This window comes from Prosthecobacter fluviatilis, assembly GCF_042655725.1.
Classification (GTDB): Bacteria; Verrucomicrobiota; Verrucomicrobiia; order Verrucomicrobiales; family Verrucomicrobiaceae; genus Prosthecobacter; species Prosthecobacter fluviatilis.
Genome location: NZ_JBHSMQ010000001.1, coordinates 115,344 through 173,014 on the forward strand (window position 1 = coordinate 115,344; position 57,671 = coordinate 173,014).

The window sequence follows — 57,671 nt, forward strand, 5'->3', positions numbered from 1 at the left end:
CTGCGAGCATCATCTTTGACCGTGATGGCGATGAAATGGCCCGCCTTTACGTGCTGAACCGCACTCCGGTGCCTGTCACGGATGTGCCCCAGCATTTCATCGACGCCCTCGTGGCACAGGAAGATTCACGCTTCTTCAAGCACGACGGGGTCGACTACATCGGTCTGCTCCGTGCGGTGAAGGAAAACATCGTGGCCCGTGAGGTCACGCAGGGGGCGAGCACCATCACACAGCAGCTTGCCAGGCAGACGTTCAAACTTCTCGAACGCAGCTACAAGCGCAAGATCCTCGAGGCCTTCATCGCCCAGCGCATCGAGAAGCACTTTTCAAAGACGGAGATTTTGGAGCTATACCTGAACCGCATCTTTTTCGGGGTGAATTTTTACGGCGTGCAGGCGGCGGCGCGCGGCTACTTTGGCAAGGACGTCAAAGAGCTCACTGTCGAGGAGTCAGCCACCATTGTGGGACTGATCAAGAGCCCGAACAACATCCAGCCGGTCAAGCATCCCCAGCGTGCCATGAAGGAGCGCAACTACGTGCTCGAACGCATGTCCATCGAAGGCACGCTGACCAAGGAAGAGGCGGCAAAGCTCAAAAAGAAGCCGCTCGTGACAGCGCCGCAGAGCTCTGACCCCCGGCTGAGCTATGTCTTTGATGCCGTGCGCAGGGAGGTCGTGGATCTGGTGGGTGAGGAGCGTGCCTCCATCGGCGGTTTCAAGATCTACACCAGCATCGACCAGGATCTGCAGAAGGCCACCGAGGAGGCTGTCAGCAAGCGGCTGGCTGAGGTCGAAAAACGCCCGGGCTACGAGCACCAGACCTTCGCCCAGTTCCGTGCCATCATGACCGACTACCGCGCACGCATGAGGCGTGGCGAAATCGACCCCGCCACCCCGAAGCCGCTTCCAGAGTATCTGCAGGCTGCCGCCATGATGATCGACAACAAAGATGGCAGCATTCTGGCCATGGTCGGAGGACGTGATTTTGGTGACAGCCAGTTCAACCGCGCCACGGATGGAGTGCGCCCGGTGGGCACGGCCTTCACCCCGCTCGTCTATGCGGCTGCTTTCAGCAGCCCCGGGCTCTATCCCGGGACCAAGGTCGATGACGCCCCTCTGGACAACCGCCGTGTGATGATCGGCGGGCTGACCGGGATCCTCGGGGAATGGGGGGCCGAAGTGGACAATCCAAAGTGGACCCAGGCCCCCATGAGCTCGCGCGAGGCTCTGGTCCAGGGCCGCAACTCCGCCACGGTGCGCTTGGGCGAGCGCGTGGGTGTACCCATGGTCAAGCAGGTGGCGCAAAAAGCCGGCATCAGCTCTGAAATGCGTGACTACCCCTCCACCTTTCTCGGGGCCAGCGAAGCACGCCTGAGCGAGATGTGCCTGGCCTATTCCAATTTCCCCACGCTGGGCAGCCGCCCGCAGAAGCTGAATCTCATTCAGCGCATCACGGACAACAACGACAAGGCGGTGTTTCAAATTTCCGAGGCCGCCCTGCGCAGCGTGCAGAGCATGGACCCCATCGCTGCATATCAGACGCATACATGCCTTGTGGATGCGTTGCATCGGGGCACTGGCAGCCCTTCGGTCAGCGACTACAAGCTGGGTGAGTTTGTCGCAGGCGGCAAAACCGGGACGCACTACGAATTCAAGGACCTCTGGTTCCTGGGATACACATCGGGAGTCACCTGCGGAGTATGGGCGGGTTTTGACAAGCAGAAGACCATCTATCCCGGTGCCTTCTCCAGCCGCATTGTACTGCCGGTCTGGGTGGATATGATCAATGCCAGCGCCACACGCTTTGTGCCGCAGGAGATCCAGCCGCCGCAAACTGCGGAGCGGGTGGAAATGTGCCAGCGCAGTGGCATGCGCGCCACCGACTACTGCTACGAGAAGATCAAGGGGCCCGATGGCCGCGAAAAATCCGTGCGCTCCACTTACTTTGAATACCTGCGACCTGGCACACCGCTGGAAGGATTCTGCAACCTGCATACCGGCGAGGGGCTGCCGGTCGAGATCAAGCAGTTTGGCTATCAAAACCCCGTCAGCAGCTTTGGCGCCGCCCCAATGGTCGCATCGACAGCTCGCTGGGTCCACATCGAACCGGTTCGCATGAAGGCGCTCACCGTCATCGGTGACGACCCCTACAACTCCGAGCAGGCCGTTCCTCGTGCCGCCCCCGTGAACGATGACGGCACACCAATCCGCAAAGCCATCCCGGTCGATGCCGTCGAGGCTCCCGATGAAGAGGGGCCCAAGCTCAAGCTCGCGCCTCCTCCTCCGATGAAGATTGATCTGTGAGGATCACCGCAGCAGCATCTTCCCTTTCTCGGCATCAAACTCGTTTTCCCACTTGGCCACCACCAGCATGGCCAGCGTGTTGCCGATGAGGTTGGTGATGGCCCGGGCTTCGGACAAAAACCGGTCAATGCCGAGGATGAGTGCCAGCCCCGCCACCGGGATCGTGTGCGTGGCCCCGAGCGTGGCGGCGAGTGTGATGAAGCCGCCGCCTGTGACGGCTGCGGCGCCTTTGGAAGTCAGCAGCAGAATGCCCAGAATACCCAGCTCCTGCGCCAGGCTGAGCGGGGTGTCTGTGGCCTGTGCTACAAACAGTGCCGCCATCGTCAGGTAGATGCTGGTGCCGTCCAGATTGAAGGAGTAGCCCGCCGGCAAAACGATGCCTACAACCCCCTGCGAGCAGCCGCTTTTCTCCATCTTGCGCATCAGGCCCGGCAGCGCGGCTTCCGAGGACGAAGTCCCCAGGGTGAGCAGCAGCTCCTCCTTGATGTGCTTCAGCACCTTCCACAGGCTGAAGCCGTTCCACCAGGCAATGGCTCCTAGGACGACGAAGACAAACAGCACACAGGTGAGATACACGCAGCCCATGAGCAGCATGAGGTTGCCCAGCGCGCCAAAGCCGTATTTGCCGATGACGAAAGCCATCGCTCCAAAAGCGGCGAGCGGCGCGGCCTTGGTGACGATGCCCACAATCCCGAAAAACATCTGCGAGACGGCATGCAGCAGGTCCACCACCGGCCTGGCGTGGTGGCCCATCCGGGCAAGCGCGACTCCGGACAGAATCGCGATGAGCAGCACCTGGAGGATCTCCCCTTCGGAAAACGCGCTCACAAAGGTCTTGGGGATGATCTGCATCAGGTGCCCTACGACGGTCACCTTCTCACCCGCCTTGGTGTAGGTGTCGAAATCCTTCTGGTCTTCAGCGCTCAGCACGATCTCCGCCGGGTTCATGTGCATGCCAGACCCCGGCTGCACCACTCGCGCCACCATCAGGCCAATGACCAGCGCCACCGTGGTGACCACTTCAAAATAGACCAGTGCCTTCCATCCCACGCTGCCCAGCTTTTTCAGATCTCCCATGCCGGCGATGCCGTGCACCACCGTGCAGAAGATAATCGGGGCGATCAGCATCTTCACCGCATTCACAAAGGCCACCCCCAGGGTCTTGAGCGGAACGGCCTCCGCTGGCCAAAAGGCCCCCATCAGAATGCCCAGCACGATTCCGACGAGCACCTGCACATAGAGATTTTTCAGCCATTTCATGGGCGCGGATGCTGGCAGGTCCGGTGGCAAAAGCCAAGAGGCATTCTTGCACCCTCCGCCGGGCGTGCTAGGCTGACCGTCCTCCAAACCACCAATCCGCAAGCAACATGGGCAAAACACTCTTTGAAAAAGTCTGGGACTCGCACGTCGTCGGCACCCTCGACAATGGCCAGACACAGCTCCTTATCGACACGCATCTCGTCCATGAAGTGACCAGCCCCCAGGCCTTTGGCATGCTGCGCGACCTGAACCTCAAGGTGGCCTACCCGCACCGCACCTTCGCCACGGTGGACCACATCGTGCCGACAGACAGCCAGGTTTCCCCCTTCGCCGATCCTCTGGCCGAGGCCATGATCCAGGAGCTGAACAAGAACGCCAAGGAGTTTGGCATCACCTATTTCAGCCTCGCCAGCGGCAAGCAGGGCATCGTCCACGTCGTCGGGCCCGAGCAGGGTATCACCCAGCCCGGCACCACCATCGCCTGCGGCGACAGCCACACTGCAACCCACGGCGCATTCGGAGCCATCGCCTTCGGCATCGGCACCACCCAGGTGCGCGACATCCTGGCCACGCAGACCATGGCGCTGGGCAAGATGAAGGTGCGCCGCATCAATGTGGACGGCCAGCTCCGCCCCGGCGTGTATGCCAAGGATGTGATCCTTCACATCATCCGCCTGCTGGGTGCCAATGGCGGCATCGGCTACGCCTATGAGTATGGCGGCAGCCTGTTTGACGCCATGACGATGGAAGAGCGCATGACCGTCTGCAACATGAGCATCGAAGGCGGTGCACGCTGCGGCTACGTGAATCCTGACGAGAAGACTTTCGAATACCTCAAGGGCCGCCCCTACTCCCCCACCGGCGAGGCTTGGGACGCAGCCGTGGCCAAGTGGCGCGCCGTCGCCTCGGACAAGGACGTGGTTTATGACGATGTGGTGAACATCAAGGCCGAAGATGTGCCGCCCACGGTTACCTGGGGCACCAGCCCTGACCAGGCCATCGCCGTCACAGAAAACGTGCCGACTCCTGATAGCGCCACCACCGAGCCCGCCCGCATCTCCATCCAGGACGCGCTCGACTACATGAAACTGCCCGCTGGCAAGCCGATCAAAGGCACCAAAATCGACGTCGCCTTCATCGGTTCCTGCACCAACGGCCGTCTCAGCGACTTCCGCGAAGTGGCGAAGTTCATCAAAGGCCGCAAGGTGGCCGCTGGCGTCAAGGCCATCGCGGTTCCTGGCTCCCAGATCGTCGATACCCTTGCCCGTCAGGAAGGTCTGCATGAGATCTTCAGCGAGGCCGGCTTTGAATGGCGCGGCGCAGGCTGCTCCATGTGCCTGGCCATGAACCCTGACAAGCTCGTCGGTGACCAGCTCTGCGCATCCTCCTCGAACCGCAACTTCAAGGGCCGTCAGGGCAGCACCACCGGGCGCACCGTTCTCATGAGCCCCATCATGGTCGCCGCCGCCGCCCTCACCGGCAGCATCGCCGACGCACGCGAGGTCTTCACCATCGCGGGTTGATCCGGAATCCAGTTCCATGAAAAAGGTGCGGATCTCGCGATCCGCACCTTTTTTTATGAGATTCATGAATCCAGAAGCGCGCTCGGAGCGGATGGTGAATGATCTGTGAAACTCGTGGCCCTCTTACTGGCACTCATCCTTCTGTCTCTGCTGGCGCTGAACGCCTGGCTCATGTCACCGACACGTTGGCAGTGGCAGTTGCAGCTGGCCACCACGGAGCTGGGCCATTGGCTGGCTCTGCTGAGCTTGGTGCTCATCTATCCTGCTCTTCAGCATTCTCGCTGGCCGGCCGTTTTTTGCCTGCTGCTTGCCGTGGTGTTCTTCATCCCCGCCTTGCAGGCACATCGCATTGCCGCAGCGCAGGGGCTGCGCTTCTCCTGGCTGCGCCTCTGGAAGCCGGTGCATGCGGAGAAGTATCAGGTGCAGAGCGAGCGTCGCACCTTCTGGCGGGAAGGGGAGGAGTCGCTCGATGTGGTGATCTACCGGCCGCAGGGCGTGGGCAAGGAGCTGCCCTGCCTGCTCATCGCCCACACCGGCGGCTGGGACAGTGGCGATCCCGGCGAGTTCACCAGTGCAAACACGGAGCTGGCATCTCATGGCTACGTGCTGTGCTCCTACGGCTACCGTCTGGCGCCAAAGCACCCCTGGCGGGCTCAGGCGGAAGACACCCGCCGCGCCTATGAATGGGTGTGTGCGCATGCGGCAGAGCTGGGCATTCGCACAGATCAGATCGTGCTCATGGGACGCTCCGCGGGTGCGCAGATTGCCGCCGCCTGCGCCTACGGCATGCCAGAGCTGAAACTTTGCGCCTGCATCGATGTCTATGGCACGCCCAACATGTACCTCGCCCGCGAGTGGTCGGTGCCGAATGATATTTTGGATTCTTTGACACTCGTGCGTCAGTACATGGGCGGGGATCCTCACGAGGTGCCAGAAGCCTACCGCACCGCCTCGGCCACAGAGTTTCTTGATCAGCGCAGCCTGCCCACGCTCATTCTGCATGGCTCGCAGGATTCCCTCGTCGGCATTGGCCACAGCCGCCGCTTTCACCAGCGGCTCGCCGGGAGTGAAGAGCATTGTTTCATCGAGATGCCCTGGGGCACGCATGGCATGGATTTCTTTCCGGCCACTCCAGGCGGGCAGCTCTCCATTTCTGCCATTGTGCGCTTCATGGAACGATTTGCCTGCGGTGCGCCGTAATGGAGCGAGGACTTCAGTCCGCAGCACTCCGCCACGCCTCATCGTTCTATGCACTCCCATCGCCACCTTCTTGTAGCAGCGCTCTGCCTGTTCGTTCCCCTCGCAAACGCCGGAGATCTCCAGCTTACTCTCCCGCCAGTGGTTTATGCTACGCCGGACGTGCCGATCAGCATCTACTACGACAACATCGTTCTCACCGAGAAGCCCGAGGACTACCGCTTTGAGTTCAAATGCAAGCTGGGCGCCAGCGAAGATCGCCGCTGGACCGTCACGCCTTCTGACAAGGACATCGGCGACTACCCCCTCGCAGTCACCGTCAAGGATGTCGGCGGCAAAGTGCTGGAACAGGGGCAGACCACCCTGCACATCTCTCCGCGCAAATCGTCCTCCACCAAACCGCTGCGTCTTCTCGTTGTTGGCGATAGCCTCACTCACGCCTCGGTTTATCCGAATGAAATCGCCCGCCTGCTAGCTCTGCCGGGTAATCCCAAGGCCACACTGCTCGGTACGCACAAGCCGGCAGGTGCCAAGCCTGGTGTTGCGCATGAAGGTTACGGCGGGTGGAAGTGGTCTGACTTCCTCATCAAGTTCGCTCCGGAGACTCCCGGAGTCGCAGCAGGTCCGCTCGCACGCAAGGCCACCAGCCCCTTCATCTTCCCCTCGGCAGACGGCAAAAAAGGCGACTTCGACCTGCTGCGCTATTTTAAGGAGCACTGCGATAATCAGCCGCCCGATGTCGTCACCTTTCTGCTTGGCATCAATGACTGCTTCGGGGCTGATCCGAACAACCCAGATGCCAAGATCAACGAGGTGCTCGACCACGCGGACAAGCTCCTCGCTGCCTTCCACAAGGCTGCGCCCAATGCCAAACTCGCAGTGGGATTGACTACACCGCCGAATGCGCGTCAGGAAGGCTTCACAGCGAACTACAAGGACAAGTATCCGCGCTGGGGCTGGAAGCGCATCCAGCACCGCATCGTGCAGCTCATGCTCAAGCGTCTCTCCGACCGCGAGAAGGACGGCATCTTCATTGTCCCCACGGAGCTCAACCTCGATCCTGTCGATGGCTATCCGAATAACAATGGTGTGCATCCCAATCCCGTCGGCTATGCCCAGATTGGCGCGAGCTTCTACTCGTGGATGAAATCGAAGCTGTGAAGGGGGGGGCTACTTCGCCACGCTCTTCCTCCACCCGTTCACTCCTTCACGGAACAGCTCGTCCTTCAGCTTTGTGCCCAGGCCCGTTCCCGTGGGCAGCTGGGCCTTCCCGTTCACGATGACGGGCAGCGTATCGACCAGCTTGTCGTAGAACGAGCGGATGTGCGCCCGGACCGTCTCCTGAAACACGACATTGGCCGATGACGCCGCGAGATGCAGGCCGCTGAACAGCGTGAGCGGGCCGGTGCAGTCGTGAATCGTCGCGGGGACGTTGAAGGTCTGCGCCATGTCGATGACACGGCGGGTTTCGCTGATGCCGCCGTTCCAGGTGGGATCGACCATGCAGTAGTCGCAGGCCTGTGCTTGCAGCACGCTCAGATATTCTTTGCGCCCGAGCAGCATCTCGCTCGCCGCGATGGGCAGACCGCTCCGACGACGGAAATCGGCCAGCGTGGCCGCGTTGTCCACGCGCAGCACGTCTTCCAGCCAGAGCGGTTTGATCTCGCGCAAAGCTTCGGCGATGCGTTCCGCCGCCGGGAGCTGGAAAAACGCGTGCCCTTCGATGGCGATGTCCATTTTCATGCCCACACGACTGCGAATCTCCCGCAGGGGTTTCATGCCTTCCTCGACATCGGCCCATGAGATGTGCAGACCGCCGTTGCGATGTGCCGCACGATCAAATGGCCACAGCTTCATCGCGGTGATGCCTTCAGCCAGCAGTTCCTCAGCGAGGTCACCGGCGGCAAAATGAGAGGCCCAGTTGTCTTGCAGCGGTCCCTTGCTGCCGATGTCACCATAACCCGGCCAGCCCGGATGACGTGGCGCTTCCGTGGCCCCCGCCAGCGCGCCGTAACTCGGACCGCCGCTCGTATTATACACTGGAATCGCGTCACGCACCGGCCCACCGAGCAGGCGATACACCGGCTGGTTGCAGGCCTGCCCAAGAATGTCCCACAGCGCGAGATCAATGGCCGACAGCGCCCGCATCTCCGCGCCCGGATGCCCAAACGGCGTGCAGCGCTCATAGATGAAGCGCCAGTGCGCTTCAATCGCCAGCGCATCGGCTCCGAGCAGGCGCTCTGCCATCCAATCGTGAATCAATGCTGCGATGGCATGCGGCGTGTAATACGTCTCGCCGCAGCCGATGAACCCGTCCTCCGTGTGAATGCGGACGAGCAGCAGATTTGGCATGATGCCGGACGGAATGGCGGTTTCGATGGCGGTGATGCGTGACATGGCGTGGATCAGTGGGAGAAAATCTGGCGGAACATGGCGAATGAAATGAAGCCGTAAAACAAGGCGCACAGGACGAGCGCGATCTTGCGCCACAGGGGCGGGCGCAGCTCACGCGGCAGCAGCGTGGTGTTGAGATGCAGGATTTGCAGCGCTGAGAAGGCCGTGATGGGTGCGGCGGTGGCCCCGAGAATCATGAGCAGCAGTTTCGCATCGCCAAGGAATGCGCCGAAGCATGCAAATACCGTGAAGCCGAGCAGCAGCAGGCCATAGAGCCGCCCCACCGGCATTTGCTTCGGCACCGCCCCGCCCGCCCATGCAATGTCCGCCACCACGCGGGCCAGCACATCCACATTCGTCAGCGTCGTCGAAAACAGAATCCAGAAGCCGTTCATGAGGCCGAGAATCCAGAAGCCCTCCCACAGCTTGCGCATCTCCGCCGCTTGAAACACACCCGCCGCAACGCCGGTGACCTGCATGCCGGGTTGAAACAAAGACGAGGCCAGGTTCACCATCAAAAACATACCCACGATGCATCCCAGCATCCACAGCCCGGATTGATCAATGATCGCGTAACGCCACCAGTCGCGCCAGCGCTTCAAATTTTCCGCGTTGATCGGAAATACGCTGCCTACGGGGGCCAGTGTCTGCTCCGTGCTCCACACGCCCCCCATGTTGCCCGCTTTGGCAGCCATGCCGAAGCCCTTGTCACGAAACCAGTTGGCGATGGCAAGATTGCCAATGCCGCCGCTGCCGGCGAGCGCTGCAAACACTGCCAGCATCACGAAATCGACCTTCTCAGGAACCACTCCGAACGAGAAGAAGCCTGTCAGCGTGCTGCCCCAGTCCTTGAGTGGTACAAAAGTGAAGTTCACCCACAGCAGAAACCCAAAGATGAAGATGATCATCATCCACGACAACCGTTCCAGCAGCCGCTCGACTTTTTTGCCCGAGGCGAGCACAACAGCTGAGATCAATACGAGCGCTACCGTGATCCACGTCACAGTCGGCGCATCGGCATCCGTCGGTGCACGCCCTTGCATCATCGCAAACGCCACACCTGCGCATCCAGCCGCCGCCGCTGGCATGCCGAGCTGTGCAAAGCCTCCGAGCGCATAAAACACGCCCCACACCCGTGATCCCGGTCGCATCCGCATGAAGCCCGTGAGCACCGGCTCGCCCGTGTAGAGCGTGTAGCGTACCGCTTCGAGATTCAGCAGTGATTGCAGCACAAATGCCAGCGTCGCGATCCACAGCACACTGCGTCCGTGCTGCACCACAAACAACGGCCCCGCGATCCACTCGCCCATCCCAATGGCTCCAACGAGGAGAATGGCTCCCGGCCCGATGGTGCGCAGCGCATTGCGCCAACTGAATGGCAGAGGCGCGGGAAGATCGTCGGACTTCCACGGAGGAAGAGAGCCGTGATTCGGGTTGGATGGCTTCATGTCAGGATGTTGGCTGGCCGGCTTGAACGCTTTGAATCAGCCCGCGCATGTAGCCATAGGCGAACAAACGGCCCATCATGGTGTAGCCGGGCTCGCCCTCTTCCTCGCCGTCGAGCTGCGGCACATGATCGGGACGCATGGGGCCGGTGAAGCTGATGTCGTGATAGGCGCGCATGGCGGCAACCATGTCGGTGGGGCCGTTGTCATGAAACGTCTCGGCAAAACACGCTGCGTTGCCACGCACATCGCGAAAATGAACGTAGCGGATGTGCTTGCCGAGTCGGCGGATGGCGGCCGGAATGTCGGCACCCATCTCCGCAAAGGTGCCCTGGCAGAAACAGATCGCATTGTGCCTGCTCGGTGAGAGGCGCATGAGCCGCTCGAAGTTTTCGACGCTGTTCATGATGCGCGCCTTGCCGGCGAATTCGGCCAGCGGTGGGTCATCGGGGTGCATGACCATCGTCACGCCGTGTTTTTCTGCCACGGGGAGCAGTTCGGCAAGCATGCGCTCCAAGTTCGTCCACAGGGCGTCTGCCGTGATGGTTTCGCCGCCAGCCTGAATTGCTGCCGAGTTCAAAGACATGGCCTGTTGCGCTTCTTTGAGATCAAAGGCGGTCACCAGCGCTCCGCCACGCTCCCTGGCATCCAGTTTGGTTCGCACCCAGTCGGTACCGGCCATGAAGTTGTAGCAAAGCAGCGGGATTTCAGCCTCGCTCATGTGTTCAAGCAGCCGTTTCATCGCCGACATGTCACTCCCGTCGTCCTTGCCGAGCTTGAGCTTCTCGATGGGCAGATAGCCTTCGATGATGCCCAGCTTCATGCCGTGGCGCTCGATTTGTGCTTTGGTTTGCAGCAGAGGCTCCAGTTCCGCCCCTGGGTAACGCACCGTAATCTCTTCGACGCCGCATTGCGCCGCGAGGGCCAGATGGTGATCGCTGAGCGGTGTGAGGACGGAGGCTAGGCGCATGAAAGATGGGTGCAGACTGAACAAACAACGTGGGTGCGCCCGTAGTTTGTGCATGTCGCTCCGTGCTTTTTCGCTCGTCATTCTGTGTGCCAGTGCCGTCCTTGCCGCACCGCCCGGAGCCACGCCTTTGTCACCGCCGGCACCAGCAAAATCCGTGGCACCTCATGTGCCGGCGAATTGGAAAGCTGGCACGGCCACGGTCAAAGTGACGCCGCAGAAGCTTCTCTGGATGGCCGGGTACGCGGCGCGTAAAAAACCTGCCGAAGGCAAGGTGCAGGATCTGTTTGCCAAGGCACTGGCGCTGCAGGACGAGCAGGGAAACAAGCTGGTGTTTGTCACGCTCGATCTCATCGGCGTGCCGCAGCTTCTCAGGCATGATGTGGCGCAGCGCGCGGAGAAGGAGTTTGGGCTGCCGCCTGCCCATTTGGTGATGAACGCCTCGCATACGCACAGTGGTCCTTCGTTGCGCACGACACCTCTGACGGATGCAGACAAGGACAATCTCAAGGCTAAAGATTTGTGGGAATACACGCAGAACCTGCAAAACGACCTCGTTGGACTGATCGGCAAAGCGCTGGCAGATATGCAGCCAGCTCGCCTCACCTGGAACAAGGCGCGCTGTGGTTTCGCGATGAATCGCCGTCGGGATTACACGCTGCCGCCAGATCATCCCAACGCCGGCAAGGCGCCCAATCCGGACGGCCCCGTGGATCATGACGTGCCAGCCCTGCGGATCGAAGCGCCTGATGGCGCGTTGCGAGCCACCCTGTTTGGCTACGCCTGTCACAACACCAGCCTCGGCTTTTACAACTGGTGCGGCGACTACGCAGGCTTTGCTCAGGAATACCTGCAGGAGCACCGCCCTGGCTTCACAGCGCTGTTCTTGATGGGCTGCGGCGCCGATCAGAACCCGTATCCACGCCGCAGCGACGTGGTTCCCGGGGTCACGGATCTGGAGCTTTCCATGCAGCATGGCCGTTCGCTTTCCAACGCCGTTGAAATGGCTCTCGTCGTCAATCCTCGCCCTGTGCAGGGACCGATCCGTGCTGCCTACGAGGAGATCAAGCTCAGCTACGCCAAGGCGGGGCGTGCAGACCATGACTACCCGGTGCAGGTCATCAAGCTGGGCAATGATCTGACATTCATCACCCTCGGCAGCGAGGTAGTGGTGGACTACTCCTTGCGCTTCAAGCGTGAGTTTGCCGGTGCCGCCGGTGCCGCCGGTGTCTGGGTGGCCGGTTATTCCAATGACTACACCGGCTACGTTCCCAGCTTGCGTGTCCTCAAAGAAGGCGGCTACGAAGCCGCAGCCGGCTGGGCGGACAGTGTGGAAGACCGCATCGCCGCCAAAGTTCACGACCTGCATCAGAAGCTTTCCAAATAATCCATGAAGACGCTCACACTCCTCCTCGCCTTCGCTGTTTCGTGCCTTGCTGCCGAGACACCGCTCTCCCTTACGCTTCAGTCCCGCGCCCCTGCTGGCAAGGCGGCTCTGGTCAAAGAGCAGTGGCTGCCCTCACGCACCGCTATCATCGTCTGCGACATGTGGGACCTGCATCACTGCAAGAACGCCGTCACTCGTGAAGTCGAGATGGCGCCACGGATGAATGAAGTTCTCGAAAAGGCCCGCAAGGATGGCGTGCTCATCATCCATGCGCCGAGCAGCTGCATGAAGCCCTATGAAGGCACCCCTGCACGTGAGCGTGCGAAGTCCGCACCTGCCGCTGCTCGCCTGCCGGACAAGATCGCCGAGTGGTGCAAGCAAATCCCGTCCGAAGAGATGGCCGTCTATCCCCTCGACCAAACCGACGGCGGCGAGGACGATGATCTCACCGAGCACGCCGCGTGGGCCAAGGAGCTCGCGGCCAAAGGCCTCAATCCCAAAGCACCCTGGACCCGTCAGATCGCCGTCCTGCGCATCGACCAGGAAAAGGACGCCATCAGCGACAGCGGCGTGGAGATCTGGAATCTCCTCGAATCGAAGCACATCGACAACGTCATCCTCATGGGCGTGCACCTCAACATGTGCGTCTCCGGCCGCCCCTTCGGTCTGCGCCAGATGGCCAAAAACGGCAAGCACGTCGTCCTCATGCGCGACCTGACAGACACCATGTACAATCCCTCGCGCTGGCCCTTCGTCAGCCATGCACGCGGCACCGAGCTCTTCGTCTCCCATGTGGAAAAGCGCATCTGCCCCACCATTACCTCAGACCAGTTCATTGGTGGCCAGCCCTTCGCCTTCAGCGCTGCCACGGCAGGCAAAAAGCGCCTTCAGATCATCCTTCTTGGCGACAGCACCACCGAGGCGAGCATTCCAAAGAAACTCGCCCCAGATGAGCCGCAGATCGAGGACACCCTGCGCATCAAACTGGCCGCCGAGCCCGATCTGCCTCCCTGCGATGTCTACAATGAAGGCGTCAGCGGCGAGTTCATCCGCCGCCTCCTCGACACCCGCTATGACAAGGCGGTGAAAACCAAGCCCCAGGCCGACTACATCTTTATCCGCTACGGACTCAACGACCAGGCGAAGGTCAAAGACTTCAACACCCAGTTTGCGAAAGACTTTCATGAGTTGCTCGAACGTCTGCGCAAAGACCATCCCAAGGCGATGCTCATTCCCATGACGGTCATTCCCTACGCACTTAACAATCTGCACGAGGACATCAATGCGCTCGTCAAGCAGATCGCCAAGGATGAAAAACTCACGCTCTTCGACATCGCGCCACGCTACCTTGCCGAATTGAAAAAGAATCCTGACGGCCTCAATTATCGCCGTTTTCCTCTGTCGAAAATCCCCGAAAACCTCCGTCCCTTCGCCACCCCCTACATCCAGCCCGGTACAGATCCCTCCGTCGTCGTTCTCGACAATCGCCTCGATGGCATCTTCGGCCACATCCCCGGCTGGGCGGGCGACCGCCACCCCAATCTCGCCGGCTACAACGTTATCGCCGACGAAACCGCCAAATGGCTCGCCCCGGTCATTCGCTCACAGCTGGCGGGCAAGAAGTAGCGCGCCGCTACTTTGAGCGAGTCTGGAAGCTGCGGCTGTGCTTCTGCGAAGGTACTATCACCGTGTAGCTCTTCGCATCCGCACTCACCGTGCAGTGGATGTGATGCGCCGCGCAGCCCTCGGCCAGATCACCATGATTCGCGATCATGCTCTTGTCCGCGGTGTTCTCATGGTCATCGCGCATGTTTTCATGCACCTGATACATCGCCTGAATGGTCGGTGTGGTTTTGAGCGCATCCATCGCAGACTTGCTCGTCCCCTTGCGCGGGCCGTTGTTCATCACGGAAACCGTCGGCTGCAGGCTGTGGATCAGCATGGGGTTGTTGCTCACATCCAGTCCATGATGATTCACCTGATACAGATCCACGGTGCCCACGAGGTTGAAAGGGGACACCAGCTTCTCCTCCACATTCCAGGATAGGTCGCCTCCGTCGAAAAACCTGAAATCACCAAATTGCAGCAGCATCACCACGCTGTTCGCATTATCCGTCGTGTCCACCGACTTGGGCGGTACCGAGCCCTTCAGCGGATTCTCCGGTTGGCCCGGGGAGGGGGCGGCGAACTGCTGATTTGCACCCAGGCAGCGCAGGGTCAGCTTGGGGCTGCCCTCGGTTTGTTTCAGCGGCACCACGGCGCCCGCCGCCAGTGTGACACGCTTCTCCACCTTGGCATCCCGATACGGGCGGCTGGTCAGCGTCCAGCGCATGTCCTGCGCCTTGCCATCCGGGCTGCCTTCGGGGATGCCTTTGTCGTAGAGCGTGCCCACGGGCATCAGCTCCGTCAGTTCGGCCAGCCCGCCAAAGTGATCCGCGTGAAAGTGCGTGATGATGACGTGATCAATCCGTGTCAGCCCTGCCTGCTCCTTTGCCACCTTCTGAATGCGCTGCGGATCACGCCCGCCTGGATTGCCCGTGTCGATGAGTACTGACTCCCCGGCCGGTGTCACCAGCAGCGTCGAACCGCCGCCTTCGGAGTCGATCCAGTAGATGTCGAGCGTCTTGTCACGCGCGGAAAGAGTGAGGGAGCAGGCAAGCAGGGCGGCGAGGATGGATTTCATGCAGAAGGGTGATCTGATCACGTGCTGACGGTGCCGGTTCTCTCAAAGACAAATCATTGTCCCGGAGGCTGCACTTCCTTCACCGCGGCGCCGTGGGTGTCGCTCAGGATGAGGATGGCCAGCTTTTCCACCGCTGGCAGTTCGGCGGGCTTGAGCATCTGGTAGTCGAGACCGTTCGCTGGCGGAGCCTCATACACGGGAGGCAAAAGCGGATTGGCAGCGCCGTCAGGTCCGTTCAGGCTGGCATAGTCAAAGCGGCCGCGCAGGTCGGTGTAGCCGTCTTTAAAGAAGCGCACCGTGCCATTGGCCAGCCGCGCATACACTTTGACATAGGTCTTCGGCAGCGGCTTGTCCGTCGTGGCGTCCCGTGCTTCCAGGCGGCCGTAGTTTTCCGTCAGCGCGAGCTTCAGCGTGCTGGCGTGATAGGCCTGCGTCTTGCGCAGTCCGGCTCCCAGCACCTCCACGAGCACATTGGATTTGTTGAATTCTCCCGGCAGAGCCAGTTCGAGCGTGCTCGCGTTCGGGGGGAGTTTCTGCGTGGCTGTCCGGTTGGGTTTGATGATGCTGAAGCGCCCGGCATCCTGGCTCACAAAGGGATTGCTGCTGAAGCTGAACTCCGGGTCCATCAGGTAGTAGTTCAGCGTCACTTCGCTGAGGTTTTTCCAGGTCAGGGAGATGGTCTTGTTCTCGATCTTCAGGTCAAATCCCGGCTCCGTGCTGGCAAGAGCGGACTGCTGCTTTTCACGGTCAGGTTTGCCATCAGTTGCAGGCTTTGCTTCCTTGCCTTCGATTTCATCCAGCTGCGATGCCACCTGCGAAAAAAGCTGCCTCCAGCGCGGCACCGGATGGTCTGCATGCCTGGCCGCCAGGCCGCGTGCCGTGGGCAGTTCGCCTTCATAAAAGGCGGCGTAGCACTTGAGATAGTCATGCTGGAGACGTGTTGGCAGCTTGCTGGCATCGATGGCTTTCAGACGTACCAGGGCCTCGTCCACACGGTCCTGCAAAAAGAGGTAATAAACCACGCTCAGTTCGTCTGCGGCAGCAGGCTGGGGTTTGTGCGCCAGGATGTCGAGCAGCTTGTGGTACTGCGTCAGCAGTGCCGTGTTGGCAATCCTCCATTCATTGCCCACACGATGGGCCCGCTGGTTGACCAGCGGCAGATATTCCAGATGCTCATAGCTGTGGCGCTCTACGGGGTCCAGCGTGAGCAGCTTGCTGGAAAAATACGGGCCGCATGCATCGCCAAAGTGCTGTTTCAGCCATTCCCGCAACGTGGCCTCGTCATTGTGGAGCAGTGCGTACGTAAAGATCGTGTCGCTCCTGAGATGATGCGCCCGCATGAAGGCGATGAGCTTCTGGTAGAAGCCCGCGCTTGCACGGCAGCGCCAGGCCACACGCTCCAGGTCCAGTCTTTCAAGGTTGTTCTGTTCAAGGAAGCTGAAGACATCAGTCTCGCTTCCATCTTGCGAGACATAATCCCACGATGTCTTGTCCACCTCGGTCAGCTTGGACACCACATGGAACTCAAACGGCTTCGCGGCCGCCGCACCGGCCTGGGTGGTCACCGTGACAGGGAAGTGGGCATACTTGATGCCTTGTTGAGCAGGGGGGGACGGGAAATAGAAGTGATACTCGAAGGTTTGAGTCGTGTAAGGCTCCAGCCTCACCTGGGTGGACTTGGTGGTCTGGCTGCCCTGCACGGGCAGCGCGCCCTGCGGGATTTGCAGCAGTACCACGGCCTTCGCAGGACTGCTGGTGGGATTCGTGACAACGATGTTCGCCCCATACGTCACGCCGGTGAGGAATTCGGTGGTCACGTATTTTTCGAACTTCTCGTTCCCCTCCTGACGGTAGCGGTCGTCCTGCCGGAAAAAGCTCTGGGACACGAGCAGATGCCCCTGGGCGTTCCCATCGGCAGCGGCGGTTTTGATCTCCTTGTGGTACAGGATGCAGGGGCCGCCTGCGGTGAAGGTAAAGATGCCGTTTTCGGCCTTGGTGCTGTGCTTCACAGCTTCAAACGGCAGATCGAGCACTGCCAGCGCCAGCATCATCTCGGCAAAGCTGTTGCTGGCCTCGGCGACATTCGGAGAGACGAATCCACCTTTCGAGCCCGCTGCCACCCAGGCTGCGTAGTCACGCCAGAAGCCGTTGATGCTGATGAGGCTGCCTTTCTGGTCCGCAATGCGCAGCTTGTAGTAGTTGTTCTCCGCCCACTCCTTGGTGGGGCCGAGTGCACGGAACAGCGCACGCACCTCCTTGCGCACGTCATCGGCGGTTGTTTTGTCAAAGAGCGCGATGGTGCCGGCGGTCACGGTGGTTCCACCTGTGTAGGTATTGGCACTGCTGGTGACCAGCAGCGCCGTGGCGGCACTGCGATTTTTCGCGAGATTCCGTCTCTCTGCATCCTTGAAGCCCGCCATGCCGTTCAACTCCTGCACTGTCATTGAGCGTCCTACAATCGCGTTCTCGCTCAGGGGAACGATGACAACGGCATCAGGTCCCACCTTGTACTTCATCTGCGCCAGTTCGGTCACATACCTCAGGGCCTCGGACAATGGCACATCTTTGAGATCAAGGCTGATGCTCGCGTTCAGCTTGAACTCTGTAGGTGCAATCACAAGACGAACCCCTCTTCCTCCCGTTGAAGAGGGGTTTCGGTCGAGTTCCCTGCTTTTCGTCTGAAGGTACTCTATGGCTTCCTCGATCGAGGTATTTTGAAAGCTCACCGAGGGCAGAATGATCGAGTTCATCTTCTGCAACAGGCGCACAACGCCCGGATCCCGCGCAGCACCGTAGCCAGAGGCTGCCTGTTCCGGTGGGGCAGCCGCGAAAGGATCTGCCGCCATGGCGGCTATAGGAGGCATGTCGGCCGGAGCAGCGGGCGCCGGTGCGGCTGCTGCATCATAACCCACCCCCAGGCCCACATTGTTTTCCAGGCTGCGTCCGCGCATGGCGGTTTCAAAAAGGAAATCTCGCTGCTCAGGGTTCGGTGGAATCATTTCCCACAGCTCGCGCGCATGTCTGGCGGTGGCGGGGGCTTCGCCTCCAATCTTTTGCGCCAGCAGAATGCGCTCGACCATGTTGAGCCGGGAATAGGCCCAGGGCTCCAGATGATGCGCGAGATCCCGGCCAAGGAGAAACTCATCCATGAAAGTCATGTCCTTCTTGTTCTCGAGGTAGGGCTTCACCACCGCGTCAAAGAAGGTCTTGTCCTTGCGCTGGAGAAAGAAGTTGAGCTCGTGGCAGGCGAATTCGCCGTACTTCTCGCGCTTCTCATCCTCCTTCAGTTTGGGCCAGTCCAGCAGCCAGGCAAAGTCGGCCAGGTGCTCGTCATGGCTCAGCGTGGTGAACAGCGTGTGAATGCTGCCGAGTGTGTCGTAAGTCTCCAGTTTGCCGGTCTGCGCATCTGTCAGGACGAGTGTCTTGCCGGTTTCCAGCACGCTGATCTCTTTTTCTTCCGTGAATGACTTCGCGGGATCGAGGTTTTTAGCCAGCCGCTGGTCTGCAAACTTTGTGGGAGCCTCCGGCAGGGTGAGCGTGCGCCAGGAGGCATGGTGCAGATCTTCGGCATAAACCTGCACATGCTGACGGTCTCCCAGCGCCTTCCTTTCGATGCGGACCACCCCTTCCTTGTCCGGCACCAGGTTGTAAATGACCGGAGCGGATGTGGCGAGAAAGTCGAGGTTCGTGCCGCCCTGCGGGCCTTTTCCTTCCTGCGGCTTGTTGGCAGGGGCGGGCATCGGGTTGTTGATGGCTCCTGCGGCTCCGCCGCGCGTGGTGCTCGCAGACTGTCCTGCCTGCTGGGAAAGTTCGTTGAGGTCGGTGCTGCTGATCTCCCATGGGTTCAGCAGCAGCCCCGGCCGCGTGAGCATGTTCCCCGGAAAGATCTTCGCGTACCGGCGCTCGAGAATGTAGCGGTATTCATCTCCGATCTCACGCTCGGTGGAGTAAAGGTTCGGGTTCCGCGCAGGAGTGCCCGACCCTGCTCCAAAACGCCTGAAACCGCCCAGTCCGCCGAAGATGCCGCTGCCCGGGTCAAAGCGCGATGCCGCAAAGTGCACACGCGCAAACGGGCTGCTGTTGGCCAGCTTGACGGTGATGAATTCTTTGCCGCTTTCCACGCTGGTGATTTGCAGCGCGTTGTTGCCCTTCAGTTCCAGCTGGCGGTGCCTGCCCACCACCCAGCCGCCGATGCTGTCTCCATGCGCCACTTTGACGGTGATGAGCCGCTTGCCGGTTCTCAGCGAGTAGTCTCCTGGCTTGAGACCTTCCATGATGAGAAAGCCATTCTCTGCCTTGAGCTGCTTGGAGAGATCCTCGGTAAAGGTGCCCGCGCTCTGCAGCAGAAGTGAAACAGGCTGGCTGCTCACGTCTCGCAGGGGCACACGTATCACCTCGCCCTCTCTCGCATGAATCACGTCTGCCAGCGTGCACTCACTCTCAGTAAGCGGCCAGACAGTTTCTCGCTCGTTCGGAATCTTGGCGGCCACGGACTCGATGCCCGCGAGCCTGCCCAGCTGCACACGGCCTTTTGCATCAGTGCTAAGCGGGATGATCTGGGGGCGGCTGAATCCATGATGACGAAAGGTGAAGATCACCTGCTGATCGGCTGCAGGCTCGCCATTTTTTCCCAGCAGTTCAAACACCCGCTGGCCGTCAAAGGTGCTCAGGTGCCCGTCATTCACGGCATCTGTTTGGTCGATGCCATTGAGCGTCCAGGTATGGCTGGCGGTGAGTTCTTTCTTGCTGCCGCCTTCACTCACCGCCTCGATCTGCGCGCTGAAGGTGACGCTGAGGGAGGCGAGCCGTTCAGGCACCGTCAGCCTGTGGGTGAAGACGCTGTCGGCGCTCATCTTCAGCCCCTTGATCTCACGTGTCGTGGAAATGCCGTCATGCGTGGTGCTGGTGATGGCGAGCTTGGGCTCGCTCAGCATTCCCGGGGAAAGCTGAGCCTCTCCCAGCATCAGGGCGGTGCGCACCGCCAGAGTGGCCTCGCGCCGGGAAAGAAGCTGCTCGCGCTCGATGTGGAATTGCGCATCCAGCTCATACTGCTCGGCATGATGATTAAAGGAGGCGAGTGTGGCAAAGGTTCCGGCTGCGTCTCCGATAATGAGGTTTTTGCCCCCGGGCTGGCTGGTGAATGGGATCACGATGCGGCCCAGCTTTTCATGGCGTGTCAGCTTGCGTCCCTCAAACCAAGCCACGGCATCGTTGACCGGCTGGTTCTTTTCATCCAGCACAAGGATCAGGTCTCCGGCGGGGCCGGTTTGCTGCAGGAGGTGGTACTCCCCGCTGCGGATGAGGGCACGGCTGCTGCGGCTGCCGCCGATGAACTCGATGATCCACGCTCCGCGTTTGCCCTTGAGCGCCGGAAACTTGAATGTCTGTCGCTTTCGCAGAAAGGGGCCGCCCTCAAAGGTGTGCGTCTCCTCGCTGTTGGCCACCAGGCCGTCCAGATTCAGGTCGGTGTTCAGCTGGCGCTGCTGGGTCTGGAAAAAGTTCAGCGTGTTCAGCTCAAAAATCTTCACGATCAGCTTGGGCGTGTTTTTGACGGTCACGTAAAACTGGATGTCATCTCCCGGCAGAAACTGCGGCTTGTTGGTGGCTGGAAACTCAATGTCCACACGCTCCTTCAGCTTTTGAAATTCCGCTGGCTCCAGCAGAGACGCCCAGCGTTCCGGACTGCCGATGCCGTGGGTGATCAGCGCCTCCGCCAGCACCGGCGTCAGCCACTCTTCCGCGATGTAGGTCGTCCACTGCGCCAGCACGTCATTGGGGTCGGCCTCCGCTTTGACTTCGGCGGCAAAGAGATGCAGGAAGTACTCGCGCACGAGCGGCTCGTCCGTGCTCACGGGCGGCGAAACCAGCAGCGCCTCACCCAGATCCGCGTTCAGGTTGCAGATCTCTCCCGGCTTGATGTCCTTGATGTAGGTGTAGTTGATGTAGTCGAGCTGGCGCGGCAGCTTCAGGTACTCGCTGAAGCGTGCGCGGTCATACACGCCCTTTTTGCGGTCATGATCCAGACGCTGGTACAGGATGCGGGCCTTGAGCGTGTTTTGGGAAGGCGGCAGCTTTTGTGCAAAGGCCCACACACGCTCCAGCCACGCCTCTCGCTCCGCATCATCGTATTCCAGGTTCACATCGGCGGAGGGGGCCATCTTCCGCAGTCGGGTGTAAACAAAGGCCTGCTGGCCCAGCCAGTGCGGGAAGGTCTTCAGCAGTTCGTCCAGCTGCTCGGGCAGCAGCGCCTTATGGATCGGCAGGGAGCCAAAGCTGCGCGCCTTGTCCGCCTGCAGATCGGCAATAATGGCCTGTACCAGATTCGGCACATCCGGGCGCTGGAGCCTGCTCAGAACACCACGGCGTTGATCGGTTGTCAGCGGTACCTGATCGCGAATGAGGGCCGTCAGCGCGTCCTCGCTCAGGGACTCCAGACTGCGGTCATGCTGCATGGCGTCACGCAGGAATATCTCACGCTGGATCCGCGCCTGATCCAGCTCAGTGGGCAGGTCGGGTTTGGGGTCACGCAACTGCCGCTGGTGATCATGGCGGATGTCCAGACGCTCGATCAGGTATTTCAGCGTGCCCTGCGGATCTCGTTCATAGTCCAGGATGGCCTGGCGATTGAGGATGATGCGGCGTGCCTCATTTTCATCCGGGACACGTTCGCGCCACTGCTCGAGGATTTGATTGAGCTTCGTGCCGTCGCGGACATTCTGATAGTGCAGAGCATGAAAAAAATAGTATTCCTCCGAGCCCGGAACCAGCTCGCCGAGGGCTTTTTCACGGTCGGCAGCGAGGGCAAAACGTTCAACAAAGCCAATTTCATTTTCGGCTATGGCCGAAAGCGGGATAAGAAGAGCTAGAGCAAGCGATTTCATGGCCGTAAGCGGGTTGGAGTGAAGAATGCGGCGAGCATCACGGTCGAGGCGAGCTTTTATTGTAAAGACTCTGTCAATGTGTGTGGCCGTGCGGGTAGGGGCAGGCAAAAAACCGTTTGAAACCCAGGGGGCTGGAACTACTGTTGTTCCCCCTTACTTTCCCAGACCCCCATGGCCGACGCAGCAAACAAATACGCCCAGAACGCTCCCGGAGCTTACTATGTTGATGACCAGTGCATTGACTGCGACCTCTGCCGCGAAACGGCTCCGGCAAACTTCAAGCGTGACGACGACGGCGGTCATTCCTTCCTCTACAAGCAGCCAGAATCAGACGAGGAGCGCGCCCTTTGCGAAGAAGCGCTCACAGGCTGCCCTGTGGAGGCGATCGGTCGCGACGGAGAATAAAACGCCGCGCTCTGTCACAGCGCTCATCGTCAGGTGAGCGCGTGTGTTATTTCTGCAGATTGAGCCAGCGTTGGGCCAGCACCTTGTCCAGGTGCACACACTGGCTTGACTGTGCGTTTGGCGGGAAAGAGATCAGCATGGTGTAGCCCTTGAATCCGGCAGGGCCTGTGGCCGCTAGATCAGTTTCGATCCATCGGGCCAGCTGGCTGCCGCGTTCGCAGTAGGCGTAGAGGGAATTGTCGCCATTCTCGGAGATCAGCTTGATGCAGAGGTACTTGCTGGAGTTGGAAAACTCGTAGTTGTAGTACTCAAACAGCCTCACATAGCTGCGCATGAGCACCGGGCTGGCCGGGCGCTTGTTGCGGAACTCCTGAAACGACATTTCGCCGTAGCCGGTCAAGCTTTCCCAGTCGATCAGGAATTTCCCCTGCGGGCCACGCAGCATGGCTATCTCCAGCGTCCCGGTTGGGCGGTTGCTGGCATAGCTGAAGTAGAGGATTTCAGTGCCATCGATCTGATAACGCGCCTTGTTGACCAGGTCGCCTGGCACGGGGTCTGAGGCTTTCTGCGTCTCGTAGTAGTCCTTCATCAGACGAGCCACCCTTTCAGAATTGGCCACCAGTGGGATGCGGTCCTTCCACGATTCAGTTTTCCAGTATTGGTCCAGCAGCGCCACGGCCTGCACGACTTCATCGCTCGTTTCGAGCAAAGGCAGCGGCTGCACGCTCGATTCTGCGGGATTCACAGCTTCCTGCTGGCTGGGCTGCTGGGCAGGAGTTGTGGCAGGTGCGACCGCTGCTGGAGCGGCATCCACACCGCCGGCCAGGATCTTGGGCAATATCACCGGGGCTGGCGCTGGGGCTGCTGCATGCGGCTTCGCGAGTGAGATTCCCAGCTTTTCCAGTTCTTTGGCCTTCTTCTCAGCGATCTGGGCCTTTTCAATCTTGCTGTTCCGGCTGGCGGTGTTGAAAAAATAAAACGTCCACCCCACATAAAGCGTCAACGACAGGATGACGCATAGCGTGATGCTGACACCCAGGAAGGCGCGGTGCGAACCTATGGAACCAGAAGGCATGGATTAAGTAACAATTCAGATGGAACAGGCCAATCATGGCGGGGAATTCTCGCCTGCTCAAGCACTTGGTTGATGCTTCTCAGTCCCCGCCTAACAGTACCGGTACATGAATTACCCCGAGAAAGCCCGCCGCGTCATCCAGCTTGAAATCGACGAATTGCAGCGGCTGCATGCCCGGATTGACGAATCTTTCGCCCGGGCCATCGAGCTCCTGCTTGCCCGCACAAGCCACCGGGGCAAGCTGATCGTCTGTGGCGTGGGCAAAAGCGGCAACATCGGCCGAAAGCTCGCCGCGACGCTCAACAGCACCGGGGCCACCACCGTCTTGCTGGATGTCGGAGACGCCCTGCATGGGGACCTCGGTGTCATTGATCAGGGAGATCTTGCCATCATGCTCAGCTACAGTGGCGAAACCTCCGAACTGCTGGACCTGCTGCCGCACTTGAAACGCTTTGGCATCCCGATCATCGCCATTACCGGAGGCTTGCAGTCCACGCTGGCCAGAAATGCAGACGTCGTGCTCGACACTCACGTGACCCAGGAGGCCTGCCCCCTCAATCTGGCCCCCACCTCCAGCACCACCACCATGCTCGTCTTGTGCGATGCCCTGGCCATGGCTTTGCTGGAAGCCCGGGGCTTTCAATCCGAAGATTTCGCCAGGCTTCACCCGGGTGGCTCGCTGGGGCGCGCCCTGCTCACCCGCGTCAGTGATGTCATGCGTAGCGGCGATCAGCTTGCGGTCATCCAGCCGGATACCGTCGTCCGTGAGGCGCTCCAGGCCATGACCCGTGCGCGCAGCGGGGCCGCCGTCGTGGCCAATCCGGACGGCACACTCGCCGGAGTCTTCACTCATGGTGACTTCGTCCGCGCTTTTCAGAAGAACAATGCCATCGCGGACAAGCCTGTGCGCGAGTTCATGACACCGCGGCCAGTCAGCATCGAGGCCGGAAAGCTTGCCGCGGAGGTCCTGGCCACACTGGAGAAAAACCGCATCGACGACATTGTCGTGGTGGATGAATCTGGCAGGCCGGTGGGCATGGTGGACACGCAGGATCTCACCCGCCTGAGGCTGGTGTGAGGAGAACGGCTTAAAAATCCGTCACATCGCGGTAATGGCGCACGCGGTAGCCGCGTTTGCGAAACAGCTCGATCAGGCCTGTGTCTGAGGTGAAGTGGCCCGTGCCCACCAGCACCATCACCTTCTCGCCGCGTTTGAGCATCTGCTCCAGACGGTCCATCCAGGAGAGATTCCGCGCCGAGAGGAAAAGATCCATCAGGTCAGGGTACTTCTCCGCCTCCCGGAAAAGCATCTCCTTCAGTTCATCCAGCTGGCCGTACTTCCAGGCTTTGATCATCTTCTCAAACTCCTCTTTGACCGAGCTCACCTCACCCAGCGTCTGCTCCAGCAGCTCGCGCTGCTGCTTCTCACTCAGTGAGGCAAAGAGCTGGATTTGAAACTCCACCGTCTCCAGGCCCTCCGCAGGCTTGCCGTCCTTTTTGGCGCGCTCTTCAAAAAAGTTGTCCACGCCTTTGTCCGCCTTGGCCCCCAGTGCGGCATACTCGATCGAGGGGATCATCAGCGCGACAAACCATGGCTTGAAGCGGTTCAGCGCGGAAGCGTCCAGCCCGCGCTTGGCCGCCCATGTTTGTACGGCCTGCCAGGTTTCCTTGCTCACATTGGCCTCCAGGGAGCTGGAGGCAGGGTATTGGCCCAGCTGAGACATCCGGCCTGTCAGCTCCGCACTTGAGGCCGCCCCCGGGGGCAGCTCCAGCACCAGTTTGTTCGAGTACATGTACGCCGCTTCATAGGCTGGGGCCAGCGGGTAGTCCTGCTCACGCAGGATGTGGATCGTCCCGCAGAGGTAGAGGCGCCCGCCGTTGGGGCCGTCCACCACCCACACACTGCCATCGCCGGCACCATCGGCCACAAAGGCCGCCGCATCCTTCTTCGCTGCGGCGTTCACCGCTTCGCGTTTGCAGGCCACGACGCAGGCGCAAAGCGCAAGGGAAAGGAAGAGTCGGAGAAGCAGCATCGCAACGATCCAAACACGCGGCGGCAGGGGGATGCAACCGGGATGTGAGGGCATCGCTCAGGCCAGGATCTGCCTGACCACGGAGCCGTGCACGTCCGTGAGCCGAAACTGGCGGCCCTGAAAGCGGTAGGTGAAGCGTTCGTGATCAATGCCTAGCAGATGCATCAGCGTGGCCTGCAGGTCGTGCACATGCACCCCGTCCTTCGCCACGCTAAATCCAAATTCATCACTCTCCCCGTAGGTCATGCCGGGCTTCACACCGCCTCCCGCCATCCAGGCCGTGAACACATAGGGGTGATGATCGCGCCCCCACTGTTTCGTGTCCTCGATCTTGCCCTGCAGAAAGGGCGTGCGGCCAAATTCCCCGCCCCAGATGACCAGGGTGTCCTCCAGCAGGCCGCGCTGTTTCAGATCTTTCACCAGCGCGGCGCTGGGGGCATCCGTGTCCGTGCATTGGATCTTGAGCTGCGTGTTCAGGTTCCGGTGCTGGTCCCAGCCGGCATGCATCAGCTGCACAAAGCGCACGCCTCGCTCCGCCAGTCTCCGCGCCATCAGGCAGTTGTAGGCATAGCTGCCCTGACGCTTCACGTCCGGTCCGTACATGTCCAGGATGTGCTGGGGCTCGTCGGAAAAATCGGTCAGCTCCGGCACACTGCTCTGCATCTTGCTGGCCATCTCGTATTGCGCCATGCGCGTGGCGATCTCGGGATCTCCAAAGTCTTTGAGCTTCATCTCGTTCAGTCCCGCAATGCCATCGAGGATGGTGCGCTTGACCGCCTGGCTCATCCCTTCGGGATTGCTCAGGTACAAAACGGGATCCCCGCTGCCGCGAAATTTCACGCCCTGGTACTTGGATGGCAGAAATCCGCTGCCCCAGTAAAAGTCATAGAAGATCTGGCCGCAGCTTGCCTCCTTGTCGCGCGAGGTCATCACCACAAACGCAGGCAGGTCCTCGGCATCGCTGCCCAGGCCGTAGCTCAGCCAGGAGCCGATGGCCGGCCTCCCTGCCTGTTCGCTGCCCGTCATGAAAAACGTGATCGCCGGCGCATGATTCACCTGCGTCGTGTGCATCGACTTGATGAAGCACAGCTCATCCGCCATCGCCCCCGTGTGCGGCAGGAAATCACTCACCGTGGCGCCGCTCTGCCCGTGGCGTGAGAAGTGCGTGATCTCGCCCAGCAGCGGGCGCGCGGTCTGTCCCCCGGTCATCGTGCTGAAGCGCTTGCCCGCCACCACGCTGTCCGGGATCTGCGTGCCATGCATCTTTTTGAGCATCGGCTTGTGGTCAAACAGGTCCACATGCGATGGCGCGCCGTTCTGCAGCAGATAGATCACCCGCTTGGCCTTGGGCGCAAAATGCGGCAGCGCAGGGGCCGCGCCATCAGGAGCCTGCACGGCGAGCCCTTCGCGTGTCAGCAGCGTGCCCAGCGCAGCACCGCCGATGCCCAGCGCCGTCTTCCCAAACAGGGAGCGTCGGGTCAGGTGCAGGCGGTTGGCGTCGAGCGGGTGCATGGTGGCTGTGCAGCGAGGTATCGGCCTCAATGCCTGGGCTCTTTCAGATAGGCGTTCAGCGCACGCCCCAGCTGGCGTCCCACGAGCATGTAGTTTTCCATCGTGCTCTCCGGCGTGTTCCACGCCGTCTCCAGTGTGATGGAGATGGTTCCCTCTCCGCCATGCGCACGTGCCCAGCCGCTGCTCATGCGGCCGCGTTCCTCCTCCGTCTTTACATAAGTGGCAAAGCGGTACTTCGGCTCCACCTTCAGCGGCCCGGACAGATGGGCTGCCGCCAGCTCTATCCACCGCTGGTAGTTTTCCCTTTGCAGGCCGGTCATGCGTTCAAAGCCAAACGGCCCAAAAAAGTACGGCGCCCGGTCCCCCGCGCTGGGATTGTGCAGATCCATGAACACATCCAGACCGCGTGAGGCCTGGATCTCCGTGATCCGCTTCTGTGCCGCCGCCACTTCAGGGTGAAACGGTGTGTCCGACCAGTCTCGGTTGTGATCCTGCGGCAGCGCCTCCTTGCCGCCGGCACCGAGGGCCACATTGTCCACATCCATGATGGGAATGAAATGCACGCAGCAGCGTGTGCGCAGATCTTTGGCCTCCGCGCTCGCAAGCCATTCCACAAAACCACGCCCCACCCAGGCACCGCCAGCTTCCCAGGCATGCTGGCGTGCATTCACCCACACCTGTCGCGGTGCGTCTGCTTTGCCGATGCGTATGCCGTTCACTGGCCGGCCGAGGCGCGTTTTAGCCAGCTCAAAACGCTCTGCCTCATCTCCCAGCGCTGACTTTGCCTCGCTCAGCACCGCTTCAGCAGTGGCTGGCACAAACGGCGGCCCCCAGGCCAGCCAGACGCTGGGGCCTTCCGTCTGCACATGGTAGACGGCCACTTTCTCTGCCGTGCGCTCCACCTTGGCCGTCTGCTGCCAGACCTTGCCGTCGTGGCTGAACACCGCCTGATCCGGCTGGCACCACGCAGCTGACAAAACCATGCCTGGGCGGAAGGGGCGCGTCTGCGCCTGCACCTCCAGCGTGATCGCCTGCCCGGGCTTGGTGCCATCCAGCCTCATGAACCACCAGCAGGGCCAACCGCGCCCTTCACGCAGCTCGGGCATGATGCGCAGTCTCCCCGCAGCCTGATCCAGCACCACCACCTCTGCATTTCCACCCTCAAAGTCAGTCGCCACTCGTAGCTCTGCATGGGCGATCACGGAGCCCATGAGCAAGATAGAAAATGCTTTCATCATAGGCGCAGACAACGGTATCATGCTCCCAATCTGCGCATGAAATCTTTGCTGACACCCATTCTCCTGGCCGCTGCTGTGTGCATTCACGCGGCCGAGCCTTTGGAACTCAAGCTCTGGCCCGATGGCCCGCCCGGCCAGATGCTCCCGCACTCCAAAGCCACGGAGGACTTCATCCGCACCAAGGCTGGGAAAAGCACCATCACCGACATTCACGAGCCCACCATCACCGTCTATCGTCCGGAAAAACCCAACGGCACCAGCGTTATCGTCGCGCCCGGCGGCGGCTACGTCTTCCTCTCTGCCATCCATGAAGGCTCCCAGGTCTGCGAGTGGCTCAACACCCTCGGTGTCACCGGCATCCTGCTCAAATACCGGACGCCTACTCGCGACGAGGCTGCGCCACATGAAAAGCCGGTGGCCGATGCCGCCCAGGCCATCGCACTCGTGCGCTCACATTCGAAAGAATGGAATCTGGACCCCTCTCGCGTCGGCCTGCTCGGATTCAGCGCTGGCGGCAATCTCCTCGCTCACATCGCCTGCGACCGCGCCACCAAGACCGAGCTTCCCAACTTTGGCATCATGATCTACGGCGGCGGTTTTGTGGACTACAAAGATCCCACCAAGCTCAAAGACGGCTTCACCGTGCCCCAGGACGCTCCGCCCATGTTCCTGGCGTGCGCTCACGACGACGGTCAAAATCCCACCGCCGCCACCGTGCTCTATCTCGAATACAAAAAACTCGGCATCCCCTGCGAGCTCCATCTCTTCACCAAAGGCGGTCATGGCTTCGGCATGCGCGACAACAAGCAGCCCATCAACGCCTGGCCTCAGCGCTGCGCAGAATGGATGGAGGCCATGCACTTTTCTCTGAGCGAAAAGCAGCTTGGTCAAGAGATCAGCCAGCTGGACCAGCAGCTGACCCAAAAAATGAAGGAAGCGATACGCCTGGCAGGGATCGACGACGATATGAATGACAAAAAGCTGGCCGATCTGGCGAAGCAGCTTGAAGACGCCAGACGCCTCGGGCAGATGGCCGAGGTCGCCAAAACTCAGAAGCGGCATGACGAACTCGCCAAGGAGATGAAGCAACGCGAAAAGGGGCATCCGCCTCTCGGCCAGAATCAGATGGAAGAGCTTGGCCGGTTGAAAAAGAAGAAGCTCGAGCTCGAAGCCCAGCGCGAAATGCTCCTCAGGCAGCAGGCTGCCGGCAAACAACCTTGATCCTTGCAAGACTCCCAGATTGTCGGCTTACTCCATTCCATGAAGCCGCTTCTACTATCTCTGCTGGTCACTTCATCCCTCGTCGCTGCGGATCTCTCCTCAGTCGTCAAACAGGAGCTTCCCTCCCTCGTCACTCTCTACAAGGGGCTGCATGGCAACCCTGAGCTCTCATTGCACGAAACCGAAACGGCCGCGCTCATTGCAAAGGAGCTGCGTGCTGCCGGGCTGGAGGTCACGGAGAAGGTCGGCGGTCATGGTGTCGTCGGTGTCTTGAAAAATGGAGAGGGGCCCGTCATCCTCGTGCGCACAGATCTCGATGCCCTGCCCGTGAAAGAGCAGACGGGCGCACCCTACGCCAGCACCAAGGTGGTGAAGGACGACCTCGGCCGCGACGTCAATGTCATGCATGCCTGCGGCCATGACGTGCACATGACGAGCTTCGTCGGCACCGCGCGTGCCTTGGCTGCTCTCAAGGCTCAGTGGCGCGGCACGCTTGTCATGATCGGCCAGCCGGCGGAGGAGCGTGTGCTCGGCGCTCGCTTCATGCTGCGGGACGGCTTGTTCTCCAAGTTCCCCAGGCCGGACAAGGCCATCGCCCTGCACTGCGCCTCAGACATGGCGCATGGCACCATCGGCATCGTCGAGGGCTTCGCGCTGGCCAATGTGGACTCCGTGGAAATCGTGGTGAAGGGCGTGGGCGGCCACGGCTCCATGCCGCATCTTTGCAAAGACCCCATCGTTCTCTCCTCCCAGATCGTGCTGGCCCTGCAGACCATCGTCAGCCGCGAGGTCAGGCCGGGAGACCCCGCTGTCGTCACCGTCGGCAGCATCCACGGCGGCACCAAGAGCAACATCATCTCAGATGAAGTCCGCCTGCAGCTCACACTGCGCAGCTACAAAAAGGAAACTCGGCAGCATCTGATCGACTCCATCAAACGCATCGTCAAAGCCCAGGCGGAGTCCGCCAGCATGCCTGCGGACAAAATGCCCGAGGTCATTGTGTCGGAAGACAGCGCCACCGCCCTCTACAACCAGCCTGAGCTCTGCCAGGAGGTGCGCGGCTACATCGGCGCCGCCATCGGGGCGGACAATGTTCTCACGCGCGAGCCCGTCATGGGGGCCGAGGATTTCTCCGAATACGGCATGACCAAGGACAAGGTGCCTCTGTGCATGTTCTGGCTCGGCACGCAGCCCCCTGCCGTGGTCGCCGCTGCCAGGGCCAAGGGCACCACACTTCCGTCCCTGCATTCGCCCTACTTCAAGCCCGTCCCCGGGCCCAGCATCGAGACCGGCGTCACGGCCATGACCTCCGCCGTCTTGGGGCTCATGAAGAAGTAATGCCCGCGCTACTTGCGGCTGAGCTTGTAAAACAGCCAGCCGCCCATGCCGAGGAAGATCACATTGGGCAGCCACATGATGAGGTGCGGCATCGCCGCCGGCTTGTCATTCAGCGTGTCCGCCAGGATGATGAAGACGATGTAAACCGTGGCCGTGATCAGGCTCAGCGCAAAGCCCGACGAAGTTTCACGCCTTTGTGCCGTCACCCCTAGCGGGATGCCCACCAGCGCAAAGGTGACACACGCCATCGAAAAGCTGTAGCGTTTGCTCAGTTCGGTGAGCGAAAGGGAGCGCGTCACCGGCGTCAGGGCTTCCCCGGTCACCGTGTCTTTCCACGTCCTCACTTCTTCCGCCAGTGCGCTCGTCGTCTTCATGCTGGCGTTCACTCTCACGGCATCTTTTTGCATCTCTGACAGCGGCAGCTTGAGCCACTGTTTTTCCATCGCCAGTCCGCCCGGCTGGCCCTCTCCCTCCGCCGGCACGGTTTCCTCCGTCATGCCGGTCAGTTCCATCTGCAGATCGATCGAGTCGGGACTCGTGTGCAGCGTGGCCTTGTCAGCATGAATGTAGGTGCTCGCCTGCGTGCCCTTCAGCATGATGATGTGCATGTCGGTGAGCGTCTTTTCATGACGCTTGCTCGTGTAAATGCGGTAGCCAGGCACACGCTCCAGCACCTGCCCCTCTTGGAAGAGCGTCTCCGGGTTTTTCACCGCCACCTGGTAAAAAAGCCGCTTCATGCGGTCCTTCGCAGCCGGTGCCAGGCTCACATTCACCCACAGGCAGATGCCGCTGAGCGCCAGCGCCAGCACGAAGACCGGCGCGCAGATACGTGGCATCGACATGCCGGTCATGCGCAGAGACACCAGCTCATTGTCGGCGGACAGCCGGCCAAACACGAGCAGGATTCCTGTCAGGAAGGCCCATGGAATCGTGAAAATGAGCGAAAAGGGAATGACCAGCATCACAAATTCCGCGATCACCGAGATCGGCAGCTCCGTGTTGCCCAGCAGCTGGTCCAGCTTCTTGTACACATTGCCCAGCACCATCACACCGCTCAGCAGCGCCACGCCGATCAGCGTGGCTGATGCGACCTGGCGGCCTAGATAGCGGTCAAAGATGCGCGGAAACATGGAGTCGTTCAGGCTAGCAAGTCTTCAGCTCCGGGCAATTTGAGATTGCCATGGACTGCTTCAAACGGCGGCCTTCTTCACTTTGCCAAAATCCGTGCCCAGAAACCGCTTGGCAAGGTTTTCCGCCTGCTCGGAATGATCCGTGAGGTAGATGTCCAGCGTGGGTTTGGACTTGGCCGTGCGTAGCAGCCCGCCCTCTTCCAGGCTCGCCTTCACATGCGCCGCACAGGTGCTGGCAGAGTCCACCAGCCGCACTTTCTGCCCCAGCATGCGTTTCAGCACCGGCACCAGCAGCGGGTAGTGCGTGCAGCCCAGCACCAGTGTGTCGATCCCCCTGTCCAGCATCGGTTTCAGATATTCCCGCAGCACGGACTTCAGCGCCGGGTGGTCCGTCCAGCCTTCCTCCACAAACGGCACGAGAAGGGGCGTCGCCTTCGCTTCGATCAGGATGTCCGGCCGCCGCATCGCGATCTCGTGCTGGTACGCATGGCTGCGGATGGTGCCCGCCGTTCCGATGATGCCCACGCGCTCGCACCCAGGCTCCGCCAGGGTGGCCTCCACCCCGGGGCCCAGAACCCCGATCACCGGCACACGAAAGGTGGCCTGCAGCACGGGCAGCGCGTGTGCGGTGGCCGTGTTGCACGCCACCACCACCGCTTTCACCCCATGCGAGACGAGAAACTGCGTGTCCTCCACGGAGAATCGTCGGATCGTGTCCGGAGACTTCGAGCCATACGGCACACGCGCCGTGTCCCCGAGATAGACGATCGACTCGTTCGGCAGCAGGTCTCTCAGCGCCCGTACCACCGTCAGGCCGCCCACGCCGGAGTCAAAAACACCGAGAGGGCTGTTGGCAGTGACGGGAGTGCTCATGGGGGATCAGTAAAACCTATCAAACCATTCCAATCGCATCGCTGCAATGCCGGGCAGGAAAAAACACCCGCACCCACTCCGCGCACGTCCTTTACCGCTTTTTGATTTTTTTGCGGATGGTGCGCTCCAGTGTCTTCAAGCCAGTAGCCTCTGTAATTTTCTTGCCGAGGACACGGGTGCTCATGGCAAGACGGCGCAAACGGTTTTTCAGCCTCAGCAGAGGGGTGACGATGGCTTTTTCGCTGCTGGGCACATACCACTCGTTGCAGCCCGTGTTGGTGTAGTAATGGTACCCCCGGCGCAGCATCTCGTCCTGCAGGATGCCGCACCGTTTCCTGTCATTGTTTTCCAGGATGACCACCCGCGGCTGCCAGCGCGCCAGATCAAATCCCGCAAGCACGGCCAGCTCTCCGCCTTCGACGTCGATGCTGATGAAATCAATTTTGTCCACTCCCGCCTCGGCGAGCATGTCGTCCAGTGTGCGCATGGGCACGGTCACGGCTTCTGCCTGGCCTCCCGTCTTGCGGATGCGTTCCAGATGGTCGGGCTCGGCGGTGGTGGTGGAGAGCGTTTCAACACCGTGGGCGATGATCAGCGTTGCCTCTCCTGGTTCTGCACCCGCAGCGCATGCGAAGAGCGTGACATCGGGACGGCGGGCACGGATTTTTGCAGCAAAGTGAGGCATCGGCTCGACGATGATGGCACGCCAGCCGTTCTCCTCGAAAGTCAGCGAGTTGCTGAAAGTCTCGCCATCGAAGCCGCCGACTTCAACGCAAAGGCCGCTGCTCTTGGAGCCGAAAAACTCCCACAGAGCCCGGTCTTCCCCGTATTGCGAATAATAATTCATTGTTTGTAGGTGCCTGTAAACTGAAGGCAGAAATACACTTGGAGGAAGAAAAGAGAAGACCAAAATTTGATTAATCCGGCACGCAGCCGTCGCATGGAGCCGCTCTCAAAAAGCCCCCCCCGGCGGGCAGGCGGCTTCAGGGCATCTCTTGTCAGGACGCGTAGCACAAGTGCTCCTCGGCGGCTTGCAAGGCTCCAGCAAAACTCTCGCTTCTCTTTGCGCATCCAGGTTCCAATCCAGCCGTCTCTGAACAGCCAGGAAACGGCATCACCCTTTGCGCGTGATCTCCACGATGATCGCCTTCTGCGCGTGCAGGCGGTTCTCAGCTTGGTCAAAGATCAGGTCCGCATGAGCTTCCATGACTTCGTCGGTGATTTCCTTGCCGCGGTAGGCCGGAAGGCAGTGCATCACGAGGGCTCCGGGATTGGCGTGCTTCATGAGTGCGGCGTTGATCTGCCACGGCTTCAGGGTCTCGATGCGGTCGGCGCTTTCGGCCTCTTTGCCCATGCTGACCCAGACATCGGTGTAGACGACATCGCAGCCTTCCACCGCTTTGGCGGGATCATCCACGATCTTCACCGTGTTGCCAGGAACCCGGTGCATGAAGCTCTCTTGCGGCTGGAACGCCTTGGGCGCACCGATGACCAGCTCAAAGCCGAGATGCACCGAGGCCCAGATCCACGAGCGGGCCATGTTGCAGTCGCCGTCACCCAGGAAGCACACACGTTTTCCCTCCCAGCCTCCCAGCTGCTCTTTGATGGTCTGCAAATCCGCCAGCACCTGGCAGGGATGCTCGTCATCGGTCAGCGCGTTGATGGTGGGAATGCCGCTGTACTGCGCGAAATCGACCACATCCTGCTGCGCAAACGTGCGGATCACCGCTCCGTGGATCATGCGGCCCATCACGCGGGCGGTGTCTTTGATCGGTTCCCCACGGCCCAGCTGGATGTCGGCGCTGGAGAGAAACATCACAGAGCCGCCCAGCTCACGGATGCCCACTTCGAAGCTCACGCGCGTCCGTGTTGAGGACTTGCTGAAAATCAGCGCCCACTGCTGGCCCGTGAGCACCTGAGGCGACGCCTTGCGGTCCTTTTTGAGCACACAGGCCAGATCGACGATTCTCTCGATTTGTTCCCGGTTCAGTTCTTCGATGGAAAGCAGGTGGTTCATGTCTCTTGGCGGGATTACGCGAGCTGGTCGAGCACGCTCTTGAAAATGGAGAGGCCTTCCTTGGCATGGGCCTCGGTGATGTTTAGCGGAGAGAGCCACCGCACGACGTTGGGGCCGGCGGGGGTCACCATCATCCCGGCATCCAGCAGCTGCTGGGCCAGGAAGATCGAGGGCAGTTTGCCGCCGGACTTGGCCGAAATGGCCTCGGTATTGAGTTCAAAGCCGATGAACAGGCCGAGCTGGCGCACCTCTTTGATCAGCACATGGTTCCAGGCGCAGGCTGCCGTCGCAATCGCCGCACCGCGTGCCTTGGCGTTGTCACAGAGCTTTTCGTCCAGAATCGTGCGCAGTGTGGCGATGCCGACAGCGCAGGCGAGCGGGGAGCCGCCATAGGTCGTGCCATGTGTGCCGGGGCCGAGTGTCTTGCTCAGATCCCGGCGGTCATTCACCCAGAAAGATCCCAGCGGGAAACCGCTCCCGATGGCCTTCGCCCAGCTGATTCCATCAGGCTGGATTTCATCTCCCGGCACAATGCTGCGCCATCCGGCCATCTCCCCTGCACGGCCAAATCCGCACTGCACCTCATCCAGAAGCAGCAGCAGGTCTTTCTCACGGCACAGCCGCTGGGCGGCGCGCAAAAACTCGGCCGTGACGGCGTTCACACCGCTTTCTCCCTGCACCGGCTCCATGAGAATGGCCACCGTTTTGTCCGTGATCGCCGCTTCAAGCGCAGCGATGTCGTTGAACGGTGCATAGACGAATCCTGGCGGCAGCGGGCCAAAGCCCCCGTGGATCTTTTCCTGGGCCGTGGCGGTCATGGCGCCAAAAGTGCGGCCATGGAAAGACCCGGTGAAGGTGATGATCTCATAGCGCCCGCCCGTCTGCTGGCCGTATTTCCGCGCCAGCTTCAGCAGGCCTTCATTCGCCTCCGCACCGCTGTTGCAGAAGAAGCATTTGCCCGGAATGCCCACGCATTCCTCCACGAGGATGCGCGCCAGCTCCGCCTGCTTGTCGATGCAGTACCAGTTCGAAACATGGATCAGTGTGTTCGCCTGCTCCGTCAGCGCCTTCACCACAGGCGGGGGGCAATGCCCCAGCGGGCACACGGCCACGCCACCGGCAAAGTCCAGATACTTCTTCCCGTCACGATCCCACACATACGGCCCTTCGCCGCGCACAGGCCACACGTTGTAACGCCCATAGTTTGGCAGGAGGTACTCCTGCATCAGTTGGTCACTCGTTCTCATTTCAGGATTACAAATGGATTTCGGTGCCGATCCCGCCGTCCGTGAAAATTTCGAGAATGAGCGCATGCGGCAGGCGGCCGTCGATCAGGTGCACCTTGCCCACGCCACCGCGCAGAGAGTCCAGGGATGAGTCCACCTTGGGAATCATGCCCCCGCTGATGATGCCTTCCGCTTTCAGCTTGGCGATGGAGGCTTCGTCCAGGCTGGGGATCAATGTGTTGTCATCCTTCGGGTCGCGCATCACACCGCGCACATCGCTGAGGAAGATGAGCTTCGTGGCCTTCAGCCTCTTCGCCAGACCGCATGCCGCCAGGTCCGCGTTCACGTTGAGCGTTTTTCCGGAGGCAAGCTCACGGGCGACCGGCGAGACCACAGGCACAAACTCCCCGGCCACAGCCGCCTGGATCAGGCCGAGTTTGCAGTCGTTCACTTCACCGACCCACCCGAGATCCCCCTTCATCTTCTCGCCCAGAAAGACTTCCGTCCCGGGAATGCCCACGGCCTTGCCGCCAAAGGCGTTGATCTTGTTCACGATCTCCGGGTTGATCACTCGCGCGAGCGTTTCCTCGACGATCTTGATCGTCTCGTCATCGGTCACACGCATGCCGTTGATGAACTTGGCCTGCAGCCCGGACTCGGTCATCGCCTTGGAGATCGCCTTGCCGCCACCGTGGACGATCACGGGGTTGATGCCCACGGCTTCCAGAAACACCACGTCTCGCAGAAAGGAGTCCACCTGCACCGGGTCTTCCATGGCGCTGCCGCCGACCTTGATCAAAAACGTGCACCCTCGGAAGCTCTGCATGTAAGGCAGGGCTTCAAGAAGTACGGCGGATTTGGTGATTTGTGCTTCGAGGGGATTCATCGCGATAAAGCTGAATGCGCGAACAGGTCAGGCGAAGCCCTTCTGGCGTTTCGCATGAATGGCGGCGGAGTATTCCGCACTGTTGAAATCAACGTACTCTTCCGACAGGTCGCTGGTGTAAACGGTGTAGCCGCTGGTGCCGAGGTTGAGGTCAATTGTGACGGTGAACTTCGGCTCCTGCACGACCTTCTCCATCTCAGCGACGGGTGTCTTCGTGGCCAGGCCGCCTTTGCAGGCCTGCAGCCCCCCGAAGTAAATGTCGATGAGTTCTTCACGAATCCGTGCCCCGGAATATCCGACGGCGTGGATGATGCGGCCCCAGTTCGGGTCGCAGCCATGGAAGGAGCACTTCACCAAGAGTGACTTCGCAACCGTCTCGGCCACCTTGCGGGCGTCTGCCAGCGTGCGGGCGTTGCGGACGCGGATTTCGACAAACTTCGTCACGCGCTCGCCGTCGCAGACAATCATCTTGGCGAGTTCCAGCATCACCTTGTGCAGCGCGCAGCGGAAGAGCTCGGCCTCAGGCGAGTTCTTTTTGATCGTCGGCGCATCCGACTGGCCGTTGCTCATCACGATGACGGTGTCATTCGTGCTGGTGTCCCCGTCGATGGTGATGCAGTTGAAGCTTTTCTCCACCGCGTAGCGCATCGAGCGGTGCAGCTCATCCTTGCCGATCTTTGCATCCGTGGTGATGAAGCACAGCATCGTCGCCATGTTCGGGCAGATCATGCCTGCACCTTTGGCAATGCCGCCGATGCGGAAGCTTCCTTTGCCGCAGGGCACATCCACCGCAAAGGTCTTGGGCCGCGTGTCGCTCGTCATGATGGCGCGCATGGCGTCCTCGGAGCCGTCCGGCTTCAGCTTGGCCACGGCATCAGGCACCTTCACGATGACCCGTTCGATCGGCATCGGCATGCCGATGATGCCCGTGGAGCACACAAGCACCTGGCGCATTTTCACTCCCAGCTGTTCAGCCACCGCCTTCGTCATGGCCTTGGCGTCCTGAATGCCCTGAACGCCCGTGCAGGCGTTGGCGTTGCCGCTGTTGGCGATGATGGCGCGCGTGTCGCTTTCCTTGATGTGCTGCTGGCTCACGCGCACGCAGGCCGCACGGACTTTGTTGGTCGTGAAGACAGCGTCTGTCGTGGTTGGGCCGTCGGAAACGATCAGCGCCAGGTCCAGCCGGGTTGCCTCAGGATTCTTGATGCCGCAGGTCACGGCGCTGGCGCGGAAGCCCTTGGCTGCGGTGACACCGCCGTCAATGACTTTGAATGAGACGCGGCATTCGCGTTCGTCGTGTGCTTTGGTCGCCATAGGATCAGACGTACAACAGGCCTGCGGTGGCCTCAAAGCCGCAGATAAGGTTCATGTTTTGCACGGCCTGGCCTGAGGCGCCTTTGCCGATGTTGTCCTCCGTGCTCATGAGAATGAGCTGCCCGGCACGGGCGTCGTAGGACCAGCCGATATCCACGAAATTGGTACCGGTGACGTTTTTGGTGTCTGGAGACTGGTTCACCCCAAGCAAACGGACGAAGGGCGCGGAATCGTAGGCCGAATGCAGCGCGGCGCTGATTTGGTCAATCGTCACCCCGGGCTGCAGCTGTGCGAAGGTCGTCGTGCAGATGCCCGAGTGCGTCGGCATCAGGTGCGGCACAAAGGAGAGCTTCACCTCGCGTCCTGCGGCAAGGGCCAGCTCCTGGCCCACTTCGCTCAGGTGGCGGTGCAGCGGCACGCTGTAGCTGCGCACGCTGTTTTGCACCTCGCAGAAGAGCAGGGGAATGCTTTCCTTGCGCCCGGCGCCGCTCGCGCCGCTCATGCTGGCAACGGCCAGGGGAGACTCCGCCAGCAGCCCCGCCTTGAGCAGGGGGATGAGCGGCAGCAGAATGCTGGTGGGGTAGCACCCGGGGCAGGCGATCAGCCGCGCTGACTTGATGGCCTCTGCGCGCACTTCAGGCAGGGCATACACCGCTTCGTCCAGCAGCTCAGGAGCAGGATGCGCGTGGCCGTAAAACTCCTCATACAGCGCCGGACTCCGCAGACGGAAGTCCGCGCTCAGGTCGATCACCTTGAGCCCCAGCTCGAGCAGGGGCTTGGCGTATTCGGCGGAAACCCCGTGTGGAAGCGCCAGAAAGGCGATCTCCGCACCTGCGGCTTTCAGAGCTGCGGCGTCCGGTGCGGTGAAGGTCAGGGTATCCGCTATCCCCACACCGCGGAAGCGTGGAAACTCCTTCGAGAGCGCTTTCCCTGCCAGGGATCGTGAGGTGACGGCGACGAGTTCGGCGTTCGGGTGGCGCAGCAGCAGGCGCAGCAGCTCAGCTCCAGAATAACCACTGGCTCCAACGACGGCGACTTTGACAGGTGCGGACATAATGCGGGGGGCGGAGTATGGGATGTCAAAAGGGCCATGCAACCCTGAAAAAGAGCATTTATCGCCAGACCACAGCACTCATCGTGCCGCTTGTCAGCAGGCTTCGTCTGGCTCACTATCGGTTTCCCCATGAGCGACCCCACGCCAGAACTCCCTGAGACGGACAAACCCAAAGCGCCCGGAAGTCCGGAGGAGATCACGCGCAAGCTGGAGGATTTCATCAAAAACACCCTCGGCGGCCAGGTTCTTTTCACACGTGTCGAAAGTCCGGGGGGGCGCCCCATGCCAGAGGGGGATGAAAAGCCCGCAGCAGCCGCCAGGCCGGACCCTGGCAGGGTTTTCGAGTTCAACTACCGGCCGGCAGACATCAAAGCGCACCTGGACCGCTTCGTCATCCGGCAGGACGAGGCTAAAAAGGTCCTCGCCACGGCGGTATGCGACCACTATCACCACGCCCGGATGCTGCGTGACGACCGCGAGTCCAACTCCGGCGGCACAAAGCTGGAATTTTCAAAGCAGAACGTCATCATCATCGGGCCCACCGGCGTCGGCAAGACCTACCTCGTCAAACACATCGCCGACCTCATTGGCGTGCCCTTCGTCAAGGCGGACGCCACCAAGTTCAGCGAAACCGGCTACGTCGGCGCAGACGTGGATGACCTGGTGCGTGATCTCGTCGCGAAAGCCAATGGCGACATCGAACTCGCGGAGCACGGCATCATCTATCTGGATGAAATCGACAAGCTCAGCAGCGGTCCCGAGCGCCTCGGGCGCGACGTCAGCGGCCGCGGCGTGCAGACCACCCTGCTGAAGCTCATGGAGGAGACGGAGGTCGCCCTCTACGCGCCGAACGACATCCGCAGCCAGATGCAGATGATGTTTGACACCCGCAAGGGCCGCACGGGCCGCGAAGTGGTCAACACGCGCAACATACTCTTCATTGTCAGCGGTGCGTTCGGCGGCCTGGAAAAGATCATCGAAAAGCGCACCAACCGGAAATCCATCGGCTTTGTCTCCGCAGAGGCAAAAAACACCGCCCCCGAGCATCTCTTCCGCGAAGCGCGCACCAAGGACTTCATCGACTACGGCTTTGAGGCCGAGTTCATCGGCCGCCTGCCCGTCCGAGTCGTCTGTGATCCCCTGAGCGCGGACGACATGTTCCAGATCATGAAAAACTCCGAGGGCAGCCTCATCCGCCAGTATGAGCGTGAGTTCGCCGCCTACGGCGTCAAAGCCGTCTTCAAGGACGACGCCCTGCGCGAGATCGCCGGCCGGGCGGAGGAGGAGAAAACAGGCGCGCGCGGTCTCGTGACCGCCTGGGAGCAGGTACTGCGTGATTTCAAGTTTGAAATGCCCAGCCTCGGCCTCCCTGAACTGCAGATCGACGGCGCCCTGGTCAGAGAGCCGGAGCAAACGCTCGCCAGGTGCCGTGCCGAAGCCGCCAGCCAGTTCAGAGTGCTGGGCGCAGCTCATGCCGGCGAGGTCAGGGCCTTTGCCGAGCGTTTCCAGCGCGAGCACGGCTTCACCCTCGACTTTGACGACGAGGCCATCGCCGCAGTCGCGGCGCGCGCCCAGCGTGAAGGCATGCACGTGGAGGCCATGTGCATGAAACTCTTCAAAGATTACCCCTTTGGCCTCAAACTCGTGACCCGCAGCACGGGAGACACGCGCTTTGCCATCACTCCTGAGGCGGTTGCCAGTCCGGACAGGTACGTCAGCGAACTCGTCGTGAACGCCTGCCGCAGCCGGCCTTCGCCGCCCGCATCCAACATCATTGATCTCACCCCCGACTCTCCTGCTCATGAATCGTAATCATGCCGCCGCCATGTTCATTGGAGTGCTGGTCTGCATTCCTCTGCTGGCCACGTACCAGCTTGGATTTTTCAAGGCCACGGCCGAATGGTTTGCCACCTTGTACGCACGCGGTTTCATTCTGCCTGCCGGCGGCTTGAAGCAGGCCGTCTGGCTGCAGTATGGCTACTACACCCTCATGGCCTTCATCAGCGCCTGGGTGTGTGTGGAGATGCCCTCGCAGTGGCGCCGCTTTGCATTCCTCCTCGGCGGCACTTTTCTCACGGCCACCTTTGGCTGCATCATGGCCATGAGCGGCGTCTTGTTTGAGCCCGTCTCCGGCGCGCTCGCGCTGTGGCTGGCCGGCATCGCAGGCATCGCGGCGGGCGGTTCCGTCAATGCCTACCGCTGCCATGTCATGCGCGGGTATTTTGTCGGGCGGCTCTCCACACGCCAGTTTGATGAGCTGGCACGTCAGAACAATCCCGCCAAAATGACCGGGCGGCGTGAGATCACGTCCCTGACCTGCCGCCTGCTGAATCTCGCCGAGCTTTCCACCGGCATTGAGGCACCGCAGTTTGAGGAGCTCGCCACGCATTTCCAGCGCAGCATTTCAGAGTTTCTTGTCGGGCACGGAGCTTATCTCGACGACTGCAATGCCCGCCAGGTCCGCGTCTTTTTCGGCTTCCCTCTTTCGGACGAAAGTCATGCCGCGCACGCGGTTCAGGTGGCTGTGCTGTTGCGTCCCCACCTGGAGACCGTGGCGCGTGAGATTGAGCTGCGCTTCGGCAAAAAGGCGCAGATCGGCGTCGCCGTCAGTTCCGGTCCGGTGCTTTGCGGTCTCTTTGGTGTCAGCCACTTTGAAAGCTTCAGCGCGGTAGGGGAGGTCGTTGATTTTGCCGCGCAGCTCTGCGGTTTGAATGCCGAATACGGCAGCAAGGTGCTCCTCAGCGCGAAAACATACGCCCTCGCCAAGGAGGAGTCAGAGGTTCGGCCGATGGAGATGATAAGCACCGCCGGTTCCACTCAGATGACCGAGGTATATGAACTCCTCGCCGCCAAGGGCGGGCTGCCTGAGCCCGAGGCTCGTGTCCGGGACGCCTTCTGGCAGGGCGTCGTGCAGTATCGCAAAGGCGAGCTGAAGCAGGCGCAGGAAAGCTTCCGCATTGCCGTCATCGAGGGGCGTGAGGATGCCCCCCTCAAATACTTCATGGAGCGCGTCGAGCTGGCTCTGAAGGAAAAATCATCCTCGTCCAAAGAGGTGCCCAAACATGCGCGCACACTCGCCGTGACCTGAGCTGTTTTACCGTGCGCATAGACTACCCACCAGCGATCCAGCGCCTCGTCGCCCAGCTCAAATCGCTCCCCGGCCTCGGGCCGCGCAGCGCGGAGCGCCTCATGATCTGGCTCCTCCAGCGCAGCGACGAGCGCATCCCTCTGCTCTCCAACACCTTGCTGGAGGTCAAGGAGCTCATCATTCCCTGCGAAGACTGCGGCTTCTTCATCGAAAGCGGCTCCAGCTGCCTCCTTTGCCACGATCCCCGCCGTCACCGCCAGCAGCTTTGTGTGGTCGAGCAGGCTGCCGATGTCCTGCGCATGGAGCGCTCAGGCGCCTTCCAGGGGTTGTACCACGTGCTCGGTGGCAGGCTTTCGCCTCTCGACAACGTGACGCCGGAGGATCTGCGCATCGAGTCACTCCTCAGTCGTGCGCGTGACCTCCATACGGAGGAGGTCATCATCGCCCTCGGCTCCGATGTCGAAGGCGAGGCCACCGCCAGCTACATCGCAGACCTCCTGCGCCCGGCGGGCATTGCCGTCACCCGGCTGGCCCAGGGCATGCCCGCAGGCGGTGGCTTGGATCACGTGGATGAGCTCACGCTCTATCAGGCATTGCACGGCCGTCGGAAGATGGGCTGAAGCCTCATGCCAGGCCCAGTTCGGCCACCTCGTCTTCATCCAGCCCGAGATAATGCCCCAGCTCATGAAGAAAGGTGATGCGGACCTCGTGCCGGTACGTGCTCAGCTCGCCGCCGCATTCGTCCCAGAGGTTGTCCAGAAACAGCCGGATGCGCGGCATTTCATCAGGCGACTCCGGCAGCGGGTCGCTCCGTGTGTTGCCTTCAAACAATCCCAGCAGGTCGGGGTCAAGATCCTCATCAATGTCGATCAGGGCATCCATTTCCGAAAACTCGATGCGGCAGTCCTCAGCTTCATGGCGGATGTTCGTGGGCAGTGAGAGCAGCGTGTCTTTGACGACTTTGGTGGCGATGTTCAGAAGGCGCGGAAATTGCATGCGGTATGAAGGGTTAGCGGCCTGCTTTCTTCTCAGCGGCCGTTGGCTGTGCTTTCTTCTTTAGGGTTTCGAGTTCGTTCTGCTGTTCTTCGGCCTGCTTTTGCAGTTGCTGCACACGGTCCCACAGCTTTTTCAGGTCGGCAGGACTCTCCAGTCCGGCACGGATGTCCTGCACGGCTTTGGCCGCCGCCTCACGCACGGGGTCGATACGCGCCCCCCCTCCTGCAAGCATCGGCTCCAGCACGGCCAGCGCTCTTGGGTCCCTCAGCGTTCCGAGGGCTCTCGCGCTGGCCGCACGCCAGGAGCTGCGCGGGTCCGTGAGCTTGCTGCTGAGAAATTCACGCACGGCATTGCGCTGCTCATTCGTGGGCCGGCGGGCAAGAAACGCGATGGCGTCAAACGCCGTCCCTGCATCCCGGCCGCGAAGATCGTTGAGTGACTGCACCCGGGCCAGGATCTCACCCAGGGCGGTTTCGTCATCCTGGGCGCGCAGGGCTCGGATGGCGGCTATCTGCAGCGCGTGGTTGAAGCTGGTGCCGCTCAGCTGGGCGCGGAGGGCCTTGGCGACTTCAGCATCACCAGGGCGCGCGCCCCAGGAGTCGATGATGACTGCCAGGATGTCGGGGTTCTTCTCGCTCTGCGCCATGTCCCACAGCGTTTTCTGCGACTCTGCGGTGTTGAGCATGGCCAGGCCCTGCACCACGGCCCTGCGCACGCGGGCGTCTTTTTGCCCGCTGCTGCCCGCCATCAAAGCGGCGCGTGCCTCAGGTTCTGCGATCTTGGCCAGCGCTCTGGCCGCTTCGGATCTCACTGCGTGGAAGGCATCCTCGCGCAGCACCTTGCCGAGCTTGTCGATGTGCCTGTCTCCAAGCATGCCGACGGCGAGCAGGCGCCCGATCACATCGGCCTGCAGCTGTTTGTCCAGCATCGGCCCAGGCGGTGTGAAGGAGACCTTGGTCAGCACGGTGTAGTCCGGATCAATCCGCACCAGCTCCGGCTGGGCGGGCAGCGGAAAGTAAAAGTCCTCAGCCTCCTTGCTGACGTCTGCCTTGAAACGCAGCATCTCCTTCTGGCCGGGCAGGGCAAAGCCCACCGGCAGCGGCACCCGGAAGAGCCGCACCTGCTCGCTGAGCTTTTGCGTCTGCCTCACGGTGATTTTGGCCTGCTTCGTGCCGGGATCCCAGGCATAGTCGATCTTCAGCTCCGGCACGCCTCCGTGAAACAGCCACTGGTCAAAAAACTGGTCAAACGACAGCCCGCTGACTTCTTCGATCACGTCCTGCAAATCCTCGGTGCGCACGATGCCGTTGCGGTGCCGCTCAAGATAGGTCCTGATGCACCTGCGGTACAAATCCGCCCCCAGCTGGCTGCGCAGCATATGCAGCACCCACGCCCCCTTGGGGTAGGCGCGTGAGTCAAACTGCTGCATCGGGTCACCATAGTCACGCCAGACGATGGGGCGGGTGTCGTTGGCCTGAAACACCTGCTGGGCTTCCTGCCAGAGCGCGTACTTCATCGCATCCGTGCCGCGCTTCTGCTCCTCGTACAGAATCGTGTAATAGGTGGCAAAGCCTTCATTCAGCCACAGGTGTGACCAGTCCCGGCAGGTCACCAGGTCTCCGAACCACTGGTGCGCCGTTTCATGTGCATCCAGCTCATGCAGAGAGCGCAGCTCCTCGGTGTCTGAGTTGAAGAGCATGTCGGCCGCCTCAAAGGTGCAGCTCGTGTTCTCCATCCCTCCCGCGATGAAGTCGAGGCAGTACACCTGGTAATACTTGTCCCAGGCAAACGGCACGCCGGTTTCCTTCTGGTAAAACTCGATGATCTTGCCCGTGTCAGTGAAGGCATTCGCCGCCTGCGCCTTGTGTGAGGGCGGCACCAGCAGCGCCAGCGGCAGGCCGCCCGCCTTGTCCTCCAGCCTGTGGAAGTGCCCCGCAGCCAGCGCGATGAGGTAGTTCACATGCGGCTTGTCCTGCAGCCAGTGAAACGTCACGAGTCCGTCTTTGCCGGGCTTTTCGCTTTGCAGCCTCCCGTTGGAGACGGCTTGCATGCCCTTCGGCACATGGCAGATCACCTCGCTGGTGAAGCGCTCGTTCGGGTAGTCGTAGCTCGGGAACCAAAACCGGTGCTCCTCCGCCTCTCCCTGGCTCCAGACCTGGGTGTCGCCCGCCTTGTAGCCCATCTCCGGGGTGCGGAAATACAGCCCGTGCTCAGGTTTCGCGGAATAGGTCACGCTCATCGTCACCTCCGCATCGGGGGCCACCGCTTTCGCAAAGTTGACGATGAGCTTGTCACCTGTGACCTGATGCTCCGCCACCTGCGCACCGTCAGCCGTGATGGTGTTGATGTTCAGGTCCACCGCATCCAGTTCCAGTTTCTCCAGCGGCAGCGCGATCGGCTTGAAGCGCAGAGTGGCCGTGCCCGACACCGTGCGTTTGGCAAAATCCGGAGTCACATCCAGCTTCACATGCAGGATGTCCGCCCGGCGGTCTCTCGCATATTTCCGGCCTGGGATGAGCTGCTGCGGCTGCGGCAGCAGGTGCTTGTCACAGATCCGGCAGTCGGAGGAGTCTGCTGCGGCCTCCACGGTCAGCAAGGCGGCGGCTAGTAAAAAAGGGCGGATGCGCATGATGGCTTCGAGCATCCCCAACCCGATGCCGGGTGGCAAGCACAATCAGGAAGGACTGCCTCCCTGCGGGCGTATGTGGAATCGACATGCTCACCTTCTCAGACCACACCCAGGGCTCTTCGTGCCTCCGGCGCAGGGATTTCCTGCGCATCGGCGGGCTCGGCCTCGGCGGCCTTGGTTTGAGTGATCTGCTGGCGCTCAACTCACTCTCCGCTCCGCAAAAGTCTCTCCTCAGGGACAAGTCCGTCATCTTCCTTTTCATGCACGGCGGCCCCTCTCAGTTTGAGACCTTTGATCCCAAAATGGATGCGCCCTCGGAGATCCGCAGCGTCACGGGGGAAATCAAAACCCGGCTGCCCGGCGTGACCTTTGGCAGCACGTTTGAGCGGCTGGCAAAGCTGGCGGACAAGTTCAGCATCGTCCGCTCCTTCGTCACGGGAGATGCCGTCCATGACATCAAGACCATCGTCGGAAAGGATACGCTGAAGGCAAATCTTGGCTCCCTGTATTCACGCATGGCAGGCCCCCTGCGCAAATCCAGTGCCATGCCGACCAATGTGGCGCTCTTCCCGCAGGCCGTTTCAGCCGCAGCAGGCCCCGTGATCCGGCAATTCGGCGACTTCACCTCCAGTGGCGAGCTCGGGGCGACTTACCAGCCTTTCGTGCCCGGCGCTGGCAGCGGAGCCCAGGCCGACATGACCTTGAGCATGCCTCAGGCCCGCCTCGAAGACCGCCGCGCTCTGCTTTCCTCACTCGATCAATGGAAGCGTCACATGGATGCCAGCCACGCCGTCGGAGGCATGGCAGAATTCCAAACCCTGGCCTTCGACGTCCTGCGCAGAGGCGTGTCGGATGCCTTTGACCTTTCCAGGGAGGATCCCCGCCTCGTCGCCCGCTATGACACCGCGCCACTGCTGCCCAAAGACCGCATCAGCACCCAGTGGAACAACCGCGAGCATTACGCCGACAACGCGGCGACTCTCGGCAGGCTGCTGCTCTTGGCACGGCGGCTGTGTGAGCGCGGCTGCGGCTTTGTCACCGTCACCACGAGTTTTGTGTGGGACATGCACGCAGACAGCAACAACGCCCCGTGCCGCACTGGCATGGATTACGTCGGCCGCCCCTTTGACCACGCGGTTTCCGCTTTGATTGAAGACATCGAATCACGCGGGCTCAGTGAGAAAATCATGCTCGTCTGCTGTGGCGAGATGGGCCGTTCTCCCAGGATCAATGTCAAAGGCGGGCGCGATCACTGGGGTGGTCTCGCGCCGCTCATGATCTATGGCGGCGGCCTGAAAATGGGGCAGGTGATCGGTCAGTCCGCACGCCTCGGTGGCGAACCCGCTTCAGAGCCGGTCACCATCCCCGATTTGATCTCCACCATCATGCACACGCTGGTGGATGTCGGCGAGGCACGTGTCACCGATGGCCTTCCGCCCAGCCTGCTCAATCTTCTGACTCGTGGAGATCCTATCCGCGGTCTTGTTTGAATCGGTCCTCATGAAACACACTCTCTGCCTTCTTCTCTTCCTCGGTTCCGGCCTGGCCGGTCTCCGTGCCGCCGAAAAACACCCGTCCGTCACCTTTTATGTCTCAGGCGTCGAGTGCGGGAGCTGCGTCTATGTCGTTCAGCAGTCGATCAGTGAAACAAAGGGCGTGGCAGACGCGACGGTCGTGCAGTTGATAGACTCTTACGCCAACGTGGTCTTTGACCCCAAGCTCGTGAGCGAGCACCAAGTCGCACAAGCCGTGCGCGAGGCCCTCGCCATTCACGGCAAACCTTACCTCGCGACGTTGAAGCTGCACGTGCCGGATTATGCGAAGCATGCCGCGAAAGTGGACGCCTTGTTTGCGCGCTGGAAAGACTGGGTGCAGCTGGAGACGGTGGACAAGGCCAGGGGAGATCTGCTCATCCACTTCAATGAACTCAAAACCGACCCCGGCAAATCCGGTCCGCAGGGCTGGAGCCTCGCACAGTTGGCTGCTGCGATGAAGTCACCCGCACCGAACGGCCTGGGGCTCGATTTCACCGTGGAGGAGGAGAAACCGTAAAGCCCTCCTCTTCTCACGTCATTCAGGCTACTCCTCGGCCTTTTTCTTCTTCTTGCCTTTTCCCTCGCCTTTCTTCTTCCCGTCACCAGACGTGGGTTTGACTTCGGCAGCCGTGGCGGGAATGGAAGCACCAAGCTTCGCCTTGATCTCGCTCATTCCCACCTCCCCGGCGAGGTTCGTCCACTCATACGGATCTTTGGAGTGGTCGTAGAGTTCCTCGGTGCCGTCGGCGTAGCGGATGTAGCGCCAGTTCGCATCGCGCACGGCGTGGTTGCCTTTGCCGTGGGTGCAGACGGCCACACCGTCCCACTTGGCGGCGGGGTCCTTGAGCAGCGGCATCAGGCTCGCCCCTTTCACATGCTCTGGCACCGGCAGGCCCGTCAGTTCGCAGATCGTGGGGTACATGTTCACATAATCGACCGGCGCCGTGCAGGTTGTGCCCGGCTTCGTCACGCCTGGGGCGATGATCGCCATCGACGTGCGCGTGGTTTCCTCCCACAGCGCAAATTTCCGCCAGTGCTCCTTCTCGCCCAGATTCCAGCCGTGGTCCGTCCACCAGACGATGACCGTCTTGTCCTTGCGCGGGCTTTGGTCCAGCCCGTCGAGCAGACGCCCCACCTGGTCATCCAGAAAGGAGATCGTGGCCAGGTAGGCCTGCACACCCTTCTTCCACTGGTCGCCTTTGACCACGGCGGCATGGTCGCCCTCCGGGCCTGCCATGCGCACTCCGGCCTTGGGGATGTCATCGAGATCATGCTCCTTCGTCACCGGCAGCTTGATTTCGGCCAGCGGAAAGCGGTCATAATACTCCTTCGGTACGTACCACGGCAGGTGCGGCTTGATGTACCCCAGCGCGAGGAAGAGCGGCTTGTCCGTCGGTGCCGTCTTCAGCTGGTTGATGGCCCAGTCCGTGGCTTTGTAGTCGCCCATGTCAGTGGGCTTGGCATCCACCGCACCCCAGTCAAAGTGACCGCGGCCGAGGCCGTTCATGTTTTCCTCGTGCTCTTGGATGGAAGGAAACAGCCCCTCCCACTTCGTCCATGAATCACTCCGCCCCTCGCTCCCGTAGCCATGGTAGATTTTGCCACCCCCGAGGGTGTTGTAGCCGTTGGCCAGAAAGTGTCGGTTGATCGTCACCACATCCTTCAGCACGTCCTGCGCTGGATCACCGTTTGTGTATATCCCTGTCTGCCACGGGCGCAGCCCGCTCATCAGTGCCGCACGCGAGGGGTTGCAGGCCGGGGCGGCGCAGTGGGAGTTGGTAAACGCCGTGCCACGCGCCACCAGGCGGTCAATGTTCGGTGTTTTCGTCTGCGGATGGCCGCCGAGATAGCTCGTCCAGTCGTTCAAGTCATCGACGGCGATGAAAAGCACATCGGGTTTGGATTGGGCGGCCGCGACACTGTGAAGCAGCAGGAGCAGGGCAAAGAGACGGGTCATGGCCCGCTTGAACGCGGCCATGCGTCCCGTCTTGCGCGCAAAAGCAGCTTAGTCGTCATCCTTCTCCAGCCGGTACAGCGCTCCGTCCTGGGAGAGCAGCACCGGTTCGCCATCCACGTCGGCCGTCACCAGCGTCGGGTTGAATTTATGTTCCGCGTCCTTCCGGTGCAGCACGCTGCGGCGGGAGGGCAGGCCGCTCGCGGGGTCGATCCCCAGCGCCCAGATGGTGCCGTAGCCCCAGTCGGCAAACACGAATGCCCCGTCCAGCTGTGGCAGTTTCTGCCCGCGGTAGAGCAGGCCTCCGACAATGCAGATGCCCTCGCCACGCAGGCGGGTGTAGGCATGTACAGGGTCCTTGACCGCTGTGTCCGGCAGGTCGCTGTGCGCGTGGAAGGCACTCTTCGCGGGGCCCTCTCGGTCACTCCAACCGTAATTCGCCCCGGCCTCGACTCGGTTGATCTCCTCCCACAGGTCCTGTCCTACATCCGCGCACCACAGCTGGCCGGTGCGTGCATCAAAGGACAGTCCCCAGGGGTTGCGGAATCCGAGTGCAAAGATCTCGCGGCGCACGGTCTGCTCCTTGGCAAAAGGGTTGTCCTCGGGGATCCCATACGGCAGGTTGCCACTCCGGCTGTTCACGTCGATTCTCAGCACCTTGCCATGCAGCACCCACGGGTTTTGCGCCAGACGGTACGGGTCATTCCGCAGGCCGCCGTCTCCCAGGGCAATGTACAGGCAGCCATCCGGCCCGAAGGCAATGTGGCCTCCCCAGTGGTCTGCCAGCGGTTGCGGGATCTCCAGCAGCACACGTTCCGTCTCGGGCAGCGCGTCTGGAGTGGCGTCCTTGGAGGCGCGCATTTCGCTGATGACCGTGCGCCGGGGCTCGTTTTGGGAGTAGCTGATGTAAAACAGCCGGTTCTCGGCAAAGCGCGGGTGAAAGGCAATCCCGTGCACCCCTTCCTCAAACAGCACGATGCCCTTCATCTTTGCGCGGAAGTCCAGAAAGGGCCGCCACTGGCCGCTGCCATCCAGGCGCACCGCGCAGAACTCCCCCCGCTGCATGGCCACCACCTGCTCACCGCTGGCATCCGGCAGCGAGGCCAGCATGACCGGAGAGTCGAATTCGCGGTCAAAGGCGAGCTTCCTCAGCACGATTCCGGTCATCATCTCCTCTGGCAGCTCCGCTGCGGGTATTTCCGGCGGCACAGGCACCGGCTGTGGAGAGCCGGCATCCGGGATGGCGGCATCAGCGGGGCCGTGAGCCAAAAAAACGGCGGCAAAAAACGCGTGCAGCCAAAAGTTTGAAAGAACAGGGGATTTCATCGGGTAGGTAGGTGATTACGGCTGCATGGACTATGCCATGATGACAGCAAGTGGCCATGCTTTGCTCAAAACACTGGGTGTTTTTTGCTCATGCGGCGGGCAGTCTCGCAGGACGTGCTCACGTCTCTTCTTTTAGATTGGGGATTGTCCCGAGGGCCAGACTCAGGCCAGGCATAGGTTTTACGCTCGTCAGCATTCAGGGGGCACCTCAGTGAGAAACTTTTTCCACGTCTTGCACTCCTTCCGTCGTATGCCAATGGTTGGCGCTCCTTTACGATGAGCGACCCAATCAGTCACGAGTGCGGTATTGCAGTGGTGCGGCTGAAAAAGCCGCTCGGATACTTCTATCAAAAATACGGCAACGCCCTCTACGGCTTTGACGCCTTGCAGGCTATCATGACCAAGCAGCGCAACCGTGGCCAGGACGGCATGGGCATCGGCTGCAGCAAGCTCGGCATGCCCCCCGGCCTCCCCTACATGTTCCGCATGCGCAGCACCGAAAGCGTGGAACGCATCGGCCAGGTCTTTGATGATGAGCGCAAAGAGTTCAAGCGCATCGCCCGCCGCATCGACAAGCAGCGCAAGGACGAGCGCGACCAGGAAGGCAAGGAATTCGTCTCCTTTGAGGACGATCCGGACGCCATCAAGCGCGAGTTTGAAATGGCCGGGGAGATCTACATCGGCCACCTGCGCTACGGCACCAGCGGTGACTTTGGCAAAGGAGCCCTCCATCCCTACATGCGCCGCACCACCTGGCCCACGCGCACTCTCATGGTCATGGGGAACTTCAACCTCACCAACACCCGTGAGCTCAACGAGGTCATGATGAAGCGCGGGCAGCATCCCGTCTTCGGCACCGACACCCAGAGCGTCCTGGAAGAAATCGGCTTTCAGCTCGATGAGGCCCACACCAAGCTCTACCACGACCTCCGCGACTCAGGCATCCCCGGTGAGGACATCCCCCATCACATCAGCGAGCAGCTCGACGTCACCGCCGTGGTCCGGGAGTCCGCCAAACGCTGGGACGGCGGCTACAGCATCGTCGGTGTCATCGGCAATGGCGACCTCTTCGCCATGCGCGACCCCAGCGGCATCCGCCCCTGCCATTATTACGAAAACGACGAGATCTTCACCATCGCCTCCGAGCGCGTCGCTCTCATGTCCGTCTTCGGCGTCAATGAAGAGGACATCCACGAAATCCCCCCCGCGCATGTGGCGGTGATCAAGGCGGATGGCGGCATGACCATCCAGAAATTCACCGAGCCGCGTGAATACAAGCCCTGCTCGTTCGAGTGCATCTACTTCTCACGCGGCAACGACTCCGCCATCTACCACCAGCGCAAGGCTCTCGGAGAGCAGCTGGTTCCCCAGGTGGTCAAGGCCATCGAAAACGACTTCGAGCACACCGTGCTCAGCTTCATCCCCAACACGGCGGAGACCGCCTATTTCGGCTTCCTCGACGGCCTGCGCAAAAGCCGCCGTGGCGTCGTCAAAGAAGCTCTCATGGACATGCTCAAGCGTGGTGAGTTTGACGAGGCCAAGCTCGACGATCTCGTGCTGCGCAACTGGCCGCGGGCCGAAAAAATCGCGCTCAAGGACATCAAGATGCGTACCTTCATCGCCCAGGAAACCGGGCGCGACGCGCTCGTCTCCGGCAGCTATGACATCACCTACGGTGTCGTCACTTCCAAGGACAACCTCGTGGTCATTGACGACTCCATCGTCCGCGGCACCACGCTCAAGAAAAGCCTCCTCCGCATCCTCGCGCGCACCAATCCCAAGCGCATCATCGTCTGCTCCACCGCCCCCCAGATCCGCTACCCGGACTGCTACGGCATCGACATGGCGGAGCTCGGCAAATTCATCGCCTTCCAGGCAGCCATTTCACTCCTTCGTGAGCGTGGCATGTCTCACATCGTGATGGAGACCTACCGCGCCTGCAAAACCGAGATGCGCAAGCCCAAGGAGGAGATGCGCAACGCCGTCAAGGCCATCTACGCTCCTTTCACCGACGAGGAGATCTCCGAGCGCATCGCCCAGATGATCAGCCCTGAGGACACCTCCTGGCACGGCACGGTCGAAGTCATCTATCAGTCCATCCCCGGCCTTCACTCCGCACTCGGTGCTGAATATGGCGACTGGTACTTCAGCGGCGACTACCCGACCCCCGGCGGCTATTCCGTCGTGAACCAGTCCTTCATCCTCTACTGCGAGGCCAAGGACGGCCGCGCGCATGAGGCCCTGCTTTAGATGAGGCGAGTGGCCAGTCGATGTGCCGCGGGCATCACTTTCGAATCAATACACGAACGGGCGTGATCGAGCCGACCTTGGGGCGTTCGCTACCGTCAGAGGGCCTCGGGCCGAGAAAATTTTCAAATGGGATTCGTATTGACCGCAGCAAGTCCACGCAATCTGCCAGCGGTGGGCAGATGGAGTGATCTGTTTGAAACTCCCGGTCGATCGCGGCGTGAGCATTCTGAGCCGGAATCTGCACACGAACTCGCTCGACCTTCACTTCTTGCTCAAATGGATTGTGAAATTCGGCTTTGATGTTCGAGCCGTTTTGACTCCACTGGAATTCGAGTTTCTTGATTTCAGACACATCAAGCTCACGCCATTGAGCCTCCTCTGAAGCTGACGTCCCATTTTCATGCAAAGCCTCGATCCTCTTGGCCTCGTCACGTTCCAGTTGCTCGGCCTCAAGATAAGAGACAAAAACCCGGTGTGCCTTTCCTGAGAAGAGGTCCACCACTACTGGCCTGTTGTTCAGTATCACGACCTCCTTTCTGAATCCAAACCACAACAGAGAGGCGCCGGTGATGGCGCCAAGGATGAAAGTGATGAAAAGCTTCATGGTTGTGGGAGAGTGGATAGCATGGCAGGGGATTTCGTCGCAAGACTAATTCACCATGAGGGCATCAGACGGAGTCCTATGCCGCTCCATTCACTCTCTTTTCACACCACCCCAAACGCGCACACCTCGTTCTTGTTCGCACACAGCCGCGTCAGGTGAAACTCCGCGCACAGCGGCGGCGCTTCGCGTTTGAGGATGTCCAGCAGCGGGTACTCATCGTGCCCCTTGAATTTGATCGTCACCACAAACTGCCGCATGCGCTTCTCCCGCAGCCATTCCAGCAGCAGGTCGATGCTCCGTTGCGGCGCGGCGATCACATCGCACACCAGCCAGTCCACCCTCTGCGGCGGTTTGTACTTGAAGGCGTCGGCGGTTTCAAAGTGCAGCCGCGGATTGCGCATCAGGTCCTCGCGCAGCTCAGAGCGGTCGATGGCGATCACATGCGCCCCGCGCTGAATGCCCACATAGCTCCAGCTCCCCGGCGAAGCCCCCAGGTCCACGCAGGTCTGCCCGCGCTCGATCCTTCTGCCCAGACGCTGCTCAGACTCCACCAGTTTCGTAAAGGCGCGCGAGGGCGCGCTCTTGTCATCTGCCAGCGGCACCTCACCTCGCGGGAAGCTTGAGATCAGGCAGCGCAGCGCATGCGGCTGCGGCGCCGCAGCAGCGGAAATCCACCCCGCTTCCGGCGAAGTCAGCACGCATTGCACCAGCGATGTCTGTGCATCAAACACCCCATCCGTGTCAGTCATCGAGCGCAGCAGATGCCGCCGCTTTTTCTTCAGCCTCTCTGTCAGCGCGGCACGGATGAGTTCGCAGCGGTGCAGTCCGGCTTTGCCTTCCCCGTATTGCGGCCAGAGGTGCAGTCGCCAAGGCTGGTCATCCGGGAAGACACCCGCGATGGCCTCAATGATCCGGTCAGCCCAGCCATTGATGGAGCTGGGAGAGACTTCCACCGCATCCGGCAGGGTCTGTCGCGCAAAAGCCAGCAGCAGCCCCTCCAGGGGCACCTCGGCGGCTGTCCCCAGCCCCTCCACCTCATGGGGCACCGCGTCCGGCGCTGCTCGCCGGATCTCATCGGCCAGAAAGGGGGCCGTGTCTGGATCAGAAAGGAAAAGATGCACGCCTGTCAGTGGTGATCACGGTTTCGCCGGGGTGTTTTCCTTGAAGGGAGACACCACACCCAGGGTTGAGGGCAGAAAGTCATCCGTGCGGAAGCACGAAGCAGGCAGCCCCTCCGCATTGATGAGATTGGCACCCTCCGGCCAGCTCGCCCACGCATACCTAACTCCGATGGGCTGCGGCACGGCATCGCTCCAGACCACGACTTCGTTGCCTTCGATCTTGGCCTTCGCCCACACCCATTTTTGGTCCGCCCCTGCGATCTGGAAGGTTTTCGGCTCGCCGCCGTCACGAGTTTTCAAACCCGAGCCGGTGTGGGTGAACTGCACGCGAACCTTGCCGCCCTGGATCACAGACGAGAGGTACAGCGGGCCGCAATACTCAGCGCCAGACTTGCCGTAGTCCTTGGCCAGCGCCCAGAGCGCCAGCCGGCGGCCGACCTCCTGTTTGTTTTTGGGGTGGATGTCGTTTTGCTCACCGATGTCGTTGATGATGGCGATGCCGCATTTGTCGAGTGTTTGCGCCGTCAGTGTCTGCGCCTCCTGCAGCTCTGCCCACGTGTCCGGCACACCGGGGTCCTGGGTGGCGGGCTTGCCGTTGCCATAGTTCGCGAGCTGTACGATGTAGAAAGAGAACGGCTCCGCCCACTGCTTCCGCCAGTTGTTGATCAGGGTGGGCAGCAGTTCCTGGTACTGAAAAGCCCGTCGTTGGTTCGACTCGCCCTGGTACCAGACGGCGCCTTTGATTGTGTAGGGGATCAGCGGCGCCACCATGCCGTTAAAAAGTACGCTGGGGTGGTGCGGCGTCTTCGTTGGGTCCTCCGGCAGGCGTGGTGCCGCGGGTTTCGTCTGCCTTTTGTCGGCTGGCAGACTGGCATTTGCGGCATCGATCTTTTGCACCTGCGCCTGCCAGCTGGCTTTGAGCTTTTCGTACGCGGCCGTCTCCTTCGTCCCATCCCATTTGGCCACGGCATCCTTCCAGTCCGCGAGCATCTCAGTGGCGCAGGGGCGCTCTTCCAGCGCTTCGCGGCCGGTCCAGGCCTCCACACGAGTCCCACCCCATGAGGTGTTGATCAGGCCGACCGGAACCTTCAGCGCCTGATGCAGGTGACGGCCAAAAAAGTAGCCCACGGCCGAAAACTGCCCCACATTCGCGCTCGTGGCCTCCTTCCACGCGCCCTTGCAATCAGTCTGCGGCGTCATGCTCGGGCTGCGCTCGACATTGAACATCCGGATCTGAGCGTGATTCGCGGCCGCGATTTCTTCCTGGGCTTTGCCCGCCTGCTGCACCGTCCATTGCATGTTCGACTGCCCGGAGCAGATCCACACTTCGCCAACCAGAACGTTTTTCAAAGTGATCGTGTTTTTGCCCGCCACCACCATCTCGGCTGGCTGCCCGTCTGCGTTCATCGGGTTGAGCGTGATCGCCCATTTGCCCGACGGGTCGGTGGTCGAGCTGTGCGTCTGGTCATGAAATGTCACCTTCACCTCTTCGCCTGCATCAGCAGTCCCCCAGACTCGGATGAGCTGTGCCTGCTGCAGCACCATGCCGTCGGAAAAAAGGGCGGGCAGTTTGACTTCGGCCCGCAGGCTCCCCGTCAGCAGGAGAAGGCAGATGATGGCTTGTTTCATGGCGGATGATCGTTTGGGCGGCGGTTTCGGGCAAGTAAGCCAAATGTCAGAGCAGGGTGCTGTCATCGGCACGTTCCAGCCGGCCGATCTTCTTTTTGATCGTCTCCAGCAGCACCGTCATCTCGTGCACGCTGCGCAGGCACTCCTTCTGTGTTTCCTCGTCGGCCAGTCCTGGCACGGCAGGGTGGATTTTCATGAATTGCAGCGCGATGTTTTTGCAGGCTTCACGGATTTGAGCGATGGCGGCGGGTCGGTCCATCCGCCAAGCCTAGAGCGCCAGCCCGCCCGTGCAAGACGCGGATCATTCCCCCTTCGGCTTCTTCACTCTCAGCGAGTCCTTCAGGCTGACGAAATCAGACAGCAGGAAGATCACCGTGAAAAAGGCCAGCAGCACCTCCATCATCGTGACCAGTTTGGCCGGGATCGTCAGCGGGGTCACATCCCCAAAGCCAAAAAAGGAAAAGTTCAGCACGCTGAAAAAGAAAAACTCAAACAGCTGCTCCCACTGGTTCCACGCCGCGTCGATCGAGCTGAAACTCGCCGGCTCCGCCGTTTCCAGGCACCAGTAGTCCAGCGCAAATGCCAGCGTGATCTGCGCCATGTTCACCCCCATCAGCCCCAGCACCCGGTGGTAGGGCATGTCCTCCTGGGTGGCCAGCAGGATGTGCTGGAGGTTTTCGACGAAGAAAAACACCGTTTTTGCCAACGCCGCTGCCAGCACCACCAGGCAAAAGGCACGGGTGCCCAGCCAGTGCGTCCCCCACAGGGCCTGCAGCCCTGCCGCCACCAGCACGATGACCGCCACCTCGCCACCCTGGCGGATGACCTGCCCTGCAATGCCCGGTTCCTTGTTCATCTGGCAGAATTGAAACTTCCTGGCCCGTCTCGTCGAGCGTAATTTTGTCCGTCATTCCGCATTCGCCAATCTCGCCTCATCCGTTATCCTCCGCCTTTCCTCCCAATGAACCTGATCTCCACGACCATCCGCTACTCCACCTACCTCCTTGCCGTCGCGGGCGTGATCGCCATGGGGTTCGTCCTCCAGACCATCCGCAGTCAGGAGTCGGCCATCCCGCCGCCGCCGGTTTTGCCACCGCAAAAAATCGCCCCGGATGACATCGCCGCCACCGGCATTCTCGAGGCCAAGGATGAAAACGTCGCCATTGGCGTGCCGATG

At 61.0% G+C, this 57,671-nt stretch carries 44 protein-coding genes (2 of these 44 cut by a window edge); 17 read left to right on the forward strand and 27 right to left on the reverse strand.

Annotated features, from left to right (window positions below; all coding sequences use genetic code 11):
* Positions 1–2,303: the 3' portion of a transglycosylase domain-containing protein gene (locus tag ACFQDI_RS00435; RefSeq protein WP_377162251.1), read on the forward strand. It extends 214 nt beyond the left edge of the window; the window shows 2,303 of its 2,517 coding nt (coding positions 215–2,517); its start codon lies off the left edge, out of view; its stop codon occupies positions 2,301–2,303.
* A gap of 3 nt (positions 2,304–2,306) precedes the next feature.
* Here the strand turns inward: ACFQDI_RS00435 and dctA are convergent, their stop codons facing one another.
* Positions 2,307–3,563 carry a C4-dicarboxylate transporter DctA gene (gene dctA, locus ACFQDI_RS00440; protein ID WP_377162253.1) on the reverse strand — a complete coding sequence of 419 codons (1,257 nt, stop codon included), beginning with the start codon at positions 3,561–3,563 and terminating at the stop codon, positions 2,307–2,309.
* Between the two features lie 107 nt (positions 3,564–3,670).
* On the opposite strand from dctA, the gene leuC reads away from it, so the two are divergent.
* The 3 genes from leuC (at position 3,671) to ACFQDI_RS00455 (ending at position 7,444) form a co-directional block, all read left to right on the forward strand.
* Complete coding sequence (gene leuC / locus ACFQDI_RS00445) at positions 3,671–5,086, forward strand: 3-isopropylmalate dehydratase large subunit (RefSeq protein WP_377162255.1); 1,416 nt, start codon at positions 3,671–3,673, stop codon at positions 5,084–5,086.
* Between the two features lie 171 nt (positions 5,087–5,257).
* Complete coding sequence (locus tag ACFQDI_RS00450; protein WP_377162257.1) at positions 5,258–6,286, forward strand: alpha/beta hydrolase fold domain-containing protein; 1,029 nt, start codon at positions 5,258–5,260, stop codon at positions 6,284–6,286.
* Positions 6,287–6,334: 48 nt separating this feature from the next.
* Positions 6,335–7,444, forward strand: a complete 1,110-nt coding sequence (locus ACFQDI_RS00455; protein ID WP_377162259.1) for an SGNH/GDSL hydrolase family protein — start codon at positions 6,335–6,337, stop codon at positions 7,442–7,444.
* Between the two features lie 9 nt (positions 7,445–7,453).
* Here the strand turns inward: ACFQDI_RS00455 and ACFQDI_RS00460 are convergent, their stop codons facing one another.
* From ACFQDI_RS00460 to ACFQDI_RS00470, 3 genes are read right to left on the reverse strand one after another with little or no spacing between them, the layout of a single operon-like run.
* The gene (locus tag ACFQDI_RS00460) at positions 7,454–8,680 is read right to left on the reverse strand and encodes a mandelate racemase/muconate lactonizing enzyme family protein (protein ID WP_377162261.1); all 1,227 of its coding nucleotides are present in this window, start codon (positions 8,678–8,680) and stop codon (positions 7,454–7,456) included.
* Between the two features lie 8 nt (positions 8,681–8,688).
* Positions 8,689–10,125 (reverse strand): Nramp family divalent metal transporter, encoded by a 1,437-nt coding sequence (locus tag ACFQDI_RS00465; RefSeq protein ID WP_377162263.1) that lies wholly within the window; start codon positions 10,123–10,125, stop codon positions 8,689–8,691.
* A 1-nt stretch (position 10,126) separates the two neighbouring features.
* Complete coding sequence (locus ACFQDI_RS00470) at positions 10,127–11,092, reverse strand: mannonate dehydratase (RefSeq protein ID WP_377162265.1); 966 nt, start codon at positions 11,090–11,092, stop codon at positions 10,127–10,129.
* Positions 11,093–11,144: 52 nt separating this feature from the next.
* On the opposite strand from ACFQDI_RS00470, the gene ACFQDI_RS00475 reads away from it, so the two are divergent.
* Both ACFQDI_RS00475 and ACFQDI_RS00480 read left to right on the forward strand, forming a co-directional pair.
* On the forward strand, positions 11,145–12,476 hold the full coding sequence (locus ACFQDI_RS00475) for a neutral/alkaline non-lysosomal ceramidase N-terminal domain-containing protein (RefSeq protein ID WP_377162267.1): 1,332 nt from the start codon (positions 11,145–11,147) through the stop codon (positions 12,474–12,476).
* A 3-nt stretch (positions 12,477–12,479) separates the two neighbouring features.
* Entirely contained in the window at positions 12,480–14,102 is a 1,623-nt protein-coding gene (locus tag ACFQDI_RS00480; RefSeq protein WP_377162268.1) for an SGNH/GDSL hydrolase family protein, read from the forward strand.
* Between the two features lie 7 nt (positions 14,103–14,109).
* Here the strand turns inward: ACFQDI_RS00480 and ACFQDI_RS00485 are convergent, their stop codons facing one another.
* The gene (locus tag ACFQDI_RS00485) at positions 14,110–15,159 is read right to left on the reverse strand and encodes a ComEC/Rec2 family competence protein (protein ID WP_377162270.1); all 1,050 of its coding nucleotides are present in this window, start codon (positions 15,157–15,159) and stop codon (positions 14,110–14,112) included.
* Positions 15,160–15,212: 53 nt separating this feature from the next.
* Positions 15,213–22,040, reverse strand: coding sequence for a hypothetical protein (locus tag ACFQDI_RS00490; protein ID WP_377162272.1), 6,828 nt, complete (start codon positions 22,038–22,040; stop codon positions 15,213–15,215).
* Between the two features lie 171 nt (positions 22,041–22,211).
* Here ACFQDI_RS00490 and ACFQDI_RS00495 point away from each other — a divergent pair, with 171 nt between their 5' ends.
* On the forward strand, positions 22,212–22,445 hold the full coding sequence (locus ACFQDI_RS00495) for a ferredoxin (RefSeq protein ID WP_377162274.1): 234 nt from the start codon (positions 22,212–22,214) through the stop codon (positions 22,443–22,445).
* A 46-nt stretch (positions 22,446–22,491) separates the two neighbouring features.
* Here ACFQDI_RS00495 and ACFQDI_RS00500 read toward each other — a convergent pair whose 3' ends face one another.
* On the reverse strand, positions 22,492–23,520 hold the full coding sequence (locus ACFQDI_RS00500) for a hypothetical protein (RefSeq protein WP_377162276.1): 1,029 nt from the start codon (positions 23,518–23,520) through the stop codon (positions 22,492–22,494).
* Between the two features lie 106 nt (positions 23,521–23,626).
* On the opposite strand from ACFQDI_RS00500, the gene ACFQDI_RS00505 reads away from it, so the two are divergent.
* Positions 23,627–24,598 (forward strand): KpsF/GutQ family sugar-phosphate isomerase, encoded by a 972-nt coding sequence (locus tag ACFQDI_RS00505; RefSeq protein ID WP_377162278.1) that lies wholly within the window; start codon positions 23,627–23,629, stop codon positions 24,596–24,598.
* Positions 24,599–24,608: 10 nt separating this feature from the next.
* Here ACFQDI_RS00505 and ACFQDI_RS00510 read toward each other — a convergent pair whose 3' ends face one another.
* Genes ACFQDI_RS00510 through ACFQDI_RS00520 form a run of 3 tightly spaced genes read right to left on the reverse strand, consistent with a single transcriptional unit; the run spans position 24,609 to position 28,303 of the window.
* Positions 24,609–25,553, reverse strand: coding sequence for a TraB/GumN family protein (locus ACFQDI_RS00510; RefSeq protein ID WP_377162280.1), 945 nt, complete (start codon positions 25,551–25,553; stop codon positions 24,609–24,611).
* Positions 25,554–25,610: 57 nt separating this feature from the next.
* Entirely contained in the window at positions 25,611–27,065 is a 1,455-nt protein-coding gene (locus ACFQDI_RS00515) for a DUF1501 domain-containing protein (protein ID WP_377162282.1), read from the reverse strand.
* 26 nt (positions 27,066–27,091) lie between these two features.
* The gene (locus tag ACFQDI_RS00520) at positions 27,092–28,303 is read right to left on the reverse strand and encodes a M14-type cytosolic carboxypeptidase (protein WP_377162284.1); all 1,212 of its coding nucleotides are present in this window, start codon (positions 28,301–28,303) and stop codon (positions 27,092–27,094) included.
* 36 nt (positions 28,304–28,339) lie between these two features.
* On the opposite strand from ACFQDI_RS00520, the gene ACFQDI_RS00525 reads away from it, so the two are divergent.
* Complete coding sequence (locus ACFQDI_RS00525; RefSeq protein WP_377162286.1) at positions 28,340–29,524, forward strand: alpha/beta hydrolase; 1,185 nt, start codon at positions 28,340–28,342, stop codon at positions 29,522–29,524.
* 39 nt (positions 29,525–29,563) lie between these two features.
* Positions 29,564–30,862 (forward strand): amidohydrolase, encoded by a 1,299-nt coding sequence (locus ACFQDI_RS00530; RefSeq protein WP_377162288.1) that lies wholly within the window; start codon positions 29,564–29,566, stop codon positions 30,860–30,862.
* An 8-nt stretch (positions 30,863–30,870) separates the two neighbouring features.
* On the opposite strand, the gene ACFQDI_RS00535 is transcribed toward ACFQDI_RS00530, so the two are convergent.
* From ACFQDI_RS00535 to argC, 8 genes are all read right to left on the reverse strand, one after another.
* A complete protein-coding gene (locus ACFQDI_RS00535; protein ID WP_377162290.1) occupies positions 30,871–31,992 on the reverse strand; it encodes an LptF/LptG family permease in 1,122 nt (373 codons plus the stop codon).
* Between the two features lie 60 nt (positions 31,993–32,052).
* Entirely contained in the window at positions 32,053–32,865 is an 813-nt protein-coding gene (gene murI / locus ACFQDI_RS00540; protein ID WP_377162292.1) for a glutamate racemase, read from the reverse strand.
* 91 nt (positions 32,866–32,956) lie between these two features.
* On the reverse strand, positions 32,957–33,712 hold the full coding sequence (locus ACFQDI_RS00545) for an FkbM family methyltransferase (RefSeq protein WP_377162294.1): 756 nt from the start codon (positions 33,710–33,712) through the stop codon (positions 32,957–32,959).
* Between the two features lie 267 nt (positions 33,713–33,979).
* A complete protein-coding gene (argF, locus tag ACFQDI_RS00550) occupies positions 33,980–34,882 on the reverse strand; it encodes an ornithine carbamoyltransferase (protein ID WP_377162296.1) in 903 nt (300 codons plus the stop codon).
* 14 nt (positions 34,883–34,896) lie between these two features.
* Positions 34,897–36,129 carry an aspartate aminotransferase family protein gene (locus ACFQDI_RS00555; protein ID WP_377162298.1) on the reverse strand — a complete coding sequence of 411 codons (1,233 nt, stop codon included), beginning with the start codon at positions 36,127–36,129 and terminating at the stop codon, positions 34,897–34,899.
* A gap of 7 nt (positions 36,130–36,136) precedes the next feature.
* Positions 36,137–36,994 carry an acetylglutamate kinase gene (argB, locus tag ACFQDI_RS00560; protein WP_377162300.1) on the reverse strand — a complete coding sequence of 286 codons (858 nt, stop codon included), beginning with the start codon at positions 36,992–36,994 and terminating at the stop codon, positions 36,137–36,139.
* Positions 36,995–37,021: 27 nt separating this feature from the next.
* Positions 37,022–38,308, reverse strand: coding sequence for a bifunctional glutamate N-acetyltransferase/amino-acid acetyltransferase ArgJ (argJ, locus tag ACFQDI_RS00565; RefSeq protein WP_377162302.1), 1,287 nt, complete (start codon positions 38,306–38,308; stop codon positions 37,022–37,024).
* A 4-nt stretch (positions 38,309–38,312) separates the two neighbouring features.
* Complete coding sequence (gene argC / locus ACFQDI_RS00570; protein WP_377162304.1) at positions 38,313–39,362, reverse strand: N-acetyl-gamma-glutamyl-phosphate reductase; 1,050 nt, start codon at positions 39,360–39,362, stop codon at positions 38,313–38,315.
* A 129-nt stretch (positions 39,363–39,491) separates the two neighbouring features.
* Here argC and ACFQDI_RS00575 point away from each other — a divergent pair, with 129 nt between their 5' ends.
* Genes ACFQDI_RS00575 through recR form a run of 3 tightly spaced genes read left to right on the forward strand, consistent with a single transcriptional unit; the run spans position 39,492 to position 43,070 of the window.
* Positions 39,492–41,174, forward strand: coding sequence for an AAA family ATPase (locus tag ACFQDI_RS00575; protein ID WP_377162306.1), 1,683 nt, complete (start codon positions 39,492–39,494; stop codon positions 41,172–41,174).
* Positions 41,164–42,450, forward strand: coding sequence for an adenylate/guanylate cyclase domain-containing protein (locus tag ACFQDI_RS00580; protein WP_377162308.1), 1,287 nt, complete (start codon positions 41,164–41,166; stop codon positions 42,448–42,450). Before ACFQDI_RS00575 ends, ACFQDI_RS00580 begins: the two co-directional genes overlap by 11 nt.
* 11 nt (positions 42,451–42,461) lie before the next feature.
* Positions 42,462–43,070 (forward strand): recombination mediator RecR, encoded by a 609-nt coding sequence (gene recR, locus ACFQDI_RS00585; protein WP_377162310.1) that lies wholly within the window; start codon positions 42,462–42,464, stop codon positions 43,068–43,070.
* Positions 43,071–43,074: 4 nt separating this feature from the next.
* On the opposite strand, the gene ACFQDI_RS00590 is transcribed toward recR, so the two are convergent.
* Positions 43,075–43,446, reverse strand: a complete 372-nt coding sequence (locus ACFQDI_RS00590; protein ID WP_377162312.1) for a metallopeptidase family protein — start codon at positions 43,444–43,446, stop codon at positions 43,075–43,077.
* 13 nt (positions 43,447–43,459) lie between these two features.
* Complete coding sequence (locus tag ACFQDI_RS00595) at positions 43,460–46,075, reverse strand: M1 family aminopeptidase (RefSeq protein WP_377162314.1); 2,616 nt, start codon at positions 46,073–46,075, stop codon at positions 43,460–43,462.
* Positions 46,076–46,161: 86 nt separating this feature from the next.
* Between ACFQDI_RS00595 and ACFQDI_RS00600 the strand changes: the two genes are divergently transcribed.
* Positions 46,162–47,565, forward strand: coding sequence for a DUF1501 domain-containing protein (locus ACFQDI_RS00600; RefSeq protein ID WP_377162316.1), 1,404 nt, complete (start codon positions 46,162–46,164; stop codon positions 47,563–47,565).
* Between the two features lie 10 nt (positions 47,566–47,575).
* The gene (locus ACFQDI_RS00605; protein WP_377162318.1) at positions 47,576–48,127 is read left to right on the forward strand and encodes a heavy-metal-associated domain-containing protein; all 552 of its coding nucleotides are present in this window, start codon (positions 47,576–47,578) and stop codon (positions 48,125–48,127) included.
* Between the two features lie 27 nt (positions 48,128–48,154).
* Here ACFQDI_RS00605 and ACFQDI_RS00610 read toward each other — a convergent pair whose 3' ends face one another.
* Both ACFQDI_RS00610 and ACFQDI_RS00615 read right to left on the reverse strand, forming a co-directional pair.
* Positions 48,155–49,567, reverse strand: a complete 1,413-nt coding sequence (locus ACFQDI_RS00610) for a sulfatase (protein ID WP_377162320.1) — start codon at positions 49,565–49,567, stop codon at positions 48,155–48,157.
* A gap of 48 nt (positions 49,568–49,615) precedes the next feature.
* Complete coding sequence (locus tag ACFQDI_RS00615; protein WP_377162322.1) at positions 49,616–50,890, reverse strand: PQQ-dependent sugar dehydrogenase; 1,275 nt, start codon at positions 50,888–50,890, stop codon at positions 49,616–49,618.
* Positions 50,891–51,166: 276 nt separating this feature from the next.
* Between ACFQDI_RS00615 and ACFQDI_RS00620 the strand changes: the two genes are divergently transcribed.
* A complete protein-coding gene (locus ACFQDI_RS00620) occupies positions 51,167–53,140 on the forward strand; it encodes an amidophosphoribosyltransferase (RefSeq protein WP_377162324.1) in 1,974 nt (657 codons plus the stop codon).
* Positions 53,141–53,174: 34 nt separating this feature from the next.
* Here the strand turns inward: ACFQDI_RS00620 and ACFQDI_RS00625 are convergent, their stop codons facing one another.
* The 5 genes from ACFQDI_RS00625 to ACFQDI_RS00645 form a co-directional block, all read right to left on the reverse strand.
* Positions 53,175–53,744: a hypothetical protein gene (locus ACFQDI_RS00625; RefSeq protein WP_377162326.1), complete on the reverse strand. Its 570-nt coding sequence runs from the start codon at positions 53,742–53,744 to the stop codon at positions 53,175–53,177.
* Positions 53,745–53,845: 101 nt separating this feature from the next.
* Positions 53,846–54,865, reverse strand: a complete 1,020-nt coding sequence (locus tag ACFQDI_RS00630) for an SAM-dependent methyltransferase (protein ID WP_377162328.1) — start codon at positions 54,863–54,865, stop codon at positions 53,846–53,848.
* Between the two features lie 15 nt (positions 54,866–54,880).
* Positions 54,881–56,494: a sialate O-acetylesterase gene (locus ACFQDI_RS00635; RefSeq protein ID WP_377162330.1), complete on the reverse strand. Its 1,614-nt coding sequence runs from the start codon at positions 56,492–56,494 to the stop codon at positions 54,881–54,883.
* Between the two features lie 46 nt (positions 56,495–56,540).
* A complete protein-coding gene (locus tag ACFQDI_RS00640) occupies positions 56,541–56,753 on the reverse strand; it encodes a hypothetical protein (protein ID WP_377162332.1) in 213 nt (70 codons plus the stop codon).
* A 42-nt stretch (positions 56,754–56,795) separates the two neighbouring features.
* On the reverse strand, positions 56,796–57,350 hold the full coding sequence (locus ACFQDI_RS00645; RefSeq protein ID WP_377162334.1) for an ion channel: 555 nt from the start codon (positions 57,348–57,350) through the stop codon (positions 56,796–56,798).
* Between the two features lie 105 nt (positions 57,351–57,455).
* On the opposite strand from ACFQDI_RS00645, the gene ACFQDI_RS00650 reads away from it, so the two are divergent.
* A protein-coding gene (locus ACFQDI_RS00650; RefSeq protein ID WP_377162336.1) for an efflux RND transporter periplasmic adaptor subunit crosses the window boundary here: on the forward strand, positions 57,456–57,671 show its start. Its footprint extends 735 nt past the window's final position; only the first 216 of its 951 coding nucleotides appear in the window; its start codon is at positions 57,456–57,458; its stop codon lies beyond the right edge, outside the window.

Bases quoted from the DNA above. Each gene is read 5' to 3' on its own strand.
- dctA (WP_377162253.1), bottom strand. From the start codon at position 3,563: ATGAAATGGCTGAAAAATCTCTATGTGCAGGTGCTCGTCGGAATCGTG.
- leuC (WP_377162255.1), top strand. From the start codon at position 3,671: ATGGGCAAAACACTCTTTGAAAAAGTCTGGGACTCGCACGTCGTCGGC.
- ACFQDI_RS00450 (WP_377162257.1), top strand. From the start codon at position 5,258: ATGTCACCGACACGTTGGCAGTGGCAGTTGCAGCTGGCCACCACGGAG.
- ACFQDI_RS00455 (WP_377162259.1), top strand. From the start codon at position 6,335: ATGCACTCCCATCGCCACCTTCTTGTAGCAGCGCTCTGCCTGTTCGTT.
- ACFQDI_RS00460 (WP_377162261.1), bottom strand. From the start codon at position 8,680: ATGTCACGCATCACCGCCATCGAAACCGCCATTCCGTCCGGCATCATG.
- ACFQDI_RS00465 (WP_377162263.1), bottom strand. From the start codon at position 10,125: ATGAAGCCATCCAACCCGAATCACGGCTCTCTTCCTCCGTGGAAGTCC.
- ACFQDI_RS00470 (WP_377162265.1), bottom strand. From the start codon at position 11,092: ATGCGCCTAGCCTCCGTCCTCACACCGCTCAGCGATCACCATCTGGCC.
- ACFQDI_RS00475 (WP_377162267.1), top strand. From the start codon at position 11,145: ATGTCGCTCCGTGCTTTTTCGCTCGTCATTCTGTGTGCCAGTGCCGTC.
- ACFQDI_RS00480 (WP_377162268.1), top strand. From the start codon at position 12,480: ATGAAGACGCTCACACTCCTCCTCGCCTTCGCTGTTTCGTGCCTTGCT.
- ACFQDI_RS00485 (WP_377162270.1), bottom strand. From the start codon at position 15,159: ATGAAATCCATCCTCGCCGCCCTGCTTGCCTGCTCCCTCACTCTTTCC.
- ACFQDI_RS00490 (WP_377162272.1), bottom strand. From the start codon at position 22,040: ATGAAATCGCTTGCTCTAGCTCTTCTTATCCCGCTTTCGGCCATAGCC.
- ACFQDI_RS00495 (WP_377162274.1), top strand. From the start codon at position 22,212: ATGGCCGACGCAGCAAACAAATACGCCCAGAACGCTCCCGGAGCTTAC.
- ACFQDI_RS00500 (WP_377162276.1), bottom strand. From the start codon at position 23,520: ATGCCTTCTGGTTCCATAGGTTCGCACCGCGCCTTCCTGGGTGTCAGC.
- ACFQDI_RS00505 (WP_377162278.1), top strand. From the start codon at position 23,627: ATGAATTACCCCGAGAAAGCCCGCCGCGTCATCCAGCTTGAAATCGAC.
- ACFQDI_RS00510 (WP_377162280.1), bottom strand. From the start codon at position 25,553: ATGCTGCTTCTCCGACTCTTCCTTTCCCTTGCGCTTTGCGCCTGCGTC.
- ACFQDI_RS00515 (WP_377162282.1), bottom strand. From the start codon at position 27,065: ATGCACCCGCTCGACGCCAACCGCCTGCACCTGACCCGACGCTCCCTG.
- ACFQDI_RS00520 (WP_377162284.1), bottom strand. From the start codon at position 28,303: ATGATGAAAGCATTTTCTATCTTGCTCATGGGCTCCGTGATCGCCCAT.
- ACFQDI_RS00525 (WP_377162286.1), top strand. From the start codon at position 28,340: ATGAAATCTTTGCTGACACCCATTCTCCTGGCCGCTGCTGTGTGCATT.
- ACFQDI_RS00530 (WP_377162288.1), top strand. From the start codon at position 29,564: ATGAAGCCGCTTCTACTATCTCTGCTGGTCACTTCATCCCTCGTCGCT.
- ACFQDI_RS00535 (WP_377162290.1), bottom strand. From the start codon at position 31,992: ATGTTTCCGCGCATCTTTGACCGCTATCTAGGCCGCCAGGTCGCATCA.
- murI (WP_377162292.1), bottom strand. From the start codon at position 32,865: ATGAGCACTCCCGTCACTGCCAACAGCCCTCTCGGTGTTTTTGACTCC.
- ACFQDI_RS00545 (WP_377162294.1), bottom strand. From the start codon at position 33,712: ATGAATTATTATTCGCAATACGGGGAAGACCGGGCTCTGTGGGAGTTT.
- argF (WP_377162296.1), bottom strand. From the start codon at position 34,882: ATGAACCACCTGCTTTCCATCGAAGAACTGAACCGGGAACAAATCGAG.
- ACFQDI_RS00555 (WP_377162298.1), bottom strand. From the start codon at position 36,129: ATGAGAACGAGTGACCAACTGATGCAGGAGTACCTCCTGCCAAACTAT.
- argB (WP_377162300.1), bottom strand. From the start codon at position 36,994: ATGAATCCCCTCGAAGCACAAATCACCAAATCCGCCGTACTTCTTGAA.
- argJ (WP_377162302.1), bottom strand. From the start codon at position 38,308: ATGGCGACCAAAGCACACGACGAACGCGAATGCCGCGTCTCATTCAAA.
- argC (WP_377162304.1), bottom strand. From the start codon at position 39,362: ATGTCCGCACCTGTCAAAGTCGCCGTCGTTGGAGCCAGTGGTTATTCT.
- ACFQDI_RS00575 (WP_377162306.1), top strand. From the start codon at position 39,492: ATGAGCGACCCCACGCCAGAACTCCCTGAGACGGACAAACCCAAAGCG.
- ACFQDI_RS00580 (WP_377162308.1), top strand. From the start codon at position 41,164: ATGAATCGTAATCATGCCGCCGCCATGTTCATTGGAGTGCTGGTCTGC.
- ACFQDI_RS00590 (WP_377162312.1), bottom strand. From the start codon at position 43,446: ATGCAATTTCCGCGCCTTCTGAACATCGCCACCAAAGTCGTCAAAGAC.
- ACFQDI_RS00595 (WP_377162314.1), bottom strand. From the start codon at position 46,075: ATGCGCATCCGCCCTTTTTTACTAGCCGCCGCCTTGCTGACCGTGGAG.
- ACFQDI_RS00600 (WP_377162316.1), top strand. From the start codon at position 46,162: ATGCTCACCTTCTCAGACCACACCCAGGGCTCTTCGTGCCTCCGGCGC.
- ACFQDI_RS00605 (WP_377162318.1), top strand. From the start codon at position 47,576: ATGAAACACACTCTCTGCCTTCTTCTCTTCCTCGGTTCCGGCCTGGCC.
- ACFQDI_RS00610 (WP_377162320.1), bottom strand. From the start codon at position 49,567: ATGACCCGTCTCTTTGCCCTGCTCCTGCTGCTTCACAGTGTCGCGGCC.
- ACFQDI_RS00615 (WP_377162322.1), bottom strand. From the start codon at position 50,890: ATGAAATCCCCTGTTCTTTCAAACTTTTGGCTGCACGCGTTTTTTGCC.
- ACFQDI_RS00620 (WP_377162324.1), top strand. From the start codon at position 51,167: ATGAGCGACCCAATCAGTCACGAGTGCGGTATTGCAGTGGTGCGGCTG.
- ACFQDI_RS00625 (WP_377162326.1), bottom strand. From the start codon at position 53,744: ATGAAGCTTTTCATCACTTTCATCCTTGGCGCCATCACCGGCGCCTCT.
- ACFQDI_RS00635 (WP_377162330.1), bottom strand. From the start codon at position 56,494: ATGAAACAAGCCATCATCTGCCTTCTCCTGCTGACGGGGAGCCTGCGG.
- ACFQDI_RS00640 (WP_377162332.1), bottom strand. From the start codon at position 56,753: ATGGACCGACCCGCCGCCATCGCTCAAATCCGTGAAGCCTGCAAAAAC.
- ACFQDI_RS00645 (WP_377162334.1), bottom strand. From the start codon at position 57,350: ATGAACAAGGAACCGGGCATTGCAGGGCAGGTCATCCGCCAGGGTGGC.